This window comes from Leptospira perolatii (assembly GCF_002811875.1).
Lineage (GTDB): Bacteria > Spirochaetota > Leptospiria > Leptospirales > Leptospiraceae > Leptospira_B > Leptospira_B perolatii.
Map to the genome: position 1 here is coordinate 115,344 of NZ_NPDZ01000002.1, position 57,315 is coordinate 172,658.

At 43.0% G+C, this 57,315-nt stretch carries 55 protein-coding genes (1 of these 55 cut by a window edge); 32 read left to right on the plus strand and 23 right to left on the minus strand.

What is annotated here, in order from left to right; translation table 11 throughout:
* Positions 1-54 precede the first annotated feature (54 nt).
* The 5 genes from CH373_RS04415 to CH373_RS04435 form a co-directional block, all read right to left on the minus strand.
* Positions 55-2,595 carry an FtsX-like permease family protein gene (locus CH373_RS04415; RefSeq protein WP_100715330.1) on the minus strand — a complete coding sequence of 847 codons (2,541 nt, stop codon included), beginning with the start codon at positions 2,593-2,595 and terminating at the stop codon, positions 55-57.
* Entirely contained in the window at positions 2,592-3,308 is a 717-nt protein-coding gene (locus tag CH373_RS04420) for an ABC transporter ATP-binding protein (protein ID WP_423789808.1), read from the minus strand. The genes CH373_RS04415 and CH373_RS04420 overlap by 4 nt, the downstream gene beginning before the upstream one ends.
* A 143-nt stretch (positions 3,309-3,451) precedes the next feature.
* Positions 3,452-4,573, minus strand: coding sequence for a SpoIID/LytB domain-containing protein (locus CH373_RS04425; RefSeq protein ID WP_100715332.1), 1,122 nt, complete (start codon positions 4,571-4,573; stop codon positions 3,452-3,454).
* 60 nt (positions 4,574-4,633) lie between these two features.
* On the minus strand, positions 4,634-5,980 hold the full coding sequence (gene rlmD / locus CH373_RS04430) for a 23S rRNA (uracil(1939)-C(5))-methyltransferase RlmD (RefSeq protein WP_100715333.1): 1,347 nt from the start codon (positions 5,978-5,980) through the stop codon (positions 4,634-4,636).
* A 7-nt stretch (positions 5,981-5,987) separates the two neighbouring features.
* A complete protein-coding gene (locus tag CH373_RS04435) occupies positions 5,988-6,428 on the minus strand; it encodes a hypothetical protein (RefSeq protein ID WP_100715334.1) in 441 nt (146 codons plus the stop codon).
* Between the two features lie 331 nt (positions 6,429-6,759).
* On the opposite strand from CH373_RS04435, the gene CH373_RS04440 reads away from it, so the two are divergent.
* Both CH373_RS04440 and CH373_RS04445 read left to right on the plus strand, forming a co-directional pair.
* Positions 6,760-7,176, plus strand: a complete 417-nt coding sequence (locus tag CH373_RS04440) for a hypothetical protein (RefSeq protein WP_100715335.1) — start codon at positions 6,760-6,762, stop codon at positions 7,174-7,176.
* A gap of 13 nt (positions 7,177-7,189) precedes the next feature.
* Positions 7,190-7,933, plus strand: coding sequence for a hypothetical protein (locus CH373_RS04445; protein ID WP_100715336.1), 744 nt, complete (start codon positions 7,190-7,192; stop codon positions 7,931-7,933).
* Between the two features lie 114 nt (positions 7,934-8,047).
* On the opposite strand, the gene CH373_RS04450 is transcribed toward CH373_RS04445, so the two are convergent.
* Positions 8,048-8,854 (minus strand): hypothetical protein, encoded by an 807-nt coding sequence (locus tag CH373_RS04450; protein ID WP_100715337.1) that lies wholly within the window; start codon positions 8,852-8,854, stop codon positions 8,048-8,050.
* A gap of 56 nt (positions 8,855-8,910) precedes the next feature.
* Positions 8,911-10,074, minus strand: a complete 1,164-nt coding sequence (locus tag CH373_RS04455; protein WP_100715338.1) for a tetratricopeptide repeat protein — start codon at positions 10,072-10,074, stop codon at positions 8,911-8,913.
* A 133-nt stretch (positions 10,075-10,207) separates the two neighbouring features.
* On the opposite strand from CH373_RS04455, the gene CH373_RS04460 reads away from it, so the two are divergent.
* Positions 10,208-12,322: a sodium-translocating pyrophosphatase gene (locus CH373_RS04460; RefSeq protein WP_100715339.1), complete on the plus strand. Its 2,115-nt coding sequence runs from the start codon at positions 10,208-10,210 to the stop codon at positions 12,320-12,322.
* A 153-nt stretch (positions 12,323-12,475) separates the two neighbouring features.
* Here the strand turns inward: CH373_RS04460 and CH373_RS04465 are convergent, their stop codons facing one another.
* Positions 12,476-12,961: a GNAT family N-acetyltransferase gene (locus CH373_RS04465; RefSeq protein WP_100715350.1), complete on the minus strand. Its 486-nt coding sequence runs from the start codon at positions 12,959-12,961 to the stop codon at positions 12,476-12,478.
* 152 nt (positions 12,962-13,113) lie between these two features.
* On the opposite strand from CH373_RS04465, the gene CH373_RS04470 reads away from it, so the two are divergent.
* A complete protein-coding gene (locus CH373_RS04470) occupies positions 13,114-13,926 on the plus strand; it encodes a zinc metalloprotease (protein ID WP_100715340.1) in 813 nt (270 codons plus the stop codon).
* Positions 13,927-13,975: 49 nt separating this feature from the next.
* On the opposite strand, the gene CH373_RS04475 is transcribed toward CH373_RS04470, so the two are convergent.
* Together CH373_RS04475 and CH373_RS04480 are read right to left on the minus strand one after the other, a co-directional pair.
* Entirely contained in the window at positions 13,976-14,482 is a 507-nt protein-coding gene (locus CH373_RS04475) for an SRPBCC family protein (protein ID WP_100715341.1), read from the minus strand.
* Complete coding sequence (locus CH373_RS04480; protein ID WP_100715342.1) at positions 14,479-14,823, minus strand: ArsR/SmtB family transcription factor; 345 nt, start codon at positions 14,821-14,823, stop codon at positions 14,479-14,481. The genes CH373_RS04475 and CH373_RS04480 overlap by 4 nt, the downstream gene beginning before the upstream one ends.
* Before the next feature lie 178 nt (positions 14,824-15,001).
* Here CH373_RS04480 and CH373_RS04485 point away from each other — a divergent pair, with 178 nt between their 5' ends.
* Entirely contained in the window at positions 15,002-15,292 is a 291-nt protein-coding gene (locus tag CH373_RS04485; protein WP_100715343.1) for an antibiotic biosynthesis monooxygenase family protein, read from the plus strand.
* A gap of 227 nt (positions 15,293-15,519) precedes the next feature.
* Positions 15,520-15,906 carry a VOC family protein gene (locus CH373_RS04490; protein ID WP_100715344.1) on the plus strand — a complete coding sequence of 129 codons (387 nt, stop codon included), beginning with the start codon at positions 15,520-15,522 and terminating at the stop codon, positions 15,904-15,906.
* 6 nt (positions 15,907-15,912) lie between these two features.
* Here the strand turns inward: CH373_RS04490 and CH373_RS04495 are convergent, their stop codons facing one another.
* Positions 15,913-17,310, minus strand: coding sequence for a glycine--tRNA ligase (locus tag CH373_RS04495; RefSeq protein WP_100715345.1), 1,398 nt, complete (start codon positions 17,308-17,310; stop codon positions 15,913-15,915).
* A gap of 119 nt (positions 17,311-17,429) precedes the next feature.
* Between CH373_RS04495 and CH373_RS04500 the strand changes: the two genes are divergently transcribed.
* The 4 genes from CH373_RS04500 (at position 17,430) to CH373_RS04515 (ending at position 21,995) form a co-directional block, all read left to right on the plus strand.
* Complete coding sequence (locus CH373_RS04500; protein WP_100715351.1) at positions 17,430-19,160, plus strand: TonB C-terminal domain-containing protein; 1,731 nt, start codon at positions 17,430-17,432, stop codon at positions 19,158-19,160.
* On the plus strand, positions 19,157-19,945 hold the full coding sequence (locus CH373_RS04505) for a PrsW family glutamic-type intramembrane protease (protein ID WP_100715346.1): 789 nt from the start codon (positions 19,157-19,159) through the stop codon (positions 19,943-19,945). The genes CH373_RS04500 and CH373_RS04505 overlap by 4 nt, the downstream gene beginning before the upstream one ends.
* The gene (locus tag CH373_RS04510; RefSeq protein WP_100715347.1) at positions 19,935-20,846 is read left to right on the plus strand and encodes a 50S ribosomal protein L11 methyltransferase; all 912 of its coding nucleotides are present in this window, start codon (positions 19,935-19,937) and stop codon (positions 20,844-20,846) included. Before CH373_RS04505 ends, CH373_RS04510 begins: the two co-directional genes overlap by 11 nt.
* Positions 20,847-20,999: 153 nt before the next feature.
* On the plus strand, positions 21,000-21,995 hold the full coding sequence (locus tag CH373_RS04515) for an adenosine kinase (protein ID WP_100715348.1): 996 nt from the start codon (positions 21,000-21,002) through the stop codon (positions 21,993-21,995).
* On the opposite strand, the gene CH373_RS04520 is transcribed toward CH373_RS04515, so the two are convergent.
* Genes CH373_RS04520 through CH373_RS04535 form a run of 4 tightly spaced genes read right to left on the minus strand, consistent with a single transcriptional unit; the run spans position 21,981 to position 25,835 of the window.
* Positions 21,981-23,243, minus strand: a complete 1,263-nt coding sequence (locus CH373_RS04520) for an LIC11270 family surface protein (RefSeq protein WP_100715352.1) — start codon at positions 23,241-23,243, stop codon at positions 21,981-21,983. The genes CH373_RS04515 and CH373_RS04520 overlap by 15 nt on opposite strands.
* Positions 23,244-23,260: 17 nt before the next feature.
* A complete protein-coding gene (locus CH373_RS04525) occupies positions 23,261-24,076 on the minus strand; it encodes a hypothetical protein (RefSeq protein WP_100715349.1) in 816 nt (271 codons plus the stop codon).
* Positions 24,073-24,915 carry a tRNA pseudouridine(38-40) synthase TruA gene (gene truA / locus CH373_RS04530; RefSeq protein ID WP_100734067.1) on the minus strand — a complete coding sequence of 281 codons (843 nt, stop codon included), beginning with the start codon at positions 24,913-24,915 and terminating at the stop codon, positions 24,073-24,075. Before truA ends, CH373_RS04525 begins: the two co-directional genes overlap by 4 nt.
* A gap of 38 nt (positions 24,916-24,953) precedes the next feature.
* Positions 24,954-25,835: a DUF2225 domain-containing protein gene (locus tag CH373_RS04535; RefSeq protein WP_100715502.1), complete on the minus strand. Its 882-nt coding sequence runs from the start codon at positions 25,833-25,835 to the stop codon at positions 24,954-24,956.
* Positions 25,836-25,982: 147 nt separating this feature from the next.
* Here CH373_RS04535 and CH373_RS04540 point away from each other — a divergent pair, with 147 nt between their 5' ends.
* The 7 genes from CH373_RS04540 to omp85 (CH373_RS04570) all read left to right on the plus strand — a co-directional run bounded on the left by CH373_RS04540 (position 25,983) and on the right by omp85 (CH373_RS04570) (position 34,230).
* The gene (locus tag CH373_RS04540) at positions 25,983-27,101 is read left to right on the plus strand and encodes an LIC11274 family protein (protein WP_100715503.1); all 1,119 of its coding nucleotides are present in this window, start codon (positions 25,983-25,985) and stop codon (positions 27,099-27,101) included.
* A 156-nt stretch (positions 27,102-27,257) separates the two neighbouring features.
* Positions 27,258-28,055 (plus strand): lysophospholipid acyltransferase family protein, encoded by a 798-nt coding sequence (locus tag CH373_RS04545; protein WP_100715504.1) that lies wholly within the window; start codon positions 27,258-27,260, stop codon positions 28,053-28,055.
* Positions 28,052-29,527 carry an acetyl-CoA carboxylase biotin carboxylase subunit gene (locus CH373_RS04550; protein WP_100715509.1) on the plus strand — a complete coding sequence of 492 codons (1,476 nt, stop codon included), beginning with the start codon at positions 28,052-28,054 and terminating at the stop codon, positions 29,525-29,527. Before CH373_RS04545 ends, CH373_RS04550 begins: the two co-directional genes overlap by 4 nt.
* Positions 29,524-30,018, plus strand: a complete 495-nt coding sequence (locus CH373_RS04555; protein ID WP_100715505.1) for an acyl-CoA carboxylase biotin carboxyl carrier protein subunit — start codon at positions 29,524-29,526, stop codon at positions 30,016-30,018. Before CH373_RS04550 ends, CH373_RS04555 begins: the two co-directional genes overlap by 4 nt.
* Before the next feature lie 226 nt (positions 30,019-30,244).
* On the plus strand, positions 30,245-31,735 hold the full coding sequence (omp85, locus tag CH373_RS04560; RefSeq protein ID WP_100715506.1) for an Omp85 family outer membrane protein: 1,491 nt from the start codon (positions 30,245-30,247) through the stop codon (positions 31,733-31,735).
* A gap of 67 nt (positions 31,736-31,802) precedes the next feature.
* On the plus strand, positions 31,803-32,471 hold the full coding sequence (gene lsa25, locus CH373_RS04565) for a surface adhesin Lsa25 (RefSeq protein WP_100715510.1): 669 nt from the start codon (positions 31,803-31,805) through the stop codon (positions 32,469-32,471).
* Between the two features lie 238 nt (positions 32,472-32,709).
* Entirely contained in the window at positions 32,710-34,230 is a 1,521-nt protein-coding gene (gene omp85, locus CH373_RS04570) for an Omp85 family outer membrane protein (protein WP_100715507.1), read from the plus strand.
* A 20-nt stretch (positions 34,231-34,250) separates the two neighbouring features.
* On the opposite strand, the gene nadB is transcribed toward omp85 (CH373_RS04570), so the two are convergent.
* Together nadB and CH373_RS04580 are read right to left on the minus strand one after the other, a co-directional pair.
* The gene (gene nadB / locus CH373_RS04575; RefSeq protein ID WP_100715508.1) at positions 34,251-35,852 is read right to left on the minus strand and encodes an L-aspartate oxidase; all 1,602 of its coding nucleotides are present in this window, start codon (positions 35,850-35,852) and stop codon (positions 34,251-34,253) included.
* A gap of 23 nt (positions 35,853-35,875) precedes the next feature.
* Complete coding sequence (locus CH373_RS04580) at positions 35,876-37,702, minus strand: S41 family peptidase (RefSeq protein ID WP_100734068.1); 1,827 nt, start codon at positions 37,700-37,702, stop codon at positions 35,876-35,878.
* A 111-nt stretch (positions 37,703-37,813) separates the two neighbouring features.
* On the opposite strand from CH373_RS04580, the gene CH373_RS04585 reads away from it, so the two are divergent.
* Positions 37,814-38,767 (plus strand): hypothetical protein, encoded by a 954-nt coding sequence (locus tag CH373_RS04585; protein WP_243393258.1) that lies wholly within the window; start codon positions 37,814-37,816, stop codon positions 38,765-38,767.
* Here the strand turns inward: CH373_RS04585 and CH373_RS04590 are convergent.
* Positions 38,718-39,473, minus strand: a complete 756-nt coding sequence (locus tag CH373_RS04590; protein ID WP_100715524.1) for a pyridoxine 5'-phosphate synthase — start codon at positions 39,471-39,473, stop codon at positions 38,718-38,720. The two genes, CH373_RS04585 and CH373_RS04590, sit on opposite strands and share 50 nt — an antisense overlap.
* A 116-nt stretch (positions 39,474-39,589) precedes the next feature.
* Here CH373_RS04590 and CH373_RS04595 point away from each other — a divergent pair, with 116 nt between their 5' ends.
* The 8 genes from CH373_RS04595 to CH373_RS04630 all read left to right on the plus strand — a co-directional run bounded on the left by CH373_RS04595 (position 39,590) and on the right by CH373_RS04630 (position 46,545).
* Positions 39,590-40,024, plus strand: a complete 435-nt coding sequence (locus CH373_RS04595; protein WP_100715525.1) for a TIGR02300 family protein — start codon at positions 39,590-39,592, stop codon at positions 40,022-40,024.
* Positions 40,020-40,910, plus strand: a complete 891-nt coding sequence (gene miaA, locus CH373_RS04600) for a tRNA (adenosine(37)-N6)-dimethylallyltransferase MiaA (protein ID WP_100715526.1) — start codon at positions 40,020-40,022, stop codon at positions 40,908-40,910. Before CH373_RS04595 ends, miaA begins: the two co-directional genes overlap by 5 nt.
* Before the next feature lie 15 nt (positions 40,911-40,925).
* Positions 40,926-41,177, plus strand: coding sequence for an RNA chaperone Hfq (gene hfq / locus CH373_RS04605; RefSeq protein ID WP_100715527.1), 252 nt, complete (start codon positions 40,926-40,928; stop codon positions 41,175-41,177).
* Positions 41,178-42,050 (plus strand): hypothetical protein, encoded by an 873-nt coding sequence (locus CH373_RS04610; RefSeq protein ID WP_100715528.1) that lies wholly within the window; start codon positions 41,178-41,180, stop codon positions 42,048-42,050.
* The gene (locus CH373_RS04615) at positions 42,051-43,112 is read left to right on the plus strand and encodes a mannose-1-phosphate guanylyltransferase (protein ID WP_100715529.1); all 1,062 of its coding nucleotides are present in this window, start codon (positions 42,051-42,053) and stop codon (positions 43,110-43,112) included. It begins immediately after the preceding gene.
* 292 nt (positions 43,113-43,404) lie between these two features.
* Positions 43,405-44,136 carry a hypothetical protein gene (locus tag CH373_RS04620; protein WP_100715530.1) on the plus strand — a complete coding sequence of 244 codons (732 nt, stop codon included), beginning with the start codon at positions 43,405-43,407 and terminating at the stop codon, positions 44,134-44,136.
* A 10-nt stretch (positions 44,137-44,146) separates the two neighbouring features.
* A complete protein-coding gene (locus CH373_RS04625) occupies positions 44,147-44,611 on the plus strand; it encodes a chemotaxis protein CheW (protein WP_100715531.1) in 465 nt (154 codons plus the stop codon).
* On the plus strand, positions 44,608-46,545 hold the full coding sequence (locus CH373_RS04630; protein ID WP_100715532.1) for a hypothetical protein: 1,938 nt from the start codon (positions 44,608-44,610) through the stop codon (positions 46,543-46,545). Before CH373_RS04625 ends, CH373_RS04630 begins: the two co-directional genes overlap by 4 nt.
* Before the next feature lie 11 nt (positions 46,546-46,556).
* On the opposite strand, the gene CH373_RS04635 is transcribed toward CH373_RS04630, so the two are convergent.
* Positions 46,557-47,045, minus strand: a complete 489-nt coding sequence (locus tag CH373_RS04635; protein WP_100715534.1) for an LIC_12238 family plasminogen-binding lipoprotein — start codon at positions 47,043-47,045, stop codon at positions 46,557-46,559.
* Positions 47,046-47,506: 461 nt separating this feature from the next.
* The gene (locus CH373_RS04645; RefSeq protein WP_100734070.1) at positions 47,507-47,947 is read right to left on the minus strand and encodes a CBS domain-containing protein; all 441 of its coding nucleotides are present in this window, start codon (positions 47,945-47,947) and stop codon (positions 47,507-47,509) included.
* A gap of 308 nt (positions 47,948-48,255) precedes the next feature.
* Here CH373_RS04645 and CH373_RS04655 point away from each other — a divergent pair, with 308 nt between their 5' ends.
* The 4 genes from CH373_RS04655 to CH373_RS04670 all read left to right on the plus strand — a co-directional run bounded on the left by CH373_RS04655 (position 48,256) and on the right by CH373_RS04670 (position 52,415).
* Positions 48,256-49,764, plus strand: a complete 1,509-nt coding sequence (locus CH373_RS04655) for an ATP-binding response regulator (protein ID WP_100734071.1) — start codon at positions 48,256-48,258, stop codon at positions 49,762-49,764.
* A 183-nt stretch (positions 49,765-49,947) separates the two neighbouring features.
* Entirely contained in the window at positions 49,948-51,003 is a 1,056-nt protein-coding gene (locus tag CH373_RS04660; protein WP_100715285.1) for a class I fructose-bisphosphate aldolase, read from the plus strand.
* Positions 51,004-51,105: 102 nt separating this feature from the next.
* Positions 51,106-52,086, plus strand: coding sequence for a cysteine synthase A (locus CH373_RS04665; RefSeq protein WP_100715284.1), 981 nt, complete (start codon positions 51,106-51,108; stop codon positions 52,084-52,086).
* 47 nt (positions 52,087-52,133) lie between these two features.
* Positions 52,134-52,415, plus strand: a complete 282-nt coding sequence (locus CH373_RS04670) for an LIC_11321 family protein (protein ID WP_243393259.1) — start codon at positions 52,134-52,136, stop codon at positions 52,413-52,415.
* A 54-nt stretch (positions 52,416-52,469) separates the two neighbouring features.
* On the opposite strand, the gene CH373_RS04675 is transcribed toward CH373_RS04670, so the two are convergent.
* Positions 52,470-52,781 carry a hypothetical protein gene (locus tag CH373_RS04675; protein WP_100715283.1) on the minus strand — a complete coding sequence of 104 codons (312 nt, stop codon included), beginning with the start codon at positions 52,779-52,781 and terminating at the stop codon, positions 52,470-52,472.
* A gap of 122 nt (positions 52,782-52,903) precedes the next feature.
* Between CH373_RS04675 and CH373_RS04680 the strand changes: the two genes are divergently transcribed.
* Positions 52,904-55,048 carry a hypothetical protein gene (locus CH373_RS04680; RefSeq protein ID WP_100715282.1) on the plus strand — a complete coding sequence of 715 codons (2,145 nt, stop codon included), beginning with the start codon at positions 52,904-52,906 and terminating at the stop codon, positions 55,046-55,048.
* A 43-nt stretch (positions 55,049-55,091) separates the two neighbouring features.
* Here the strand turns inward: CH373_RS04680 and CH373_RS04685 are convergent, their stop codons facing one another.
* Positions 55,092-55,352 carry a hypothetical protein gene (locus CH373_RS04685; RefSeq protein WP_100715281.1) on the minus strand — a complete coding sequence of 87 codons (261 nt, stop codon included), beginning with the start codon at positions 55,350-55,352 and terminating at the stop codon, positions 55,092-55,094.
* A gap of 628 nt (positions 55,353-55,980) precedes the next feature.
* Between CH373_RS04685 and CH373_RS04690 the strand changes: the two genes are divergently transcribed.
* Positions 55,981-56,337, plus strand: coding sequence for a hypothetical protein (locus tag CH373_RS04690; protein WP_100715280.1), 357 nt, complete (start codon positions 55,981-55,983; stop codon positions 56,335-56,337).
* Here CH373_RS04690 and CH373_RS04695 read toward each other — a convergent pair.
* A protein-coding gene (locus CH373_RS04695; RefSeq protein ID WP_100715279.1) for a M20 metallopeptidase family protein crosses the window boundary here: on the minus strand, positions 56,334-57,315 show its 3' portion. Its footprint extends 197 nt past the window's final position; only the last 982 of its 1,179 coding nucleotides appear in the window; the start codon falls outside the window, past its right edge; the stop codon is at positions 56,334-56,336. The two genes, CH373_RS04690 and CH373_RS04695, sit on opposite strands and share 4 nt — an antisense overlap.

Consider the following 57,315-nt stretch of genomic DNA (forward strand, 5'->3'; position numbering starts at 1 on the left):
ATGGAATAGGATAATAATTAACCTTTCAAAATCAACCGAGTTTTAAAGGAAAAATCATTCAGAACTCAATTTGAATTTTAAGTTGCGCAAAATTCGAAGCGGGTAAAAGGAACTCAGCCAGCCTAAAATCGGAGCAAATGTGAGAATGAATCCCGGCATCCAAGGAAAAAAGGTAAAATGCAGAGTCCAACCGAACGCATTTTTGTTCACTACATACAGAATAATCGGCGAGACGACGAGTGATGTGAAAATTCCGAACCATGCGCCGAAGCTGGTCAAGAATATACTTTCTGATTTTACGATAGTTCCCAGTTGCTCTTGCGATGCACCGAAATATTTGAGCACTCCTAAAACTCTTTGCTTATCGTAAAGATTATGCATTAAGGACGATAGTAGGGAAATAAAGGTGATAAAAAGCGCGGTCACTTTCACAGAATCCAGAATTCGAAATACTTTATTGAGCTCCGTCACGTAAAGATTTTTCAGTTGGTCATGATCCAAGATGGAAATATCTTTCAGCTCCGGATCGCTATCCAAGAGATCTTTGAGTCTTCGGATGGCGATTGTCTTTCCTTCCAGTGATCGAAACTCAGGCTTTAAAAACAGCTTCACTGAATTTAAGTCTCTGACCGGAAAAATTCTGGGATAAAAATTAATATCCATCATAACAGTTCCCTGTTCCGAGAAGAAATGCTCTTTGATTCCCCGAATCGTAAATACTTGAAAGCCGGTCTTGGTTCTTGAAGTAAGTGTATCACCGACTTTCAGTTTGAACATAAATGCCATATTCGAAGAAATTAATATGTCTTTTTCTGAATGGACCAATCTTTCTAAGGAATCAGGTTTGCTTTTATAGGCGGAGAAATCGTAAGCCGCGATCAAAAAGACTCCGCGGTCAGTTTCAAACTTCTTATTCACCAAAAAGCCATCCAAACGATCTGAAAGTTCCAGTCGTGAAATTCTTTCCTTGAGAGTTGTAGGCACCCCTCCATGGATTCCGGATTGATAGTATCGATCATTGATTACTGTAAGATCTGCTTGAAATTCGTTTTCGACCCAATGGATTAAGCTGTATTTATAACTGTCCGTCAGAATAGTAAGACACACTACCAAGGAAACCGAGAGCATGATGGTTGCTGCAGTCAATGTGTTTCCGGTAGGATTATTTTTAAGTTCTTCTAGGCCCACTTTAACGAATAGGAAGGAGCGATCGCTCTTTTGAAATAACCTCAGGACGAAGTCTGAAAATTTTTCGATCGAGTAGGGGAATGTGAGAGTAATGCCGATTACGATCCCGGCCAAGCCTATCAATCCTGCAAAAGGAATTTTTGAAGGAATCGGAATATTCGATATTCCTAATGAAACGAAAAATAAAATCAAACCTATGACTAAGGTTCTTTTTGTGGAAAAGTTTCGTTTCCCAGTTGTGGCGTCCCTGAGGATTGATAGTGGCGGAATTTTACCTGCACGAATCGACGGTATGAGAGAGGAGAACGCGGAACCGAGCATTCCTAAGCTCCACGCGAGCAAATACTGAGAAGTAGAAATCGATGCGTAGGTGGACAAAAAGGATTTATCGACTAAAGGGGATTCCGGTCGAAAAAGATCCAACCCTGAAAAAAAAGTTCCGATAACTAATCCAAATAAACTCCCGACAGCTCCTAACAACAGAGACTGTCCTAAGAAAAGAAAAGTGGCCTCGTTGCTCCCTAAACCTAAAGTCCTTAGAATCCCTAACTCTTTTTCTCTGGAAAGATAAAGTCCGGACATGGTATTCGAAACCATAAAGAAAGCGATTAAGAGCGAAATAAATGAGATGATCAGTAGATTGAGCTGAAAGGAACGGAGAGCATTCGCAGATTTTTCTTTGATTTCCTCCGAGGTTTCGATTGCAAAATTCTCTCCGGTAGCTCCCAAAATTTCCAGAAGCTTCCGTTTTGTGAATTGGACTTTTTCCTCTGGACAATCTAAGAGCAGATAATCTACACCCTGCTCAATATTCAATCTTTCTGATGTTTTGGAAAGATCCTCGATAATGATATACCCGCCTTCCAGATCCAGAGGAGTAGTGTTTTTGAACTCAGTGGACTTTCCGCCCAATAGAATCGTAAAAGGCGCGCCTAAAAACTTTTGTTCCAATGCTTTGGATACAAAGGTGTGACTGTCAATAGGCTTGGGCTCGGTGTTGGAAATCTTCGAATCCGTTAATTCAGAATCCGATTTTAGTTTATTAAATTCTTTGGATAGATCTAAACCTATATAGACAACTCTTAAGTTATCCGAAGTGATTCCATCTCTTTGTATCCTAGGAAGAATTCCGGTGATATGTCGGAGCTCCTTCGCATAGAAAATCTTTTCCATAACTTTCCACGGAATTGGTTGCCCTGGCTGGGAAGGGCCGACCTTGATTTTAGAATTTCCCTTAAAATAACCCATGGAAAAATCGATCAGAGATTTTTCTGCTCTAGATGCATTTGTAGAAGTGGACAGAAAGAGTCCTACTCCGAGAGATATACCGACCAATGCGAATACGATTCTAGGAATATGAGTCCTGAAATACTCAAATAGAAAAAGAAAGTTTAATTGAAAGTTCATTTGGAAAGGGAGCCTTGCGCATTCGATGCAAAGATCGTCCCGTCTTTCATTCCGAGCTGAACCTGTCCCTTAGATCCTATATCTCTGTCGTGAGTGACCACAAACAGAGCAAACTTTTCCCTGTCTTGGAGCTCCAATAAAAGATCCAAAACTTTTTCTGCGTGAAAAGTGTCCAGGTTTCCGGTGGGCTCGTCTGCGAGAATAATGCTCGGCTTTTTGCTCAATGCTCTCGCGATCGCTACTCGTTGCTGCTCTCCGCCTGACATTTCATCCGGCTTGTGAGTCCTTCTGTGCGAAAGACCTACCTTTTCTAAAGCGTCCTCAGCGATGGAGACTGCTTCCTTTTTTCCGATTCCGGAAATATAAAGCGGAATCGCTACATTTTCGATCGCATTCAAGTAAGGTAGTAGATGAAAGAATTGGAATATGATTCCGGTCTTTTCTCTTCTATACATCGTTAGCTGGTTCTGATCGAATTTCGTGATGTCCTTTCCATTCACCCATACTTCTCCGGAATCCGCAGAGTCAATGCCAGAAAGTATATTCAGAAAAGTAGATTTGCCTGAGCCGGAGGGGCCCATCAAAGTCACGAAAGTTGCCGGGATATCCAGTTCGATTCCTTTCAGCACTGGTGTATTGAACTTTCCGGATTGGTATGATTTTCTTAAGTTGCGAACGATGAGTCTATTCAAGAGTGCACCTTTCACCTTGATACTGAGCAGCCAGGTGTTCCGCAAGGAAAAGAAATCGAAACAGAAGTGCCAATTAGTTTGGCCTAAAACAGAATAGGAAATAGAGGAAAAAAGTGTCGAGCGGGTTCCTTTTAGAAGAATCGGCTTAGTGCTCGAGTTCGATTTTATTTTGTAATGCGCGCGAAATCGATTCCTTGGTAATAGTGCCTCAGAATTTCTGCGTACGTATAGTTTTGTTTTGCCATTCCGTAGCTTCCCCATTGGCTTAAGCCCACTCCGTGTCCGGACCCCATTCCTTTCACCAAAAATCCATCCGAGTCTCTCTTGATCCCGAATCGTAGAGACTTGATGGAAGCACCCATTAGATTTCTAAATTCCTTTCCTTTCATCTTTGTGGAGCTTTCGGAACCAATGATTTCTACGAGGTCCACTCTACCGGAAGGAGTTCTAGAAAGAACCTGAACAGATTGGACAGAACCTACTCCAAGAGAACTCAAAGACTGGTCGATTTGATCTTGGCTCAGATTGGATTTCCATAAGAACTGTTCTCCCGAGTTATCGAACTCTGAAGAAACCGAATTCAAATAGGGCAGTCTTTTTCCTCCCCAGAGATTTTCCGGAGTTTCGGTTTTTCCTCCGCTGTTGGAGTGAAAGAAGGTGTGAATAGGATCTCCTTCATATACTGCGAGTACGCCTTGGGTATCTTTGACTGCAGAAGTGGTCCTTGGATTTTCCTTTTGCATACCACCGTAAGCTTGAGAATTTACAGTGGCTTCTACATCAAAGCTGGATTCTTTTTTAGCGATCATCTCCCGCACCGCATAGGTTCTGGAACAAATCGCCTGTGCTTTGAGTGCTTCTTCTGGCCAGCCTGCAGGAACTTCCGAGGGAACCACTGAGTACAAATACTCTTCAATCGGAACTCTATTCAATACCAGAACTGATCCAGAATTTTCCGGAACCAGTACGATTTCTCCTCTGTATTTTTTCCCCTTGTATTCCAATCCGGGATTTTCAGAAGAGAAGCGAATCGGGGCTCGTAATTTTCTGGCGTCGAGTGATACGATATCATAAGCTCTTTTAATTAAGAGATTGTTAATGTCATACACGGAGATGGTGCCGTCCGCTTTCAGAATTAGATCTGATTCTGCCCTGCCTAAATAGACTCGGATCGTTTCTACGGAATCTAGCTTGTGTGGCGTGTTCCATGGTCTGATGATGATCGTCCGGCAGCTGGATAAAAACAGAGGCAAGAATAGAATACAAAGAATAACTCTAGAGATCATGTACAAGTACCTGGAAACTTCTATATTTGGTACATGTATCGTGCGAAAATCGAATCTGCTTCAGCGATTTTTCGGTACTAAATAAGCCAGAGACTCCAAATGAGGAGTTTGCGGGAATGGGTCGCAAACTAGGAGTTCCTTCATTTCATAGGAATTTTTGAGAATTTCCAAATCGGCTAGCTGTTTGGCCGGATTGCAAGAAACGTAAAAGATCTGCTTCGCCGGACGAGAATTTAGAAACTCTAATAGATCGATATTCAATCCGCTTCGGGGAGGATCAGCGACAACCACGGATTCTTCCCAAGGCAAATTCGCAGATTCCATTTGTTCTACTCCCTTTTTGTGGAATAAGTCGAATCTCAAAATATTCAGATTCTTGTTAGGAAACTCAGAACTTAAACAAGATTTCGCGCTATCCACAGAAGAAGGAACGATATCGATCCCCAAAATATTTTGGAATTTTTCTCCAAATATTAGAGAAAAGAATCCACTTCCACAAAACAAATCCGCAAAGTTCTCCGCTTCGGAGATTTTGTTTCCGATGTATTTTAAGATTTTCTCAAATTCGATGGGATTCGGCTGATAGAACCCGTCAAACGGGATTAGAATCTTTTTTCCGAGAATCGTGTCCTCCAAAGTGTCCTTTCCGCGGATTACTTTTGAAACTCCGTTTGCGGAAACTTCTCCCTTTTTACGATTGAAACAGAAGACTAGATTTTTCGCCCTAGATTGTACTTTTACAAATTCTGCGACCTTCTCCAGATTTTCATGGTTCAGAAAGTCTTCGGTAAAAGTCAGAATCGTCATTGAATCATCTGTCTGAACACCGGTTCTAAGTGTGATGTATTTCAAAAATCCTGATTCTGTCTTGCGATCATATTCGATTCCTGGAAATTCCTGAAAAAGGATTCGGAGAGAATTCATCTCATGGTTTGCCCAGTCAGATTGAATTTCGCATTTTGAAATCGGGATAACTTTCCTGAAGTTTCCAGACATTCTGAGTCCGATCGTACCATTCGGGAAAACCGCAAAGTCCATTCGGTTTCGATACGAGTAGGGCTTTTCTGCGGGCAGTGCTTGGATCTTTTCGAAGCCTAGAGAATGAGCTCCTTCCAGAATCGGTCTGGACTTAAGTTCGAATTGTTCCTGATACGGGATATGTTGCCCGGAACAACCTCCGCATTCGCCGAAATGAGAACAGTGAGGATTTTCTACTCTAGGTTGGATTTCCTTTGGATTCCACCTAAAAAAGAATTTTCGTTTCCCGAAGCGAAGTACTTCATACTTGTCGCCCGGAAGAGAATAAGGAATTTCAATTGTTTTAGTATCTGCTTTGCCTATTCCTTTGAGATTCGGAAGTATAGATTGGATATTTACGATTCCGTAATTTACAGGAACTTGATTCATCGACAAATCAGCGAATCTCTATATTCTCCAATCCTTGGTTGGAAAAGATTTCTTCATACTTGGTGATATAAGGAGCTTCTTTTTCGATTCTTTCCTCTATTGCCATCTGCGAGATTGCTTCTTCTCCATACTCTCTTAGGAAATCTCTCCGGCCCATTCTATGAATCAGTTCGTCCCAAAATAATTCATTATCATACTCGCTGATGATTTCGAAAATATCGGTTTGGTCTTCAAATTTGCGAGTAGGGTAATATACATTTTCTTCGGTATCATATTCAACGAAATCTTGCTTTCCGAAGTCCTTTGCAAAGGATAGTATATATTGTTCTAGTTCCGCGTAGACTCCGGTTTCCTCGCTTCCTTCTTCAAAAGCGTTGATCATCCAACTCGAGATGGCGATGGACTTTATTAGAGTTTCGTACTGGCCTTGCGTGAACTCGATTTTCATAGGATATCCTCGGTTTGGACAGTATTACAGCAAGTATCGCTAGTTCCAGAAGATTTTATTTTCCACCCAGGCTCGAAATCGACTCAAGGCCTAAAAAATCCCAGTTTTTCGAGTACTACTCAATCAGTGGATTTGCTTTGTGATCTAACTTCTTAGGTGTAATTGAATTTGCGGCTCGATAGCAGATTTTAGCAGAAGTAAATATATACTAATTTCAAATATTCCAGACAAGGATGATTGAGAAATATATTGTTCCTTTTCAGAGTAAACTTATTGACCATGATTACTGCTTCATTCCAATTGTGAGAAATTTTTAAAATGAGGATCTAGGATGAAAAAATATATTCTTCTCCTACTTGCAGTTGCAGCTTTAGCGGCAACGAACTGTACATACAAATACAAAGATGTTCCACAAGTAGGAACTTCGGTACTTCGACTCGCGGAAGCAGATTATACTGTTGGCGCAGAAACTTCCGGAAAAGCATGTGGCTTTTATCTGTTCCACCTGGTGAATCTTCCTAGCCTTTTTGGAAGCAACGAAGGTGACGTGGGAGGAAGCGCTTTTACTAGAACGATCGAAGCACAAGCAAATTATGATGCACTTTCAAAACTAGAAGGCGCTACTTACATCGTTCATCCAAAATATGAGAGCGAAAGCACTGCGTATTTCATTTTCGGAAACAGCACTTGCGTAACGGTAAAAGCTCGAGCCATTACATTAAAGAACGGTCCAGTCTCCTCCAAGTAATCGGGAGGCCGACATGAGATTTTTTGTTTTAGTGTTGTTGGGAATCGGTGCAGTTAGTTGCACTTTCTCGACTAAACATGTACCGACCGTTTTTACTCCTGAGCTTAGATTCGCAAAGGCAGATTATACGATAGGTGTAGAAACATCTGCCAAGGCATGTCTTTGGGAAGGGCAGGTTCATACTCCTTTTATAAATAGAACCTACCATAGAGCATTCTCCGAACAGTTTCCTTTTTATTACGAAGGGGTTGTTCTGCAGAATCCTGAATATGAAGGTGTTCCTATAAAAGAGGCTACCCTTGCGGAGACAAACCAGTTGAGCACGGAAGAGGGTGTTGCAGGAGTTGGGATTTTAGGACCGATCGGTACTTTTTTCAGAGCGCTTGCGGACCTAAATATTCGAATCTTGACTTTGAACCAAGTGAACATCTCGAACGAGACCGAAAAACTGGAAAGCCAAGTAGGGTATGAGGTCGACAAGAACACAAACCGCGGGATGCACTACCATGCTCCGTATACCTATGCTAAATCTGCTATGAATATAGTTCAGGCTTTGGCTGTTCATAGAGCTTTGGAAAAAGTCGAGGCTGACTATCTAGTCGATATGACCATCGACTATCAGGACACTTCGTTTCTATTCTTTTTCGGGGATGTCTGTGCTACCATAAAGGCGAGAGGAGTGAGGATGACCGGACCTATGATGGCGTCCAAGGAATCTTCTGGCTCTCAACCAAAAGGCGGTAAAAAAGGAAGATAATAGATTTATAATATTCCTATTCTCGAATAGGTTTTGAAGGATTCTATTAGGCAAGTAAAAGCCGGGTTTTATCGCCCGGCTTTTCTTTTTATGAACAGATTGCGAGGAAGAGTATTAAAAGAAGTCAGAAAAGTCCTGCTCCACAGAATTCTGTAGTTTGCCGATTTCCTGGTAGTATTCTGAGGAGTTTACGCTGGGTTTTAGGGGAGACTTCCATTTTTTATCAAAAAAAGCATCCGCTACTACTCTTTTGGACTCTATGTCGTAGACTAGGATCTGCACTCCGATTCTTGCACCGGCCATGCAGCCCCAGTCCTGTCCGATAAACCAACCAGCGTTATTTCCATAGTAGTATTGAACAAGAGGAATGATCGCGTATTTAGCTCCGGATTTGGACAACGCTTCCGAGGATTCCTTGGAAAGCTCTTCAAAAATATATTCGATTTTCGGAACATTGATATTATCCTGGCCGTTGTCTTCGGAAAGACTATAATCTTTTCTTAATTTCGGTTTTTGGAATGTAATTTTTGAAGAATACGGGCTTAAATTGTAAGCCTTTTTTCTCAGAAGCGAAGAAATGGAGGAATCAATCCAATCGGAAGAAAGCTTTCGAAACTCGCTCTGACTTTTCAATTCTATATTTTTTGTAGTAGTTTGTACTCCGAGATCCTTTTGGATTCTGACAAGGCCTCCGCTGAAATATACAAAGCCGACAAATGTATTTGCTTCATAAATCTCCATCGGTTTAGAAAGTCCCGCTAATTCGTTCACATAGGAAGCGGGTAGTAATAGTAATTTCTCTTTTTGCCAATTTCTATCTTTAGGATTTTGCCGAACTTGAAACTTAGGAGAGGAACAGGAAATAAATACAAAAAGGATTTCCAGGAAGAAAAGGTAAAAAGGGATTAACTTTGATTTCATGATCTGATGGAAAGCTTTGTGATTGCCGTTAAAGTCGCAAGCGAATTCGCTTTCTATCAGCGGTTTTCCAAGTAATAAGAAAAGGTTTTATCTAAATAGTACGGACCTGCGAATCTGGAAAAATCTCTTTCTAATTCCTCACCTCTGAGTTCGAGGTACATTTCCTTCCACTCTTTGGCAAGTGTGTTTGCTTCTCCTTCTGTTTCGGAGTCCTGCAATACATGGATTGCAAACACTAGAATTTCCCAGTTGAATCCGGTCTGTCTTAAGACTGAGTCCCATTCCTCGGAGCTCAGAGATTTTTTAGAGAGCAAAATCTCTTCCAGAAGTTCTATTGCGTGGACGTCTTTAGAAGCGCCATTTTGCACATAGATCCTTCGAATCGGCATTAGATAATCTTTATCCAAGAACATGGACTGTTCTAAAGCTAATAAGTAGGACCTCCTGGCCATTGCACCTGCTTGCACAAATTTCCTCTTATCTAAGTATTCCATGGTCAGTTCGTGGTGATAGATAGGATCTTCTCTAAAGATCGCAGCTCGGTCTAAAAGTCCATTCTCGTAAGAGGTCTGATCTTTTGCTTTTTTGGAAGATAGGCAAATTCTATGTAGCTGACGGTTCCTAGGAAAATACGGAAGAAATCTGGAACAACGATCCAGCACTTCCTTGTGCTGGCTCTTCTCTTGAAAGCCTCGTATCTCATCTAGTAGTGCAGAAATTTCAGCCTTGTACGGATTGTTGAATTCTAGGTCCGAGAGATTCTGTTTATAGTACTCTAAGTTGCCTATTTTCGAGGCCCATATTACAGCTCTGTAACGTAGATTGATGTCGTCTGGATTTCGGGCCAAAAGAACTCTGGATGTATTGAGTGCCTTATCCGCTATCCGGAGAGAATCGTAGAGATCAGTCATTTCTCTTAGCAATGCGTTCTGTTCTGGCTGTAACCGAATGCTCGCTTCGAAACTCTTTAATGCTTCTAAGTCTTCCCCTTTTCCCAACAAGGCCTTTCCTTGGATCCAGTAATAACGGGCGTCCCTCGGATACTCGGATTCATCTGCGATCCTGAGTTTGTCCAGGGCTTGCTCATACCTTGTCCTTTCCAACTCCTCGGTTGCCTGCTGGATCAGCTCTTCCCAAGAAAAGGTTGAACTCAAGGGCTGTACAGATTTTATAGTGCAAAAACCTAAAAAGAACCAAATGGAAAGAGTTCGTTTTGTCACTGGAAGACTCTCCTAGAAGATAACTTTCTGAGTATCGGCTTTCGGACTATGTTAGGGGCAAAGCCCATCGGCAGTTCCTTTTCCATCTTTTTAAACCATCGGACATTTAAAAAAAAACAAGAGGTTTCCCTGAATGAATTCGGTAACGATAATTCTTTCGATGGCTGTCCTGGCCATTTTGACCGCTGTCGTGTACGCGCTTAAGGTCACCAGGATCAAAGTCGGAGCAGAAGGAGGAAAAGCAGAAGAAACGAAAAAACTGCTAGAAATTTCCACCGCGATCTCCGAAGGAGCCATGGCATTTTTGATCCGGGAGTACAAGACGATCTCTCTATTCATCGGCTTTATGGCTGTACTCATCTTCCTTTTATTAGACAATCCTGAATCTGAGAATTTTCATGATGGGATATTCACAGCGATCGCATTCATTTCGGGCGCATTTATCTCCTGTCTTTCTGGATTTATCGGTATGAAGATCGCTACTGCCGGAAACGTTCGGACCGCGGAAGCAGCAAAGAATTCGATGCAAAATGCCTTTAGAGTTGCATTTGACTCTGGAGCGGTCATGGGATTCGGCTTAGTGGGCCTCGCTGTTCTCGGAATGATCACACTATTCCTGATTTATACCGGCACATTTCCAGAAGTGAATAAGCTTTTCTTAATGGAGTCCCTCGCGGGATTCGGGTTAGGCGGATCTGCAGTTGCTCTCTTCGGAAGAGTGGGCGGAGGCATTTATACCAAGGCCGCGGATGTGGGTGCAGACTTGGTCGGAAAGGTAGAAAAAGGAATCCCGGAAGATGACCCTCGTAACCCTGCTACCATTGCCGATAATGTTGGCGATAACGTAGGCGACGTTGCTGGAATGGGAGCGGACTTATTCGGTTCTTGCGCAGAGGCAACTTCTGCTGCGCTGGTGATCGGAGCTACTGCGAGTGCTCTTTCCGGAAATACTGACGCTCTTTTATATCCATTGCTCATTTCTGCATTCGGGATCCCTGCTTCACTTCTCACTTCCTTGATCGCTCGGGTCAAAGAAGGCGGAAATGTAGAGAAGGTTCTGAAGATTCAACTTTGGGTCTCCACAGTTATCGTCGCAGTCGCGATGTATTTTGTGACCGATGTATTTATGACCGATTCGTTTGAGATCGCCGGAAAAATCATTACCAAGTGGAATGTGTATATTTCCCTTCTCGTCGGTTTGTTTGCGGGTATGTTTATCGGTCTGGTTACAGAGTATTATACTTCGCATTCTTATAAGCCGGTTCGTGAGGTTGCTGACGCTTCCAATACTGGAGCTGCCACAAACATTATCTACGGTCTGGCATTGGGATACCAAAGTTCCGTGATTCCAGTGGTTCTTCTTGTGATCACAATTGTGACTGCGAATCTCTTAGGCGGAATGTACGGGATCGCGATCGCCGCGCTTGGAATGATTTCTACAATTGCGATTGGGCTTACGATCGACGCATACGGACCTGTTTCGGATAACGCAGGTGGGATCGCGGAAATGGCTGAGCTCGGAAAAGAAGTAAGAAATAGAACCGATACCTTGGACGCTGCGGGAAATACTACTGCTGCGATCGGAAAAGGATTTGCGATCGGTTCCGCAGCATTAACTTCTCTCGCTCTATTTGCGGCATTTATTACCAGAACCAAAACAACTGGTTTAGACATTTTGAATGCAGAAGTATTTGGAGGATTGCTCTTCGGTGCTATGCTTCCGTTCATCTTTACCGCTCTGACTATGAAATCCGTCGGAAAAGCAGCTAAAGATATGGTCGAAGAAGTGAGAAGACAGTTTAAAGAAATTCCAGGCATCATGGAAAGAAAGGCGAAGCCTGACTATAAGCGTTGCGTGGATATTTCTACCACTGCCGCGCTCAGAGAAATGATACTACCTGGCTTGCTTGTTCTCTTGACTCCGATCATCGTCGGATATCTGTTCGGAATCAAATCGCTTGCCGGTGTCCTTGCTGGAGCTCTGGTTTCTGGAGTGGTTCTCGCGATTTCTTCTGCGAATTCAGGCGGTGGCTGGGACAACGCTAAGAAGTACATCGAGAAGATTGCAGGTGGAAAAGGCTCCGACCAGCACAAAGCTGCTGTGGTAGGTGATACCGTTGGAGATCCTCTCAAGGATACTTCTGGGCCATCCATTAACATTTTGATCAAATTGATGGCGATTACAAGCTTAGTGTTTGCTGAATTTTTCGTGCAGCACGGAGGATTGATTCTAAGACTATTTCACTAAAATCTTAGAATCAACGGAATTAGATCTCTGCTCTAGAAACTCTTTGGAGCGGAGAATCGATCCTTTGTTACAATTTTCTAAAGTAAGAGCTCCGAAGGAATCCGGGGCTCTTTTTGTTTGGTCTGTATGACTCTTGGGAGAATCAAATCAGTGCTAAATTACCGATTTTCGAAAGTGAACATAAAAAGGTGAGAACCCTTGTGCTTTCCAGAACTCTACGGCATTTTCGTTTTCTGAGACTGCCCTAAGCTCCACAGATTGGATTCCATTCTCTTTTGCCCATTCAAAGGTATAATCTACCAGAGGTTTCATAAAACCGGATTTTTGTTTTCCGTTTTTAGTCACGGCAAGATCTATATAAAGATTTCTCTCTTCTTCCAAGTAAGGCTTATCTTCCACTCTTGCGATTAGCACGGATACAAGTTCCTCGCCAAAAAAACCGCCGACAAACACTACCTTTTCGGTGCCTCGTAATTTCAAATAGATGTCGACCATTTTAGCGGCTGCCCTGGGACGAATCTTAAAGATACCGTCGAGAGGAAGTTTATTGAGCATCCTAAAAAATTGATTCACTAACTCTATGACGGCTTCCCTTTCTGTAGGAGTAATCGCCCGAATCGTAAATTTATCCATTTGCATTAGCATTTGGTCACGGATTCTGATGAGTAGCATTTTTCCTTAAAAATCTAGTGTAAAATTGGGCCTTTCAATTGTTAATGTTTCTTAGTAGTTTCGAAAAAGATATAGGACTCACTTTGACATGGTCAAGGTGTAGAAATGAGAGCAGGATTGTGCGTCAGCTGATTTTAATTATTATATCTCTAACTCTGATCTTCACTTTCTTAACCAATTGCCAAGCGGAAGATGAGCACTTTCCACTCAGTACAGACCAGTTAGTCGTTCTTGATTATGCGATTAACTCTGATCCGGATCGCTCTGCGGTTTATTTTTCCACGGTCAGGAAGGTTCAACTCGAAGTAGTCTATGAAGAAGGAGCAGCTCCCGAAACCGGAATGCTTTTGAGCGTTCAGGATATTTGGGATATCACTCAGGTGAATTTGGAGAAAGTATTCGCTACTAGAGATTACGCCGTACATGTAGAAGTACCAAAAGAGCCATCCTCTGATATGAGAGAAATACCTTCGCAAGGAAAAAGAGAATGGACCTCTGTAGATCTTGTTAGTTTTGCTAACACCTTTCGAACTAAAAATTCTAACTTTGAAGAGACCGTATTTTTTGTCGCATTTGTTCGCGGTAAATTACAGGGATCAAACGGAGGAGTGATCGGATCCACGTACTCCGGATTTTTGGGTTTGGGCGCTCCAGTCGTTTTTATTTTTAAAGATGTGATCGAAACTTTTCCGAGGGCTTCTAGAAAGAATGCAGAGCAAAGAACCGTAGTGCACGAGTTAGGACACGCTTTGGGTCTCGTAAATTCTGGAATTCCTATGACTTCCGAACACCAAGATGTAGCAAGAGGTGCTCACTGCACCAATGAAAAATGTGCGATGTATTATTCAGTCAATCTAAGAAAGATAGACACCGAAAGTCCATATCTCTATGGACCAGAGTGCTATCAGGATATCAAAGAATTTCGTCCTTAACCGATTTCCTGAATCGATTCGATTCTTAGATTTCACCCAACCGATCTAGTTAGATTTTCCAGCCTTTTGAAAATTCTACGAGCTGGTCCGTAGCCTTTCCCCATCCGTCGTAAAATCCCATTTCTTCGTGAGTTTTGCGAGCTTGCTCTGTTCCATGAATCGCAATCGCCGTATATTTTGTTCCCTTTCCGTGAGCTTCTATAGTAATGATTGCAGTGATAAAATCCATAGAGTTCATAGGCCTTCGAGGAGAAGGTCTAAATCCGGGAAGAAGTGCATCTGTCCAGATCAGTCTTTGGTTCGGAATGACTTCCAAATAACACCCGATATTCGGAAAGTCTTCACCTTCAGGAGATTGCATCGTAGTGCGAAAAATTCCTCCGGGTCTCAGATCGACTTCGCAATCTATGGTTTTCCAAGGAGCTGGAGTAAACCATTCCACAAGATGTTTCGGGTTGGTCCAGGCAGACCAAACTAATTCGGGAGATACATCGACGATTCTTTCCAAGACCAGGTCGAGCTTAGGGTCTAGTTTGTGATGATTTAGCTGATTCATTTTTCTTTCTCCTTCTCTTTCAATCGATAAAGATACTGATCCAATTGATCTAAGCGTTGTTCCCAAATGGATCTCCGCTTTGTCATCCATTCCTCTGCCTGTTTCAATCGCTTCGGTACGAGTTGGTAGGTCCTTACTCTTCCGCTCTTAAAAGAGCGGACCAGCATGGACTCTTCCAGCACAGAAAGATGCTGCATAAAAGAGGGTAATGCCATATCGAAGGATCGTGCCAGTTCGCCTACAGCCGCGGGGCCCTCGCAAAGTCTCTCCACTACGGCCCTACGAGTAGGATCCGCCAAGGTATGAAAGATTGCATTTAGAGTTTCCTGTTTGTTAGGCATTTGCCTAAGTATAGTTCAAAAAAGAATCCAAGCAATCTTTTTTCCAAAATATTAGATTCATATTAAAAAAAGTTAGGCAATTGACTAAGTATTATGCTTGATAACAAACTCGGAAATCTTTTCAGTTGCTTTGAGTTCATTCTATGAATTCGTTCTAAAAAGAAAATGGGAGTGAGAAATGATACTGGAAGTAGCAATTCTGCAAGTCAAACCAGGATTAACGAAAGAATTTGAATCCAATTTTAAACAGGCCTCCAAAATTATTTCTCAAAGAAAAGGTTATATTCTGCACGAATTGCAAAGATGTATCGAGGATAAAAATAAGTACGTGCTACTTGTCCGTTGGGAAACCTTGGAAGATCATACGGTGGGTTTCAGGCAATCCGAAGAATATCAGGAATGGAAAAAGTTGCTCCATCATTTTTATGATCCTTTCCCGACCGTTGAACATTTTGAAGAGATAGATTAAGAATTCAGTCTTTCTAAATAAGTTCTGGATCCAATCTTTCAAAAACCTGCCTTTCAGACCTTGTAATCTGATTGACGCTCCAAAAGATATCCTTATCACATTTTGATCATGGATAAGGAAGTAACTCTGGTCAAGCTATGCTATGGACAGATTGGAAGAATACTCGGAGCACATATCTTCGTTAAATTTCTTGCATATAGCTGGATCACCAAGACAAGAGGAATCGCGTGAAACGAATCTGGACAATCATTGGAGTTGAGAGAGTAGACTACAGCTTTCAATGGTATCAGTCTTTGCTCGGTTTGCCGCGCAGTGCTCCGGCTCATGATGATTTCGGGCAAATCCTAGATTCGGACGGAACAGTACTGCTTTGCCTTCACGCGTGGGGAGCGCACGAACATCCACCTCTGATGAGTCCGAAACGAGCACTGCCGGGGAACGGCCTTCTGCTTTTTTTTCGGGTCGATAATTTCGATTCTATCTTAAAGAATGCCCGAGCTTTGGCACCTCAACTAGAAGAGGAACCCCACCTTAACCCTAACACTGAAACTTTAGAGTTCTCTCTTTTAGATCCAGACGGTTACTTCGTGACGATTAATGCGCTTTCGTCCTAATATGTTTCATAGGATGTGATTTGCAAAGTGGCTCTTTAGAGCTTGGATCGGCATTCTCTCCTGGTTCATACTGTCCCTGTCTCGAACCGTGACGGTTTGATCGTTTAAAGAATCGTAATCTACTGTAACGCAGAAAGGAGTTCCGATTTCGTCCTGTCTTCTGTATCTTTTTCCGATGGCGCCACCGTCGTCGTATTCGATGCTTCCCAAAGAGGCGAGCTCAGAATAAATTTTCCGAGCCATTTCAGGTAAGCCATCTTTTTTCATCAAAGGAAAAACTCCTACTTTTACAGGCGCTACTTTGGGTGAAAACCGAAGCACAGTTCTAGTTTCTCCGTCTGCTAATTTTTCTTCTGCGTAAGCGTCTGTAACTGTGGCTAAGAAAAGTCGATTTAAACCTAACGCCGGTTCTACGACGTAAGGAATATATTTCTTATTATTTACTTGATCATGATATTTTAAATCTTCGCCGGAAAATTTTTCGTGCTGGCCTAGATCGTAATCGGTTCTTGATGCGATTCCCCATAACTCTCCCCAGCCGAATCCATATTTGTATTCGATATCCGAAGTTGCTTCGCTATAAAAGGAAAGTTCCTCTTTTTCATGTTCGCGGAGTCTTATATTCTCTTTTCTTAAACCGACTTGTTCCGTAAGCCAGTTCATACAGTATTCCACCCAGTGCGAAAACCATTCTTTCTGTGTCCCAGGTTCGCAGAAGTATTCCATTTCCATTTGCTCGAACTCCCTGGTACGAAATACGAACTGACGCGCCATGATTTCGTTTCGAAAGGATTTTCCGATTTGAGCGATCCCGAAAGGGATCTTTCTTCTAGTTGTGGAAACTACGTTCTTGAAATTGATGAAAATTCCTTGGGCAGTCTCCGGTCTTAAATAAATTTCTTGGGCGTCTTCTGCGTTGGCGCCGTGGGAAGTCTGGAACATTAAATTGAAATCTCTTGCTTCCGTAAATGTTCCCCTGTTTCCGCAGTTGGGACAAGGATAGTTTCCTACCTTGATTGCCTCGTTCATTTGTTCGAGGGTCAATCCGGTTGCTGCATTTTCACCTTTATGGTCTTCTAAAAATTTATCCGCGCGTATGCGCGCTTTGCAGTTTTTGCAATCGATCAGAGGATCGTTAAAGTTTGAAACGTGACCAGAGGCTTCCCAAACCTTCGGATTCAAAAGTATGGAAGAATCTAGTCCAACTACATCTTCCCTCAAATGCACAAATGATTTCCACCAAAGTCTTTTCAAGTTGTGCAGCAATTCCGCTCCATACGGACCGTAATCGAAGGTATTAGAGAGGCCCCCATAAATTTCTGAACCGGGGTATACAAAGCCTCTGCGTTTACAAACGGATACGATATCTTTGAGCGAGGAATCGAGGGTTTCTTTCTTTTCCATGAGTCCAGAATTCCTGAACCTAGCCTCCGATAAAGTATTAAATTCAAAGAGAAAGAGCAATTCTTGTTTGCTTCGAAAGGTGGAGGGGGTCCAATAGGCGGAGGATGCTCAAAGGTATCATGAAATCTTCACGAAAGCGAAGAGTCGTAGAGTGGGGAGTCAATTTTCTTTCCTGGATTTCGCCGTTTGTAGGATTCGGGATCTTTTTTCCACTCGGTGTTTTGTTTGCCTTTCCGAAGAATCGAAATGTTCGAAGAACTGCATTTTCTTCGCTAATATTGCAAGTCGGAATCCTTGCGATTCTTTATCCTTTAGAACTATGGTTATTGTTTTCGGAGAAAGGTGAGGAGGTCCTACGAGCCTTTCTTTTGCCGCTTACTGGATTCTTCAGTTATCTTTTTCTGCCCCCCGGATCCGAGACTCTATTTAACCAGGGAGAACATGCCGGCGGAGCAATTCTATTTTTATTCTTCTGGATCGGAATCCTACTAACCTTTTTGCAAAAAAGATTTGTACAGCATAGGGTCGAAGGAAGGGCATTTCACGGAAATAGATCGGATCCACTTATTTCTAGATTCGTATACAGACTCTTTGCTGTTTTGGGAGCATTAGTATTCACTCATTATATAGTGTTCGATGACACGAGTAAGGTACTCATGGCTCCTTACTCCGCTTTGCAAGATGCAGTCTGGGTGTTTTTTCCGAGCTTGCTCGCGATTTTGGGAATATTATCCGCAGGACATCCTCTAGTTTTCTTTCAAAACGTTTGGATGCAATTTTCCAAGCAAGACCGAGTCTCTCGAGCTTCTGAAACTGGAACAGGTCCTTCTTCTCTTAAGAAACAAAGGTATTCACTTGCTCGAGACTTGATCCTCCCTGGTTGGGGGCATATTTATTCTGGAAATCTATGGAGAGGGTTTCCGATTTTATTTATCTATTTATTGGTCTTACTTTTCTTCGCGGCTTTCTTCTTTTCTTGGCTAGAACCTGCATTCGGAATTCGTTATCTATTTTCTCTTGGGCTCAAGCCAGGGATCCCGGATAAGCAGTTTTTTTCGATCGCATCTTCTTTTGTTCCCTGGCTCTCAGGAATTTTCGCCTTACTAGTATTAAACAGTTTTTCTCGATGGCTGCTCAAACGCTCTTTCAGAATCAGGGAAGAACATGGCTTGAAACCCGGATTCGCGAACAATATTGCTTTCAGCGTACTTTTACACTTGGTGATTTTATCCTTAATCATGATCATTCCGGCGGTGATCAAACGCCAGAATCAGAAAAAAGAATCGGATCGTCCTCAGTCTCACTATTCTCCAGAAAATGTGGAGTACTACTTTATTGATCCAAATCTCCCGGACGAAGTACAGGGTTTAAATGGTGGAGTAATCACCGGTACGGAGACGCCTAACACCAATGTAGGCGAGAAGCTGCCTAACGAAAAACCTTCGGATGAAGGGCGAGTAAAAGGAGATGTAAAGAGGATTCGAGGTAAGAAACTTCCTCCTACTTATTCGAATTACATTTCTGCAAAGATGAGGGCTTTCGAGTCATTTATGGAATATTGGAAGACTGCGCCTCGGAATTATTCCTGCGTGGTCGCGTATACGATTACTCCCGAAGGAGAAGTCGTAGATGTGGAACTGATAGAAAATTCTCCTTACCCCGAACAAGATCGAAGGACTCTCGAACTGATAGAAAACCTGTCGCCGATGATGCCTCCTCCTGACGTCAAGGGATACGTAAGAGTCACAGAGCTATTTTGGAACGGCAGCATCAATCCAGAAAGCATGCCCACTAACCTTCAAAGCGATCTAGTCCAAATGTTTGACGGTCGTTATATGGAGGAACTATGAGCGTCCAGATACTTTCCGTTTTGAGCATACTTCCTTGGGGGTTCATATTGGTCTATCTGCATCCGAAGAACTCGGTACAGAGGGTAGTCCTTTTGATAATCGCCTCGCTCGCGTTAGGCTGGCTCTCTACAGAGCTTGTTCTTGCGATTCACGATTTTTTGTGGCCGGACGTTCCCGTAATGGGACAGGGTAAAAAACCTCAAGGGCATATTTTGACCCAAACCGCGCATATCGCATTCGTGCAGGCGGGAATGATGGAAGAAGCCTGCAAATCTATTTTAATATTAGGCTTTTCTTATTTAGTTTCGTACAATCGAAAGGCAAAATATTTTTATTCCGATGTAGTTTTGATCGGAGGATTTGTGGCGCTCGGTTTTGCGGGAGTCGAGAATTTCCAGTACATTAGTGGAGCGAATGAGCTGGAAAGGGTGCCTATGTTCGTAGGGAGGACCTTAAAATCCACAAACGCACATTTATTGATCAATCTATGCTTTGTGCTATTTTTATTAAAGAGCAATCTAAAGGCTCCTTCTGAAAAACTCTTCTATTTGTTCCGAGCGTTTTTGCTGGCCGTAGTCCAGCACGGGTTGTTCGATTTTTTTGTCCTGCCTAACGCTAGATTCGGATCTTGGGTTGCGACTTCTTTGTTCGTAGGAATTTGGGTTTGGGTCGTTAAGGATTATAGAAAGTATACGGAAAGATTCCAGTTTGTATCACCGGAAAACTTAGGTGACGGAGAGGGTGGCAAACCTAATTTGTCCTTAGAGAATCCGAGTGAAGTATAAAGAAGTAAAGGTATCTCTCCCAAAAGATTTTGCCGAAGAATTTTCTGCCCTGCTCGAGGAATGGCAGGTCGCCGGTTATTACGAGATATTATTCGACAGAGAGGAAGCGAGAAAGCCTGGAGAAGAGATCATTTCGGATATGACTCCAATCCGAATTTATCTAGCCGAAGACGATTCCCTAAACGAAGCAAAGATTTGGATTTATTTAAAGGCGAGGGCCCACGACCAAGCTTTTGCAGAATCTAGATGGATAGAGACCAAGGATTACGAAGAAGCTTATAAAGAATTTTATAAACCGTTTTCGATCGGAGTATTCTGGGTAGTTCCTACTTGGGAAAAGGAATCCTGGAAGAAAGGCGAAAGACCGGAAGAAGCAAATTCTAAGGTTCCGATTTATATCAATCCGGGATTAGCTTTTGGAACCGGACACCACGAAACTACCCGTCTCGTATTATCTCGATTAGGTGATTTGGATCTAAAAAATGCAAAGGTGGCCGACATCGGTACTGGTTCGGGCATACTCGCGGTAGGAATCGCGAAATTGGGAGCAACCAAAATAGATGCAGTCGATGTGGATCCGAACGCAGTAAAGTCTGCGATTTTTAACCGGGACGAAAATGAAATACCCGAGAACACTCTCTCTGTCAGCGAAGGCGGGTTTGACACGGAAAATATTCAGGAATCCGAATATGATCTTGCGATCGCGAATATTACTTTTGCAGTTCTGAAGGCGAATATAGAAAGAATCGCTTCTTTAAAAACGAATCATTTTTTGTTCAGCGGAGTGATTACTGAAAGAAAAGGCGAGTTTCTGGGTTTGCTCAAACAATACTTGGGCGGAACGCTGTTATTCGAAAAATCCTGGAATGGTTGGGAGCTGATCGAATGGAAAAGGTCTTAGCTCCCAGATGTGATTCAGCGGAAAGAATCGAAATGATTCTGTCAGGCGAATTAGTGGAATATAAGACAGCTGAAATTCTAAGTTCACGGAACTTTTAAATTCATAAAATCTAAACTTCTCAAGGAAGCTAAAAGCTAGGAAAAAGAGGAAATAATGAAACATTACGATGTGTTCGGTGTCGGTAACGCTCTGGTAGATATACTTGTGATGACCGATGATATGTTTATTAAAAATCTGGGTTGGAACAAGGGAATTATGACCCTCGTAGATTCGGAAACGCAAGGGAATGTATTAACAGCGCTTGCGGACAAAAAGAAAGAGCTCCGTTCCGGAGGCAGCGCTGCTAATACGATGATCGCATTGGCAAATTCGGGCGGTACAGGAACCTACACCGGAAAAGTTTCCGAAGATACTTACGGCGAATTTTATAAAAAGGATATGGAAGCCGCTGGCATCTTGTTCGAGGTGCAACCAGTGAAAGAAGGTCATACAGGAACTTGTGTGATCTTGACTACTCCGGATGCGGAAAGAACCATGCTGACTCACTTGGGGATTTCTTCTACATTACAAAAATCGGATATAGATTTAGAGAGGCTGAAAGCTTCCAAATTTAGCTATGTCGAAGGTTATCTCTGGGATGGGCCTAGTACCAAAGATGCTTGCCTTCTGACAATGGAAGAGTCGAAAAAGTCAGGAGTCAAAGTGGCTTTTACATATAGTGATCCGTTTTGCGTGAATCGGTCTAGAGAAGATTTTATCCGCCTGACAAAAGATTATTGCGACGTAGTGTTTTGCAACGCTGACGAAGCTAAGGCGCTTGCCAATACGAACTCGAAAGAAGATGCGATCAAATTCATCTCTTCTCTCTGTCCGAATGTATTTATGACCGACAGCGAAAATGGAGCGTTTGTAGGAGAGACTGGAAGTATCCGACATGTTTCTGGTTTTCCTGCCGAAAAACTTTTAGATACAACTGGAGCCGGGGATTGCTTTTCAGCAGGAGTATTGTACGGATTAACTCATGGTTACTCTTTAGAAAGATCCGCGAAGTGGGGAAATTACGTTGCGTCTAGGATCGTTCAGGAAATCGGCCCGAGACTGGTTGTTCGGCTACTCGGAAGACAGGACGAAATTTTAGGGGCAGCTTAAGGAAACACTGACCGTTGATCCCGGATTTTCCGGAACCGAAAACGTAGTTTCGTTTACGATCGTGTCCGGAAATCCATCCCTGCGTGCTGTGTCCGAGAGGCAGATAAGTCGGTAGGTTCCGGGCATGATGTATTTGATCGGTGTAGTTCCCGAAAGCGCCGGAGACGCGATCAGCGGAAGTTTTTGCAGGATGTTTTGCTCTAATGGCCGAAAGATCGCGTAATAGTGCAGCTTGGAGCCGGTCCCACCTGTGATCGCAAGTTTTGATGCCTTGTCCGGATAAATGACTCTAGCTCTAGATAAAATATCTCCTCCGATATCAGTTTCTCCCTGGTGATCCACCTTCCAATCGCTCACAGAGATTAGAGTAGCATTGGTTCCGTTGTTGAGACTGAAGGAATGAACCATTAGATTTTCTTTAAGGTTCATTCTTACTTCAAAAATATAAGGATCAAAGCCAGGCTTGAATCCCATATCGTCTTCTCCTATTTGCACTTGGTACAATAATGGAAAAACCAAAGGCGGATACAGATTTTTGTCCGAAGAACTTGTTCTCGGAGCGTATGCCATTCTTGGGACGATATTGAATCCGTACACAGGATAGTTGTCAAAGAATGTGACCTTGGTTAAGTCAATGCCAGGCAAAATTCCCCAGCCTGTAATCAAAGAACGGATGAATATTCCAGTATAATAATATTGCGTTGGAAGGTCGAGGAAACCTGAGCCGGAAGTAGGATCATTGGAAGGGTAGGCGGCTCCTTCTCCATTGAAAAGCTGAATGAACTTAAATTCGCCGTTCTGTTCACGGCATGTATTCGAGTTTAGTGTATAAGGAACATTGCAATATACTTCCCGATTCGGCGCGATATTATCCCAAAACGATTGAGATCCCTTTGCATCCCGAATCTGTGAAAGATCCCCTAATCCTTTTTGGTATTTAGAGGAAAGTCGGATCTCCCCAATATCTATATAAATCGGAAGATCCTTCGCCGCAGGAAGTCCGGAAAAATTGTGGGCAGGATCTCCACCTGTGCCGGTAGAATCCACATAGAACTGACCGGAACCGTTATCGTAATCGGTCATCGCAAGAGGATTGTCTGTTGCGTAAGTCGCTTTGACCAAGAGCAGCATCCTATTATTAAAAAGAGTGCTTACCACAGGATTATCTGTAGCATTCCCTTGCCAATCACCGATTTTACACTGCATAGTTAGGAATAAAATCAGTACGACTACCATAGACGTTCTCATTTTTGCAAAGAAGCGGCTCATATAAAAACGCTCACCATCAGGCCGAAATGAAAGAACTCAGTATCCACCTTCCTGTAGTAGTTAGGATTACTCAGGCGGGGATCTTCTCCCGGGCCTCTGTACGGATATTTGGTTTCAGGTGGCAGGCTTAAATTGGACTCGTAGATTTTATTGTAGTCTACCCGAATTCCGATCCTGATTTTCTTTCCTGCGATAAAACTGGCTTCGAATCCTCCGTACAAAGTATGGTCCCAGCGCGCAGTATTCGCCGGTCTTGCGACCACGTAAGTTTCTCCCCCTCCCAATTTCACGATAAACGAAATCGGAAGGTCAAAAGGAAGTTTGTAGCACAGAGCTGTATAGACCGGAACCGTAGTTAAGGCTCTTTCGGATCTGGAAAGGAAGTTCGCATAATAAGTACCGAACTCCAGATAAAATATCCAAGGCCAAGGAATTCTAAAAAATATTCCCGCGCCCAAAGTGGTATCCAAGATTTTTTGGGATTCCGTGCCTGGAAGTGGATTCGAAGCCCCGACCCAGAATCCGATTTCTGGCTTACGATTGTCAAAGAAGGCCGGGATTTCCTCTTCCTCTTCGGTTTCTCCTTCGGCTTTTTCAGAACGGGTCAGTCCGGAGGAGGGTAGGTTTCCGGCCTGAGACAGAAATCTATAACCTGAATTGGAATTTGTTTTGGGGCTACCGAAAAGAGTAGAATCTCCGGGTAGTCTAAATCCGCCCAAATATTCCAAGGCAGATTTTCCGAGCTGGCCCGGAAACGCAAATCCAGCAGAAAATGGAAACGCGAACAAAATCAGTGCAAGGAATCGAGTCATTCGTTCGGGCTCCTTGGCTCGACGATTTTTGCGGATTCGTACAATTCCTGGATTTGAGGAAACGATGCATAGGACGCTTTCAAAAAATATAATGCGTATGGTGGAAGAGTAATCCCAGCTACTGTTCTGTCTTTCGAGGATATGATTTCCAATATATTCGTCTCTGTTCGCTTACCGGTTGCAATTTCCAGAAGTGTTCCGGTCAGAATTCGAATCATATTATGGAGAAATCCATTTGCCCTGATCCGAATCCGAAGCAATCCGAATTCGTGTTCGGATACTTCTACACTTGCATCATAAATGACCCGAATTGTAGTCCTTCCGTTCCTGAGCGAGCTCGCTTTTGCAAGGCTCTTAAAATCGTGTTTTCCTTTTAATAGTTCCAGTTCTTCTCGTAAGCGGGAAACGTCAATCCGATGTTGGTACCAAAATGCTCGGTTTTTCCAAGTAGGTCTCGGGTAACGAGTATTCAAAAGCAGATATTCGTATTCTCTCGAAGTGCAAGAAAACTGAGCATTGAAGGTGGTCGGAACTTCGCACATAGAAAGCACAGAAACTCCCGGATCCGTAAGCGCATTCATGCTCAGTAAAAAGCGAGCCTCGTCCAAGATCGGAAACGGAGAACGAAAATTGATCACCATTCCTTTTGCATGAACCCCGGTGTCGGTTCTGCCTGCTCCGTAAATTCTGGAAGGAATTTTGAGTAAGGTAAGAAGTGCCCTCTCTATACTTTCCTGGACTGTAGGAGACTGCCTCTGGGATTGATAACCGTAGAAAGCGAGTCCGTCGTATTCGAGAAGAAGTGCGTAATTTCGGGAGGCTTCGGAGAGTTCGGTCATTCGAATTCAAAGAGAACCCTAGAATCGGGATCCAAACTCTATTTTTCCCCTCCCATCGCCTCGATCAACTTGTTGTACTCATCGTAGAGTTCTTTTGCCATATCGATGATGACGGAAGGTTTGGATTTGGAGGCTTTACCGGAACCATATAACCTGGATAAGGTTCTCTTTGCTCTCACCAATAAGTTCAGCTTGGACTGAGCATCACTTGCGAGCTCATCCTTGAATTTCATAGTTAAATAAGCGGATAAGTAGATTACTCCATCAAATCCCCAGTTTTTATCCGTATCCGGTCCTAAGATATAGGAAGCAGATTCTACCGGCTCGGATCCGGATTGCATGATTTCCATGGTTTCTGTATACCAGCCGGCAGATTTTTGGTACAAAAGGTCTCGGATCTTGTCATATCCCATATTCGGGAATTCTGCATTTAGGTCATCGTAGTACCAAGCTCCCCTTACCGCACAAACTGCTTTTTTTGGGGTAGGCGCCACGTTGACCTTGCGCGCTTGGTAACATTCAATGGAAAGTAAGTAGGAAGCCGCACCTAATACTAGATTTCTGTCCTGATAGAAATCCAGGGGTCCCATAATTAATTCGATATTTTTCCGCCTAGCATCTGCACTTTCCTTAAACTTGGTATTTTCTTCCGCGTCCAGGAGAGACCAATCTTTGGGGAAACAGGTGTACAAGCAGCGAGGGCAAACATTCAAAACATAATCATTCGGATTTACTCTTCCGAACTTCTTGTTCTTTTCGTACAATCTTCTTAGTTCTTGGGTGAGTTTTCCGGCGATTAGCCTTCCTCCCCCCTGAAACATATTCTCTTTTTGGTGAACTTCACTGCAAACCGGGCAAACTGTGTCTTCTTTAGCACGAAAGGAGATTTTTTTACCTTGGGCGAGTGCGATGGCTGTCATTTGTAAGTTTGCTCTATAAATTCCGGAAAAAACCTTCCAGAACCCGTCAATTCTCGCCCTATTCTAACCGATAGACTAGGAAGAAAAGCACGATTTTCGTGTTGAACCAGGTCTCCTCGGAGGAGATAGTAAGGAAAAGGTCCGCAAATGAAGAAACTTCTCGTTTTACCTATAGTGATCCTGCTCTTACCTGCATTTCTATATGGAGAAGCCGTATCCAGTAAGGCGTATAAAAAGCGGGTCGAATTGTTAACCTATTTACGAGAACTGGAACCTATCGTAAAAAATTATCCAGGAGAGCCGAAGTCTTCCCAAAACCAGGGAAACCAAGGGCAGAATAACCAAACCTCCGAAGACGGAGATAGGCTCGTTAAATATAAAGAGCTGAAAAGACTCTACCAAGAAGGGCTATTATATTTCTTTGAAGGAAACCATGTAAACTCCTACAGACGTTTTCTGGAAGCTCAGCTAGGAATGGAGCAACTCTTGGAAGAGCTTTCGCAAGCTTATGTAGAACGCTCCGAAGAGCTAATGAAGCTAGCGATAGAGAGAAAAAATCCAAATAATCCCGAAGATCGTGCGTTAGTCGACATCTCGGTAGAATACAGCAAGAGCAGTTATCTCAGAGCAGACATCAAAGAGAATCGCGAGGCCCCTTTTACTCGTAGGATGTACAATCCAAGAGAGTACCACTACGTAACAAACAAAGATACAATCGAAAAAAATATGGAGCTCGGTTATAGATTCTTGGGCGAAGCAAAGAATGCTCGCAACAATGCTCTGAAGATTGAAAAGCATTTGGAGAAACACCAAAAGCTCCAACCAAGTCATCGTAAACACAGAATCGAGATGTATTTCGGAGCAATCAATCTTTGCCGGGATGCAAAGTCAAACGCGATCAATATTTTCAAACTGAAATATCCATACGATAATTATTATATTCTAAGGTCTGATGCCAAAACAGAAGAGCTGAAGAACGAGTATGGAGAGGTTACTGCAGCGGAAGTGGTTTCTTTGGAAGGAGTTACTTACGACTTCAGCCAAAATCCGACACTTCGTTTGGACAATCGTATGAGTCCGATCTTTGACAGAAGAATCCCAGACGAGTACAGAAAGGATGCTGTCGACGTCTTAGGAAGGGTGTACGCGGATGAAGTGAACAACAGACTTTATCTGAGATGGGATCCAGAAAAACGTAAGCAATTGCTCGGAGATAAGAAGCCTCCAGGCTTAAAAGGATCTCAACCAAAACCTGCCGGGCAGTAAGTAAATTCTCCTGAGAGCTTCCGCCCTTTCGGGCGGAGCTCAAATCCCGAATACTGTTCAATATTTGTTCTGCTTTTCCCCTCCGATTGCTGCGCCTAGTCATATATAGAAGAAATTGCTTTTCAGTCTTAGGCGCATTTGCAAGGATTGCCCATCATGAATCCATTCAAGTTTTTGGAAGCCCGCTTAGGCAGATTTTCCAAAGAATACCGAAAGCTCGTCGTCAGAGTTTATGTAGTAGCACTCAGGCTAGTTTTGACCACGGCACTTCCTGATTTAATCGCAGGTCTTTTTTATGCAGCCATTGGAAATCGGCCCAGACAATATTCTGCTTTCTTGAGAGGCGCGAAGAAATGGGGAAATACCATTCGAAAAATGACGAAAACAAATCTGGTTCTCGCAAACGAAATGCAGATTCCGCAAAGCGGTCATATGATCTTCGTAAATCATGTCAACGAACTGGACTTTCCGTACGATTGTTTAACGATCAATAAACCTTTTCTCGCCAACCAAGTGATTAAGAAGACTTTTATCGCGTACTGGTGGATGAAGGCTATGGGTTCTCAAGTGTTTGAGACCACGAAGGCCACTACGATCGCGGTCTCTGTGCGAAAGCTTTTGAAGGGACTTGCAACTACTTCCTATATTATTTATCCGGAAGGTCATAATTCTTATACAGAAGTGATCCACCCATATCTAAAAGGAATGGTCAAAATCGCATACGAAAACCAAATTCCGGTAGTTCTGGTGATTAAATCGGGGATCACAACATATCAACTCAGATCTAAAGACGCTACTGTAGGCTATAAATATCTGGGAAGTTTTCAACCGACCCAATATTCCACTTGGGAACAATTCCGGGATGCTATGCACGATCTGATGTCCAAAGAAAAGGAAATTCTAGACAACCAGCTCGGTATTCCCAAGACGGAATGGAAAGCGGCGGCGAAGTGATCCGCAGGCTTCTCATCGCAAATCGGGGAGAAATTTCTCTCCGAATCCAGAAGACTTGTAAGCGCCTTGGCATACAAACCGTGGCAGTCTTTTCGGAAGCGGATGCAGGAGCTCCTTTCGTAAAATCAGCTGATATTTCCTATTGCATCGGTCAGGCAGAGCCTTCTAAGTCATACCTTTCTATTCCCGCGATCCTTCGTGCGATCCAAGAAACCGGAGCAGATGCCGTCCATCCTGGTTACGGGTTTTTATCGGAAAAAACAGAGTTTGCAAACGCATTAGAAAAAGCTGGTATACGATTCTTGGGTCCTAGGTCGGAGAATGTAGATCTGATGGGGGATAAGATTCGTTCCAGGGAAGCGATGATCAAGGCGGGTGTTCCGGTAGTACCGGGTACTGACGGAACCTCACAGGACGAAAAAGTCCTCCTGCAAGAAGCAAAAAAGATCGGTTTCCCGGTCATGATTAAGGCGAGTGCGGGTGGAGGCGGAAAAGGGATGAAGAGAGTATTTTCCGAAGGGGAATTTTCTCATTCCCTGGAGTCCGCGAAGAGAGAAGCTCAGAACGCGTTCGGTGATAATAGGGTATTTTTAGAAAAATACATCACTCACCCTCGCCATATCGAAGTACAAGTGTTTGGCGATACCAAAGGGAAAGTCGTTCATCTTTTTGAAAGAGAATGTTCCATCCAAAGAAGACACCAGAAGGTGATCGAAGAATCTCCCGCTCCGAATCTAAAAAAAGAAGTCCGTGACAAGATATGTCAGGTCGCTGTGCAAGCAGCCTCTTCTATCGGTTACCTCGGAGCAGGTACGGTCGAATTCATTCTAGGGGCAGATGACAATTTCTACTTTTTGGAAATGAATACAAGATTGCAAGTCGAGCACCCCGTGACTGAATTAGTGACCGGCCTGGATCTGGTGGAATGGCAAATTAGAATCGCTGAAGGAAAGTCCATCGAAGAATTGTTAGGCGGAAGAACTCTTTCTCAAAATGGAAACGCGATCGAGGCAAGAGTATATGCCGAAGATCCTGAAAATGAATTTTTGCCCTCGATCGGAAAGATCGAATTCGCCTCTTTTCCGGAAATGCAGAATGTTAGAGTGGACTATGGAGTGTCCAGCGGATCCGAAGTTTCACTCTATTATGATCCCATGCTTGCAAAGGTGATCGGCTTCGGAAAAGATAGAGAGGACGCCAGAAAGAATCTAGTATCCGCCTTGGAAAGTACGATCGTTTTTGGACCGACTACGAACCTGCCTTATCTAAAAGGAATCTTGACTCATCCAGTATTTATCTCAGGAAAAACGGACACTCATTTTCTAGAACAAAATGTAATCTCCTTAGGAGATCGAGCGGAAGAGACTGAAGCTTTTGCCAAACTCGCTTCCCTGCTGGCTGCTAGAAAAAAGAAAGCGAACAATATTTGGGATGCGATCGGTCCGATGGATCTTTGGAGCGCAAAAAAATGAGCGAACTATTTCGAGTCCGTTGGAAACACGAGGAGTTCCTACTCGATCTAGGACAGATTGCGGCTTCGTCTTCCTCTCGATTGTTTCATCCTGCGAAAGGCTGGGAGAAATTGCTCTCTCATTATACATGGACTAGAGAGTCTGACGGAAGCTTTTCTCTGCCCGATGGTTCTAAGGCATTATTCTTGGGCGGAAAAATATTTCTGCATTCTAGAGGCAGAACTTTTCAGTTCCACTTGAGCGGGAAAGAATCCGGAGAAGGCGAATCTCACCAAAACGAAATCAAGAGTCCTATGCCGGGAAAACTGATCAAGTTGGAAATTCATCCAGGAGCTTTGGTCAAAAAAGGAGATGTGCTCGCCGTCGTGGAAGCTATGAAGATGGAACACGCGTTAAAAGCAGTTTCAGATGCGAAGGTTGAGGAGGTGTTCGTCAAAGCAGGAGACCTGGTATCTCAAGATCAAGTTTTGATCGTTCTATCTCTCTCTTAAATTGTAATAGTATGCTTCTGATATTTGAATTATCCCGCGGGTAATGGGTAATCATTCACAATTTTTCGCCTTCGCTCCTGGTCACAAGAGTTTTCCCCTGAAAACTCCGTGCAAAAAGAATTTCGAACAATCGATTTGTAAAGAGGAGGTCCTACTAGGAAATAAATTTGACATTCCGTTTCGAATCCTTATAACTTGCGAATCCGTAGCTCCGGATGGGTAACTAATGAGTATAAAAAAATTCCTAGTCTGTACTTCTTTCGTGTTCGCGGCCGAAGTACCGATTTTTGCGGATGAATTGGAAAGACCTGAACCTAGAAAAGACTTACCGTTTCCGATCAGTGAATCGAAACATGTTTTAAAAAAGGATCTCGCAAAAAAGAAAGAGGGTTGGTTTCCTACTGGCTTGCCTTTAATTAATTCCGATCCGAATACAGGGATTGGTTATGGTCTTCGCGTGTATATGTTTAATAACGGAAAAAAAGATAATCCGTTATTTGAATATACTCCCTATAGAGTTAGATTCTTCGCGCAATATTTTAATACCACAAAAAATGCTCAGTATCATTGGGTGAGTTTGGATGTTCCGTATATCGCGGATACTCAGTGGAGAATCAGAGCTGACTTCATAATGGATTTTAACCCAAACACTCTCTATTTTGGAGTAGGAGAATCTTCACTCAAGAATTTGAGCTACCTAGAAAAAAACCAACCAGGAGGTCCTTACAGAAGTAATTCCACTTTTGCGGACCAGGAAAGAAATTTCACATACTGGAGACCAGGAGGTCCCGGAGATCCAGTAGAATTGGCGGGCAGGGATTACTCGGGATTTCCGCAACAACCCGGATTCGTAGTCACGGATCGCATGTACAATCGATACAATATCGAAATACCTCAGTTGAACCTGAGTACTGAGAGATCCTTTCTCGGTGGAACGGTGAGACTTGTGGCTGGAGCCAGATTATCCAAAGCAAGAGTGCAGACCTTTGATGGTAAATGGGTACACGCTGTAGATCCTACATATGGAGATTTTGATTTAAAGGCTCCGAACGCAAAAACTAGACTGACCGAGGACGCGGAAGCAGGTAAGATACTAGGGTTCAACGGAGGCTTTGTGAATAACCTTCGGATCGGAATGGTCTATGATACTCGAGATTTCGAGCCGGATCCTAACCAAGGTATTTTTGCCGAGGCTACTTACGAAAGGTCCACAAAGGGAATAGGATCCGACTTCAACTATCAAAAGTATTTTACGCAAGCCAGATTTTTCTACAGTCCTTTTCCGAAGGTTTTCGAAAAACTCGTGTTAGCTGGTCGATTTGCTTTCGGAGTCACCGACGGAGATGCTCCTTTCTTCGAATACAGAAACTTGTGGGGAACGGAAGGTCTGATTACCGGCTTGGGTGGATTAAGAACTCTACGAGGATATAAACAAGATCGATTCGTAGGTCGCGCGATGGGCTGGGGCAACATAGAAGTTCGCTGGAAATTTGCCGAAACTACAGCCGGAAGCCAACACTTCGCATTCAACTTAGTACCGTTCATGGACTTCGGACGTGTTTGGGACGACGAACATAAGGCCGGATTAAAGGATTACAAATACTCCAAGGGACTTGGTCTCAGAGTAGCTTGGAATCAGTCCACGATCATCATGATGGATTACGCAGCATCCAAAGAAGATAAGCAATTATTCATCAACTTTAGCCATGCATTTTGAGGGAAATAAGAATATGAAAACTATAATGAACCGAACCCTCCTTTCGATTTCGAAACGAATACTCCTTATGGCTCTGTTTGTTTTATTGATAGGTGTTACCGTTTCCTGTGAGGAAAAACCGACCAAGGATATGTACGGATTTACTGAGGAAGATCCGAATGTTGCATTTGCCGGCTTGTTAACTTTTCAAACCTACACTCCGAATCTTACGAACAAGACTATTTCGGATCCGACTAGCGGCCTAATGTGGAAGATTTGTACCCAAGGACAACAGTTCGTACAAACCGGTGCGAGTACTTATACTTGTACAGGCCAATTTTCGGGACCGACTGGGACTTCGTACGGCGCGAGCCAGATACAATACTGCGATAAGGCTTTGCCTTCTTGCAATACATTATCGCTTCCGCAAGTGCTGACCAATCTGCAGACCTTTCCGATAACTGGTTCTTCGGAGGCTTTCGTTTCTTGTAATACTGATACTACAGGTGGATTTTCCGACTGGAGAGTTGCCGCATTTCCTGAGCTGAAAGCATTGAGTGCTTCCAGTCGAAATGCAATGTTTCTGAAATTTCCTAACACTGTAGAAGATTTCTACTGGAGCTCCTGGGCCAATGAGCAGGATGCCGCAGGAGAAACGGCTAGGGCAGTGTCTTTTTCGAGGGATCGATTTGGGGAAGATCAGTCTTTCAAAAAGACTTCTAGGCACTATGTTCGTTGTGTACGCAATCTTCCTTAATTCATTTAACAGATGTGATTAAACGAACTATAACGGCGATCCTCCGGCTCTATTAAAAACGATCGAATGAGCTAGCAAAACGAGCAAGCCCCTGTGCGTGGGCCGGAGTGAAATTTGTCTGTTTTCAAGTTGGGAGATTTTGACTGTAATTACTAAATGCGAGCAAAAGCACACATTTTGAATTGACCTGCATGGTTGTGGAAATATCCAATGATCTTTGGTCGGCTGAGAGGAATAGATGAATCGTTTTCAGACATATGCAATATTTTTAATACTTCTTACTGTAGGAGCTCCTGCAATTTTGGCTCAGGATGCGATTGACCCCACCTGCGATAAGCCTCCCGAAAGAAAGGATCTTCCGTTTCCTATTGATAAGTCAAAGCACATGTGTGCAAAGGACCTGGTGGTAAAGAAAGATGGCTGGTATCCGACTGGACTTCCTTTACTGAACTCGGATCCGAACGAAGGCTTTGGATACGGGGTGCGAGTTTATGCTTATAATAATGGCAGAAAAATCGAGCCACTATTTGAATACACCCCTTATCGTGTTAGATTCTTTGCGCAATATTTTAATACTACCAAGAATGCGCAATACCATCAGCTAAGCTTGGATATGCCGTACATTGCGAATACGCAGTGGAGGCTTAGAGCCGACGCCTACATGACGATTACCCCGACCACCCTTTATTTTGGGATCGGAGAATCGTCCATGAAAACATTAGATTATCATAATAGAAACCAACCCGGCGGAAACTTGATTACGAATTCTACCTATTCAGACCAGGAAGCGAATTTAACTTATATGAGACCCGGCGGTTCAGGCGATCCTGTTCAACTGGGCGGTAGAGTTTATAGCGGATTTACTCCGACTCCAGGTTTTAACGTAACCGATAGGCTTTATAACAGATATCAGATAGAAATGCCTCAGTTAGCGTTGAGCACTGAGAGATCCTTTGTGCACGGAACTGTTCGATTGGTTGCAGGTACTCGTGTAGGAAACAATATCGTGCATGCGTTTGACGGTAAGTGGATCGACGCCAAAGACCCTCTTTTGGATGGATTTCCAGGCAGCACTTCCGGAAAAGCTCCAAACGGAAAAACTCGATTAACTGAAGACCAAGAGGCGGGTAAGATTCTTGGTTATCACGGCGGTTACGTGAACTCGATTCGCTTGGGCGTGGTTATGGATACTAGAGACTTTGAGCCAGATCCAAATAGCGGAATTTTTCTCGAAGCTACTTACGAAAAAGCGACCAAGGCAATCGGATCCGATTTCGATTTCCAAAAGTACTTCGGTCATGGAAAATTTTTCTGGAGTCCGTTCCCAAGAGTATTCGAAAAGCTAGTTGTTGCTTCTCGTTTCGGTTTCGGAGTTTCAGACGGGAACGTTCCGTTTTTTGAATATAGAAATCTATGGGGAACGGAAGGAATCGTAGCCGGTCTAGGTGGTCTTAGAATCCTGAGAGGTTATAAACAAGACCGCTTTGTGGGTCGTGCGATGGGATTTGGTAATATCGAGCTAAGATGGAAGTTCTATCAGTTTAGAGTGGGGGACGAAACTTTTGCTTTGAACTTGGTTCCTTTCTTGGATTTCGGTCGAGTATGGGATGACGAGCATAAAGCAGGCCTAAAGGATTACAAGTATTCTCAAGGGTTGGGCTTTCGGATCGCTTGGAACCAGGCTACGATTATTATGATCGATTACGCGGAATCTAAAGAAGATAAACAGCTCTTTGTGAATTTTAGTCACGCGTTCTAACAGGGCTCTCTAGCGGGACTTTAATTCACTAGCACCTTATCGTTCTTCAGAATCGTATCGTGTCTGGAAGGCTGGCGGTTCTCCGGATAATCAGTCGTGTAGTGCAATCCCCTGCTTTCCTTTCTGGTAAGCGCCGAGCGGATGATCAGTTCTGCAACTAAAACAAGGTTACGAAGTTCAATTAAAGGATTCGTAATAATGGTTCGGTTATAATAATCCCGGACTTCGTCGAAAATCAAATCCATTCTTCGTTTTGCTCTCTCTAATCTAAGATCAGATCTGACGATTCCGACGTAATTGGACATGGTGTTTTTGATTTCTGTCAAATCGTGGGAGATCAAAACCCACTCTTCAGTATTTACCAACCCTTCTTTGTCCCAGGCAGGAATCAGATCGTGATCCTGCGTAAAGCTGGGTTCATTTTTAGCGACGTCTTGTGCAATTCTATTAGAAAAAACTAAACATTCGAGCAAACTATTGGAAGCTAATCTGTTTCCACCGTGTACTCCGGTGCACGCTACTTCTCCTGCTGCATAGAGATGCTCTATGTTAGTTCTGCCCTGCAAGTCCGTCCCGACTCCTCCGCACATGAAGTGAGCCGCTGGAACCACAGGAATAGGCTGAGTAGTGATATCAATTCCTAGTTCCATGCATCTTTCATAAATAGAAGGGAACGATTCTCGAATTTCGGAGGCTGGTCTGTGAGAAATGTCCAGCCATACATGTGGCTGTCCAGTTTTCTTCATCTCAGCGTCGATGGCTCTTGCGACGATGTCTCTGGTCGCTAGATCTGCCATCGGATGGTATTTCTTCATGAACGGCTCTCCGTCCATGGTCAGAAGGATTCCTCCCTTTCCACGAACCGCTTCCGAGATTAGAAAAGAATCTCCTCCATCGTGATACAGAGAAGTAGGATGGAATTGGTAAAATTCCATATTCTTAATATAAGCACCTGCGCGATAAGCCGATGCAACTCCGTCTCCAGTGGCTATTTTGGGATTCGTTGTATGCGAATACACTTGTCCAGCGCCACCGCTCGCAAGGATTGTCTTTTTGGCAAGGATAGGAAAAACTTCATCGCTATGATTGCTCAGTACATACGCACCGAAACAGGTCAATCCCTTTCGTTTTAAGTGGTGCGGGGTGATAATATCGACTACTGTATGAAATTCTAATATTCGAATATTCTGATTGCTTTTGACGATTTCTAGCAAGGTCTTTTCGATTTCCCTGCCAGTACGATCGTGTGCGTGAACGATCCGGCTGGTTCCGTGACCGCCTTCTCGGTGTAAGTCGAATTCGCCCTTTGGATCTAGATTGAAAGGAACTCCTAATTCCAGAAGTTCTTTTACAAGAGGAGGGCCTTCCTGAACGAGTACTCTGACAGCTTCCGGATCGCATAGCCCGGCCCCGGATTCGAGAGTATCATTCACATGGTCCTCAAACTTATCTCCCTGCGCGAATACGGATGCGATTCCGCCTTGGGCATAATTGGTGTTAGACTCATAGTCCGATTTTTTCGTCACTATGATCACTTCCCCATAAGGAGAAAGCTTAAGAGCTTGGAAAAGTCCAGTGATACCACTTCCTATCACTAGGAAGTCAGTTCTCATTTTAGGCATCGAGTTCTACTGTGATTAGTTACTTACTTCCGTTTGGCGCCGGTTTGAATCAACGCTTCCACATAATCGATGGACCGAATCAATTGAAAATCCGGTTTGATCGGATCGTTCTTATGATCTTGGATGAACTTCTCGGCTTGTCCGTTTGATTTTACCCAGGTAGAAAGACGTTTTACATCAAAATGACTTTTTTCTTCTGCAGCAGTCGGAACTTCCGGAAGGTGATTCCACATGTTTTCCTCACGATAGTGGAACGGAAAACTTCCATCCTCTTCTCCAGAGATGTCCACATCTGGTTGCACTCCAACAACTTGGATCGTGTTTCCGGAAGGAGCGTAGTATCTAGATTGAGTCAGTTTTATAAAGTAAGCATCGTTTCCAGGAAGTGGCATCAACTTTTGTACGGTTGCCTTTCCAAAGGAACGCTCTCCGAGTATCAATCCTCTTCCGTGGTGTTTTAAAGCAGATGCTACGATTTCGGAAGCCGAAGCAGATTTTGCATTGATTAGGATTGCGACAGGCAAGTCGGTCAGATCCTTGTCTCTCGCATTAGAATCTTCTGGGCTTCGATTCGGGCTCTTGACCGAGACGATCAAACCGTTCGTAATGAACATATCCGCCAAGTCGATTGCCAAGTCCAAATAACCGCCCGGGTTGTTTCTAAGATCTAGAACCAAAGCTTTTAGTTTGGTTCCTTTTGCTTGAGACTGTTTTTCGAGTTCTCTGAATTGTTGTACGAATTCTCTTTCTACCGGCGGATCGTTTTCGGATTTTACGAATCCAGTAAGCTTGATATAGCCGATATGCTCATGACCATCGATCAGTTTGCTAGAAATATTTTTGATCTCGATTGTATCCCGGACCACGTCTATATTCAATGTTCCTGATACACCTTTTCTGCGAATGGTCAGGGAAACTTTTGAGCCTTTCTTGCCTTTGATTTTCTCCACGACTTTGTCGAGAATCATTCCTTTGACCGATTTTCCGTCTACAGCAAGGATCACGTCTCCGGCCCGGACTCCCGCATTTACCGCTGGACGCCCTTCTAAAGGATTTTCTACGATTACTTCCTTATTTCCTCCACCGCTTAAAATCGCGCCAATTCCTTCAAAGCTACCGTCCTGGATTTTGGACATGGATTCTTCCCAGGCAGCTTTCAGGAAAACTTGGCTGTGTGGATCTAAAGAAGAAAGATACCCGTTGGCTGCGGCCAAATATACATCTTTGATCGAAAAAGGTTCTCTATCTTTGGGATCTTCTTCTGCAAAAGGATCTTTAAGTGGAGGAGTGCTGTAATTTTGGAGGTTTTTTTCGATATAAACTAGGATTCGGTCAAAGTCCTTTTTGGAAAATCCGGTCTGTTCCCATTTGGCGGAGAGCACGGTTTTACGAACTTTTTCCCTTTCTACTAGCTTGAGGACTTCCTGACCCGTGAGTTTGGGCCGGTTTGCTTCCTCTTTCAGTTTCTTATCTCTGATTTTTTCTACTTCTTTATAATCAGGATCGAAGAGGACAAATTTATCATCCGTGGAAAGTTTGAAATTTTTTCCTGGGAAAATATCGTCCGCTTCTTCGTATTTTTCTCTATCTTTGAAATAACTTTCAGGATATATGTAGAGCGCGTGTGGGAGTGAGATCAGTGCAAAAATTGCGGCATCTTTATAGGCACGGTTTCTATCTATGTTTTTGTCGATGTAGTTCCTATCAACGGTCTTGACTACACTGTCAAAATCCTTGAGAGTGAAATCTGCAGTCGTCTTGGAATTTCCAGAGGAAGGCTCGCAAAAAAAGATACTCGCGCATAGTAGAACGGAGATGAATGGAATAGAAAATGGTCTCAGGCTTTTCAAATCGGTTCCTCTTACCGGACGGTGGATTTTCGATCATTTTCCACTCGGAACAAGCTCTGTCAATCCATTCCCCCTAAGCAATTTCACGAAAGCTCGCCGAAAGGATGTCAGATGTTAAATTCGGATCGGATCTCCCACTTATTCACTTGTTTGTGCTTCTCCTTTCTTTCCTTTGTTCCGGCTGTCTATCTGTTGGGTTGTTCCAGTGGTTCTGTTCCAGGGGGAGGAAGATTCGGGATAGAATTGATCCAAGAGCAGGCAATCCTAGATTTTTATGGATCCGAAGAGGAAAGGAGCTCGGCTCTGGCTCTTCTCAAATCTTCCTGTCGATCTCTTAGACCCAACAGAGGTTTGTCCTGCTATAACCTGGCGATCTTGTATCTTGCCCTAGACGATATTCCTTCTGCACAAGAATACGCTCTGAGAGCCCGGACTGGCGATCCTAGGGACCCGCTTTATTCGGAGCTTTATTTCCAGATTTCTTTAAGAAATAAAGAGGCAAATTCGGCTCAACTCCAGGAAGAGGAGAGTGAAAGACTGTACAGAATCGCGATCGAAGCGTGTAAGTCCAAGGATCTAGAAAAGGCAAATGCATCCTTGAAAATCTTAGTAGAATCCGGAGAAATTACCAAAGAAACTTTGTCGAAAGGGGTCTTTGCGGATTGTGAGATCGATAAATCGCTGCTAAAAATCGCAAAAGTGAATTCCGTAAAGTATTCGAAAGAATATTATAAATCTCTGGAAAAGAAACATCCGTATCAATCCGTCTGGGATCTGAGCGGAGAATTCGGTCGCAAAGTGGAAAAACCGTCTAACAATAAACTTACGCATGCCTGGGAGGAAGTACGAAAGGCCTCGAAAGCAAAAGATCTGAATTCCGCAAAAATTCATATTCTGAGTTTTAAGTCCGGATTAGAGGCGATCTCTAGGGAAAGCAACTCCTCTAAACATCTGGCCACCAATTTAAGAAAAGCTGCATATTTATTGCTATCCGAAGACAGCCATTTTGCATCGATCAAGGTGCTTGCGAAAGAGCTTTCAGATACTCCGACACCGCAGAACTGATTCCGATTTCTAAAGCGTAGGACATGAGTCTGTGTCCGATCGAAACTTCCTGCAATCCAGGTAGTTGGCTAAATAATGGCAAGTTGAAATGGTCTAGATCATGACCTGCGTTGATTCCGACTCCGGTAGACAAAAGTGCCTCTGCGGCTTTCTTGAAAGAGAGGAAACTGATTTTTCCTTGGTCAGTGGATTGATCGAATGCGTGAGCATACGGACCGGTATAAAACTCCACTCTATCTGCCCCGGTGTTTTGAACTAACTCAAGATTCTTGAGCTCGGTCTCCATGAAGATGGATGTACGGATTCCTGCAGATTTCAAAGTTTGTAATATTGGGATAAGTCCTGCGGAATCTTTAGAAAGGTTGAAACCGTGGTCGGAGGTGATTTCTCCAGGAGTCACTGGAACCAGGGTGGCTTGGTCGGGTTTGGCCTCTAAGACTAGATCCAAAAATCTTTGGGAAGGTTCTCCTTCCATATTGTACTCAATTTTTCTCCCGGTTTTTGCGTTATACTCCTGGATGAATTTTTTCAGGGCAAATACGTCGCTTCTCTTAATATGCCTTTCGTCTTCTCTCGGATGCACGGTGATTCCGTGAGCTCCGGCATCCAATACTAATCTGGAAATATGCACCAAATCCGGATGATTTCCCCCCCTGGAATTTCTCAGGGTGGCTACTTTGTTCACATTTACGCTAAGGTGGACCATGTAAGTTTCTCTTTTCGGAATACATTTTTTGTACCAGAACGCTTAAAGGAAACTAGAAATACTTGCGGTTTTTCTGCTTGAATACGATAGTACCTGTTCCACGATGGTCAATTCCAATGGCAACCCCGAAGAAAACGGCCAAGAAAAAAAGCGTTCCTAAGAAAAAGGCCCCTGCCAAGAAACCGGCTCCCAAAAAGAAAGTGTCGGCACCGAAGAAGGCTTCTGTAAAATCTCCTTCTAAGAAAAGCTCGGCATCTGGTAAATCAGGCGCAAGTCCTTTAGGTAAAAAGTTTACCTGTCACACTTGCGGAACTAAGTTTTATGATTTGAACAAAGAGGAGAAGGTCTGTCCAAAATGCGGTGCAGACCAAAATAAGAGACCAGTCACTCGCTCTAGAGCCGCGGCTCGACAAAGGGTCGAAGAGGAGGAAGAGTTTCTGGAAGATACAATCGCCGATGAAGATACTGAAGTAGGCTTCGAGGAAGAAGAAGGCATTGTAGAAGAACCTCTGGAGGACGAAGAAGAAGAGGAAGAGGAGGAGGATAATTAGCCGACCGATACTCCTCGTCACAGCACCCACAGGAGCGGGAAAGACTAAACTTTTCCAGGAACTAGATCCTTCCCGCTTCGAAATCCTATCTTTCGATTCCAGGCAAATCTATCAGGAATTACCGATCGGTACGGCGGCACCTACCGAAGAAGAGCAAAAAAGAATCACTCATCATTTAGTCGGGTTGATTTCTCCCTCCGAAGAGATACACGCAGGTAAATATTTAGAAATGGCAGAGATCTCTCTGCAAAAGGTTCTTTCGATCGGAAAGATCCCGGTTTTGAGTGCGGGAACCGGATTTTATTTGAACGCTTTTTTATTCGGAATGTTTCCGGTTCCCAAAATTGATCCTGAGGTCAAGAAGACTGTAGAGAATCTATCTATGGAGGAAAGAATCCTTCGTTTGCAAGAATTAGATCCTAAAGCACTCGTCCGAATTTTCAAGAATGATAACTATAGATATGGCAGAGCTTTAGAAGTGAATCTAATGGGTGTTCGCTGGTCGGAACTCAAAGCAGATCCCAAGGATGGAATTTTGCAAAAGTATGATCTTACAATTGCACTCGGGTTCTATCTGAATTTGGAAAGGACCGAATTGTATCGTAGAATTAACGAAAGAGCTAAGCAAATGATAGAAATGGGAATGGCAGAAGAAGCTAAAAAAGTCGCGGAAAAGTATGGAGAAGACTGCCCCGGACTACATTCTCTTGGCTACAATTTCGCGCTTGAAAATATTAAAGGAATGTCAAATCTTGAGTCATTCTTGGGGAATTTGAGCCAATCCCATAGGAATTACGCCAAACGACAGATTGCCTGGTTTAGGAACCAACCATTCCTTGCTCCGGTCGACCCGAAGGCTGCGTACGAACAGATACAGAAAATATAGAAACGGATAAAATCTATGTCAGCTAAAAACAATATACAGGACCAGCTACTCAACACCGCTAGAAAGGAAAAGATGGAGCTTACGATTTACCTTTTGAACGGAGTACCTCTCAAAGGGAAAGTCATCAGTTTTGACAATTTTACGATTATCCTAGAACAGGAAAATAGACAGAGCTTAGTGTACAAACATGCTATTTCTACGATCATTCCTTCAAAAGTAATCAAGCTCTATAACGAGGAAGCAGCAAAGGAAGCACCGCAAGCCTAAATGTTCCGTAAATTCGGAAAGGCATTGTTTGCACTTGCCTTAGTTGTTCTGGTATTTGCCGCCATTTTTCCTGCATACATCCTAGGGGATGGACAAGTCTTAGTATCTTGGGACCAAGACTCTAGATTGGTCACCTTTATTCGAGGGCCGGGGATCGCATACGAGCCCGGGGTTTTTTTATTCTGGGAAAGGTCCGTTCGAAAAGAGGAGCTCAGTTCTCTCTCCGAAGAAATTGAAGTAAAGTATGATCTTGCTTCTGGCCTATTTCCGGAAGGCTCGGAAGAGGGTCTTTTACTCGGAAAAATGGAAGTAGTATTCTCTTTGGAAGGGGAAGGCGCAAAGAGATGGTACTCTGCCACTGGGGGGAAATCCAGGAGCAAGTATCTAGCCGGAATTTTTCTGTCGGCACTGAGATCTAGAATTGAAGATGTAAAAGACTTAAACATTACCCAGGATCGAATTTCGAATTACTTCCGAAACGAAGCAGGTCCTCAGATTCTGACGGAGAATCCTTGGCTAAAAATCGAGTCTGTGAGAATCATCAAGCTGCAGACACCGGATCCGATCGTGATCTCAAATATCCTCCGGAATCCGAACTTTATTCTGACCAAAAAATTGGAGAGAATCGAAGCACTCAAAAAGGCCGAGTTCTTTCAACTCGAAGAAGAAGGAAAACTAAGGGTCGCACAAAAGCGTTGGGAAGCTTACAAAGACTATTTAAAAAAGAATCCTGACATGAAAGAGTTTGTCTTGTACGAGAGCTTGAGTGATAAGGTCGAAGTAATCCTTTTGCCAATGGAGTCCATTTTAGGGAACCCTATGGCATTTAGGAAGAAAAATCAATCGACCAAGAAATCGAAAGAAGTCGAGTAAATGAACCAAGAGAAACCAGTCGTACTCATCATGGCCGGAGGAAAAGGGGAGCGCTTCTGGCCTAGATCCAGAATTTCCACTCCGAAACAATTACAGAAAGTTTATTCAAAGAATACCTTATTAAAAGAAACCTTAAATCGGGCATTAACGATCACTACCCTCGATCGGATCTTCATAGGAACAAATGCGACTCTTAAGAAAGCGATCTTAGAGCAAGAGAAGCATTTTCCGGAAAAGAATTTTATCATCGAACCGGAAGGAAAGAATACCGCTCCGATCATTGCTTTGGCTTCTCTTTATTTTAAAGAAAAGTTCGGTGACCCGGTTCAAGTAGTTCTTTCTGCGGATGCTTGGATCAATCCTGAAAAGGAATTCACAAAGACGATTCAAAAAGCATTGGCCGAGACAAAGGAGCATTTGGTTCTTTTGGGAATCAAGCCTTCTCGACCAGAAGTTGGATATGGATACATTGCTGCGGGAAAGGCGACGAAGAGTGGATTCGAAGTAAAATCATTCTTTGAAAAGCCGGATAGCAAGACCGCTCGTAAGTATATTAAGAAATCAAACTTTTATTGGAATCCCGGAATCTTTCTCTGGAGAACTTCCCTGATTCTGGAAGAGTTTCAATCTCATTCGCCTAAAATCTTAAAGCCTTTGGCGGATCGTTTTCCATTTAAGAAAGCAGGTGAGTTAAACGAGGCTTTCAAACTTTTATCCTCCGAACCGATTGATATTGCGATCATGGAAAAAAGTTCCAGGATCAGAATGGTAGAAGCTAGCTTCGGATGGGATGATGTGGGCTCTTGGCTTTCTCTCGAGAGAGTAATGCCAGGCGATTCAAAAGGGAATCGTCATATGGGAAAAGAGATTTTGTACTTTCATTCATCTGACAATATTACGCAAACTAGAAAAGAATTCACTGCACTACTTGGAGTAAAGGATTTGATCGTAGTAGAAGAGGACGACGTGCTCTTTATCGCCTCTAAGGAAGGCGTATCAGATATCAAGAATCTAGTAGCGGAGATCCGCAAAAATAAGAGTTTACAAAAGTACACCGAATAATTTCCTGACAGGGAAGGAAATTATAGGAGAACCGAATGCCTTCCGGTAAAAAAAGAAAGCGCAGAAAAATTGCGACTCACAAAAGGAAGAAAAAGAGAAGACTCAATCGGCACAAGAAGAAAGGCAAATAGGTCGGTAGACAACCGACCTTCCCGAGTCGGGTTTGCCGCATCCGATCCAAAGATCAGGGCCCGACTCTAAAGACTGCACTTAAAGCCAATCAAGTATTCCTCCCAAAACGGCCAATAACCGACCTCAAGCAAAGTGAAAAATCCTCCGATAGGGAGGATGTATGGCCTCGTATCAAGATTATTCCGTACTTCGCCGTTGGTGGAAACCAGAAGTTCCTGCGGCAAAAGGATATACCAAATCCTACCAAGCAAAAACCCCGGATGGGGATATCCTACAAGCTGACTTTCATTATCATGATAGAAAGATTAGGCTCACCCTAGAAGTCGCCGGCGAAAATGGAAGGATCTATGTGGCGACTGTAAGAGACGGATCCATTCTCAAAGAAACCGATCTGACGAATGGAAGATCCTATCCTTTATATTCCAGAATCGCACCCTTTAGAGATTTATTATCTTCTCTCCCAGACAAGGATGCGCTCCAGATACTCGGTGGCGCGTACGGAGTATCTCCAGAACCTTTAGGAGGTCCTTCCAGAAAAGAAAGAGAGCCCTGGGAATTTTCCACAAGATATGATCATGTATTCGGTTCGAGAGGCGGATTTAGAATTTGGGATCGTCTCTTTACCAGAAAAGAAAAGGAGCCTCTCTGGCCTAGAATTCGAAAAAGGATTTGGGGAGATTTTCAAGATCTTTGCATCGGAACAATTTCCGCGTTCGGAATTTGGTACGCCTATTTTGATTTTTATTTACTCGGATTTGCGTTGGCCGTTTTCGGATTGCTTTTTGGAGGTTTGGACTGGATACTCAGGGGTCGCGATCCATTGCTTTCTAAAACATTGGTTTTTCTTGGTCTAGGGTCTTACTTTTACTATTACGGATTCACCAAGTTCTGAAGGAGGGAAAATGGCAGAAGAAATAGAACACCAGTACATCCTTTTCGCTTTGGGAGACGAAGAATACGCTCTTCCGATCACACTTGTAGATGAAATCATCAAGATCCAGAACCTAGTTAAGGTTCCTAAATCAAAAGAGTACTTTGCCGGAATCATGGATATTCGGGGAAAAGTAGTCAAGATGGTAGATCTTGCGGTAAAGCTACGAATTCCAAGAGAAGCAAAACTGGTTCACGATCGCGCCATTGTAGTCAAAATCGGAGAAGAATCGGTTGGGATCGTGGTGGATAAGGTCGCAAACGTAGCATTGTTTCCTCCCGAAACGATCAATCCGCCTCCGCCTACCTTAAAAGGAATTTCTTCCAGATACATCACTGGAGTTGGTAAAAAGGAAGATAGATTCATCATATTAATTGATATAGAAAAAATTCTAAATTCGGAAGAACTCGCGGAGTTAGGTACTGCTTCCAGATGAAAAAACCCCGCCTCTTATTGGGCGCTTTCCTAATATTCTGTTTTTTGAATGTTTCAATTTATTCCGAAGAACAGGATGCAAGACTGGATCCTGCAGGAATCTACAAGCTTCCTCATGAAGCGATTCCTCCTTCGGAAGTTGCTAAAATAAAGCAGAGCATTCTGGAGAGCGAAAAATCCGGAACAGAACTAGATGGTATCACTGCGATCCGCGCTTATCTGGATCCCTATTACGCGCAGTTTGTGGATCCAAAAAGGACGGAAGAAGAAAAAAGACTCGGAAGGATTTTCACCGAAAAAACCGATCGAAATACACTGCGATTATTGATTCTGAAAATGCTGGGTCGTATTACCGAATCTGGAATCTTAAGAGATTCTCCGATTCTGTTTGAGCTTCATTCCTTGCTCGGAAAAGAATACTTAAAGAAAAAGCAAAATACTCGAGCTTTAGAAGAGGCGATCACCGCACTCCGATACAGGGATTTTTCTCATACGGAGGATTCTTTTTCTAAAGAGGAAAGGTTAAGGGAGCTTTCAGATTCTGGAGAAATTTCTGGAGCTAAACAGCACGGAGAACTTAGGAAGCAATTAAGAAAAGCGGAGGAAGTCTTGTCTTCTGCGAAAGATAGAGTCCATTTGCTCGAAGCGGAAGCTGCAAGGGGCAAAGAGCTGATTTTTGAAGAAAACCAAACAGCCAACCGAAGAAAGATCGAACGTAAGGATATTTTGGCGGCAAAGGACGGCGTAAAGCAGGAAGAGGCTCGATTAAGAGAATTAGAGAATTCTTATAAAGACTCCTTTGAGAAAAACTATTTTCCATATTTTCGAAAAAAATCCAGAGAGGACGCAGAGGCTGTTTACCATTTGGCCAAACTGGTGAAAAATGCTGAAAATGATAATAAAGAGAGATTGAAAGTCGTAAATAAAGCCTCGGTTAGTGGCCAAGGAATCTTTGTTCTTTTTGATTACAAGCGAAACACCGACTATTTTGCGTATGCTGCTTTATTAGAAATTGCTTACAGATTGGATTCGGAATATTCTTCGGTGGTGCTGGATCTTGCGAACGAATTTAGATCTTCGGGCAAAAAGGCCAAGGCATTGGACTTCTTTTTAAAATACCTAGTATTGGCTCAAAAGGAGAATAGACCTCCGGCTGAGCTGGCTCCGATTTATAGGAATATCGCGTCATTGCACACAGAACTCAAGCAATACGTTTTAGGGGCTGAATTTTACGAAAAATATTATTCTTCCGAGTCGGACGCTAAAAAGAAAGCGATGTATGCATACGAACTGGGAAACTTCTTCGAAACCAAAATAGGTAATTTAGAAAAGAGTAATTTATACTATTCCGATTGGCTACAGGAGAGAGCAAGAGAAGCCGCGGAAGTAAGCGACCTCTCCTTTGCCGAAGCCCAAGAAAGACAGAGAATGGAAGTTCTCGCTTATGTAGGGATTTCGAAGCTACACAGGTATGAGAAGAAGTTTTCGAAGGAAAGGGAAGCTTTGCTAAAAGCGATAGATTCTTATTTCAAGCTTCAAGGAAATCTAAAGAATGAAGAATCCAAGCATTCCGAACTGACAAAACAACTTCTGATAATTAAGCGAGGCTTGCTCGAGAGAACGAATGATCAGGACATGGCACAGTATCGACTTAAAAATCTGGAAATAGACGAATCAAAGGAAAAGATAGATATTATCAGGACCAAGTTGGATGCAGCTCCGGGGGCAAGAGCAATGCAAAGAGTTTCGGTGCTCTTTGAATATGGAAAAGATTACCCCGCTTCCAAAAAATGGAATGAAGAAATTCTAAAGATCGGGACTCAAGCAGAGCGAAATGTCGCGCTAAGAAACTTAGAAAGAATCAATAAGATACAGGAAGATGGAATTCCTCGAGATCCGTATCCGAGGGACCCCTTAGCGAGCGAGCTTCCTTAAAGTTACATTTCTCACTTAGACTTAGGCGTTGATTCCTCTAACTCTGATTCTCCAGAGTCTTCCTCTGTTTCGCTATGAGAAATCACTCTGAATTCCACGCTGTCTATTACTACATCATCATAAGAAACTTTCAGCAAATATTTTCCCACAGGAAGATTTCGAAAACTACCTCGGATACTCGAACTGTAAGGATCGGGGCGTTTTCGAGTGACTTCTACTTCGTTGTACCCTACTTGAAATCTGCTCAAGCTTACATAGGTTTCCGCATTAGTACTCGGTGTTTTGGAAAATTTATATAGGTAAACAATGGTCTGATCATTAGGAAAAACTAATTTTTCTCTTGTTAGCGTAAACTCCTGGACATCAGTCATTTTTCTTTCCAAGGAGTCCAATTGGGATTCATCGATGATTGCCCAACCAAATTCGCCTTTCATTCCCAAGCAACTGAAGAATAGAAATGCACAAATAATGTAAACGGAGAAAAGTGTTGGTCGGAACATGAATTTCATCCTTCGTCGGTTCTTTTGGTTTCGAGGACCCTTACGCGATCGGAAATATCCTTTTCTCCTGGGCCTCTCTCCGAGTTCGGGTAAACCACTCTAAACCTGGATTTTGGCGCAGGTGAGAAAAAGGCCCGTTGGACGAACCGAAAAAGCAGATATGTTAGAATGAGAAGGAATAGGAATTTCATCCAGATTTCATTCTCAGTGGCAGATGGATTCCGGCAACCTGATTTCGGGTAGTTGTTTGAGCTTTTAGGATCGGGGGTGGTTGGAATTCTCCCCACCCTTCTTTGGGTGGGGGGCTGGTGGTGGGAAAAGCACCTAAGCGTCCATAGCACAAGAACTCCATAAATGCAAGCTTTTTATAGAGGTGAGTTTGTAGGAGCTCCTACATGCAAATTTCCGGTTAGAAATTTTCCGTTTTTGAAGAGCCCCCTCATTCTCCAGGTTTGAACTTTTTATATAAATCCTGATTCGCTATAGATGTACTGTTTGAGATTCTTGTTCTCTTCTTCAGTTTTTTGAATTTTTGCTTTTACTGCGTCTCCGATAGAGACGATTCCGACCAAATGACCTCCGTCTAAAATCGGCATGTGGCGGATTCTTTTTTTCAGCATGATATTTAGGACTTCGTCTACCTCAGTGTTTGGCGACATGGTAGTCAACGAAGTAGACATTACCTCTGAAACCGGTTTATCAAAAAGGCCGTCCCTATCCTTGGCGGTAATATGAAGTACATCTCGTTCAGTAAAAATCCCCACCAGTTTTTCTCCAGAAAGAACCATAACCGATCCGATATCATACTTATTCATAAACCGAATGGCATCCCAAACGCTAGTGTTTGGATCTACAGAAAGGATTTGCCTGTCCTTTTTTTCCAAAATTTCGCTTACTTGCATATCTTCCTCACCTGAGATAGTTTATGTGTTGGAAATCCAGGGTTCAAGGATTTTTCCACGTAGGATAGGATTCTAAGCATCCAAAAGCATTTGAGAGAAATCCAGGGATTTCTCGGCAAAAGTCTGAAATTTTTAAGACTTTCTCAAGCGATTCAGCCTTTGGTTGATAAGATTTTTAGAAAATTGAAGAATACAGAAGAATCAGGTAGAAAAAAGGATTTCCGGATTCGTTTTAGCGTGGAAGTCTATCAACGGAAGATGAAATTTAATTCAAACAGGAATTGCCGTAGTTGTATTCCTGGATGCCTATGAGCGAGCTACCTCAAGAGCAACCTAGCATTTTGATCGTAGAGGACGAATGGCTTCTATCCTTTAATTTGCAGAAGACCTTGCAGAATCTGGGCTATAAAGTAGCCGGCGTTGCCTCGAACGCCAAAGATGCCCATGAGATTTTTAGGGAGGCCAATCCTGACTTGGTCCTCATGGATATCTCAATCGAAGGAGATATGGACGGTATCCAAACCGCCCAATCTCTGCAGAGAATTAAAGAAGTGCCGATCGTTTTCATGACTGCCTATACGGACGATTCGACATTTTCTCGTGCGATGGATTCTGTATCAACTTATGCTTATATAACAAAACCTTTTCAGAATCATCAGCTAAAGTCATCGATTGAAATTGCTCTTCGACAGCAAAAAAGATTAGGGCTTGTAAACGAAAAGGGAAAAGAATTCAAAAACGTAATACAAAGCATATCAGAAGGCGCAGTATCCCTTGATGGCGAGGGCCTAATTATTTTTTTGAATCATGCCGCTGAGGAGCTGACCGGGTGGACCTTGTCAGAATCGATTGGGCAGGTTGGTGACAAGGTTCTCTCTTTTATCCAAGTTCAGCCAGGACTGGAATTTGAAGAAGATAATAGTAGCCTGGGGCATAACCTAAGATATATCCCAGCCATGCTCGTCCGAAAAGACGGCAGAAAAATTCGAGTCGGATTCAGGGTATCTCCGATTCGCGACGAAGTGGGAAAGATCGTGGGTAGTATTATTACTTTCTCAGAGTTGTCTTTGCTTACTGTATCCGAAAAGAGCATTTCTCAAATGGAGAAAGTGATCCAGTCTGAAATGCGAATCGAATCGATTCAGAAATTGGCGGCTGGAATCGCTCATGAAATCAACAATCCGTTGATGGGAATTATCAATTACGGAAATATAATTCATGGTAGTAAGGGTGCTGACCAGGAAATCAAAAATTACGCGAGAGTGATCATAGAACAAGGAGAAAGAATTTCCGGTATAGTGCGAAACTTGATATCTTTTTCTCGTACGGATAGTGAAGAAGCCACTTGGATTGCTTTCGATGAAATTGTTTCCGGAGTAGAGGGGATGATTTCCGAATTACTCAAGTCCAAGAATCTTTATTTATTAAAAGAGATTCCAATTGCTTTGCCGAAATTCTTACTCAGGCAAAATCAGTTAAAAGAAGTATTATATTATCTGCTTTACTACTACGCCGAAGGAATGGGAAAAGATTCAAAAGGAAACGGAATCCGACTTTCTGCAAAATATGTGACTAGTGCCACCTCTTCTGGCATTGATCAAAATCTGGAAATACAGGTTTCGGGTTCTCTCTCTAAGGAAATCGATCCTGATAAAGTTTTTCAACCCTTCGAAAGGATACAATCGGACGATACTCGAGTGGGTATGGGGCTCTCTGTTTGTTATGGGATTATACAATCCAATCAAGGGAAACTTTTCGTAAGAAAGCTCCCCTCTGGTACCGATTTTTTTATAAGGCTTCCGGTAAAGACTAAGTAGAGTTTCGGAACTTGTAAGAAAAACGCAAGGACTTGACCGAATGCACAGATTTGAACCGATTCTGTGTTTCGAGCCATTCTACTGGGTTCTTGGTCAAAAGTGCTGTTTGAAAATCGATGGTAATTCTGAGGTTTTCAAAAAAACTGGGCCTCAAGTATTCAAATCTTTAAGGTAGCTAAAGGAATGTCAGATAAAATCAAGAGTGCGTTGGGTGCTGAAGCCGATTTCCTCCTGAACCACACCTCTAAAACGATTCCAAGGGAATCTCTTACTATCCCTGGTCCTTCTTATGTGGACGAAATTTTTGCAAAATCGGATCGTAACAATGCAGTATTAAGAAACTTGCAAGCGATTTATAATTCCGGACGACTCTCTGGCACAGGGTATCTTTCCATACTCCCTGTAGACCAGGGAATTGAGCATAGCGCAGGTGCTTCCTTCGCAAAAAATCCAGCTTATTTTGACCCGGAAAATATCGTCAAGTTGGCGATCGAAGGCGGATGTAACGCAGTCGCGTCTACCCTCGGAGTATTGGGATTAGTTTCCAGAAAATATGCGCACAAAATTCCATTTATCGTAAAATTGAATCATAACGAACTATTAAGTTATCCTAATAAATTCGATCAGATTCTTTTTGCAAACGTTGAGCAATCTTTCGAAATGGGAGCTGCTGCGGTCGGAGCAACAATCTATTTTGGTTCTGATGAAAGTTCTCGCCAGATTCAGGAAATTTCCGAAGCATTCCATCGTGCTCACGAGCTCGGGATGGTCACGATCCTATGGGCATACTTACGGAACGATGCCTTCAAGAATGACAAGACTGACTATCACGTAGCTACGGATTTGACAGGTCAGGCTAACCACCTCGCCGCAACGATCGAAGCTGATATCGTAAAACAAAAACTTCCGGAGACAAATGCTCCTGGCTTTAAAGATCTAAAGTTCGGTAAGAAAGACGATAGAATGTACACTGAGTTGACTTCTGAACATCCGATCGACATGGCGAGATATCAAGTTGCGAATTGTTATATGGGCAAAATCGGTCTCATCAATTCCGGAGGTCCTTCCGGAGCAAATGACTTAGGAGATGCGGTGAAAGCTGCAGTGATCAATAAAAGAGCAGGGGGAATGGGACTCATTTCCGGTAGAAAAGCTTTCCAAAAACCTATGAAAGATGGGGTTGCTCTTCTAAATGCGATACAAGATGTTTATTTAAGCAAGGATGTAACCATCGCCTAAATAAACTTTCGAATTAAGAACCGCTTTCGGATCAAGTAACGATGCGGTGGAAAGGACGTTTCTGCCTTCGGTAGGAACGTCTTTTTTTTGTCAGGAGGCTCTATGGATATTAAGAATGGATTTCCGGGTTCGGTTGGAAATACTCCGCTGATCCGACTGAACTATTTTTCTGAACTTACTGGTTGTGAAATATTAGGAAAAGCTGAATTTATGAATCCAGGAGGTTCCGTAAAGGACCGAGCGGCGCTATATATAATTCAAAATGCGGAGCGAAGTGGGGAATTGAAGCCCGGCGGGACAGTTGTAGAAGGAACCGCTGGAAATACTGGAATCGGTCTTGTTCATATTTGCAACGCGAAAGGTTACAAATGTCTAATAGTGATTCCGAATACTCAGTCAGAAGAAAAGATCCAACTATTGCGGACTTTGGGTGCGGAAGTTAAGACGGTTCCGGCGGTTCCTTATAAAGATCCGAATAACTATGTGAAGGTTTCTGAAAGACTCGCGAGAGAAATGGACAATGCGGTTTGGGCTAATCAATTCGACAATCTTGCCAACCGACACGCTCACTATGATTCAACTGGCCCTGAGATTTGGAGTCAGACCTCCGGATCTGTGGATATCTGGGTCACATCGCTTGGGACAGGTGGAACTTTTGCGGGAGTTGGTTTGTACTTAAAAGAAAAAAAGCCGAATGTAATCTCAGTTGCCGCTGATCCTACTGGATCTGGAATTTATAGTTTCGTGAAAACTGGAGAACCAAAAGCAGAAGGTTCTTCTTTTACCGAAGGAATTGGAAATAGCCGGATCACAGAGAATATGAAAGGAGCACCTTTCGACGATGCTGTGCAAATACAGGATTCCGAATGTCTTGAAGTGATTTATACCTTGTTGCATAGGGAAGGTTTGTTTCTGGGTGGTTCTTCTGGAATCAACGTAGGTGCCGCAGTTCATCTCGCTAAAAAATATGGTCCAGGAAAAACTATTGTTACCGTGCTTTGCGACAGCGGGGCAAGATACCAATCTCGGCTTTTTAATTCAGAGTGGTTGAGCACTAAAGGATTTTCGGTTCCGAAGTTTTGAGGATTTTTGCCTTGCGAAACCCTAGAAGCTGCTGGTAGAAAGAAAGTATGAACCTTTTTCCCTTGGAGCGATTTGTTTGGACCCTTTCCCTCGCGGTTCTTTTGGTAGGAGGTCCTCTCGTCCCTCAAGGTGGCCAGGAGAAAAAGCCGAATCCAAATTCGAGGGAAACCGAGAAAAAGCAAGAAGCTAAAAAAGGGTGCTGCCGGATCAAATACGAGGGAGGAGGCTTTGATTATTTTCCTTCTACGGAAGAGGAATGCGTAAAGCACTCGGGATATCACTCCTTCTTAAAGGATTCTCCGCTTTGCTTTCAATCACTTTGGGACTAATGGTACTTAGGGAATTATGAGTTTCTGGAAAGAGATCTGGTAGGTAAAATTCTTCTACTGAAGGGTAATCTTTAGGCGGTTCAGTACGGACTTGAGTCCTTCGCTGGTCTTAATATCTACTGGAATTCCCTTTGCTTTTAGCTCTGCGAGTAATTTCAGGATTCGGTTTAGAATCAGAGAAGGGATAGCGACTACATGGCTTAAATCGAGTTCGACCAGTTTTGGTTGAATATCCAGAATTTTTTGCAGAATCATCGTGATCTCTTCAGTTTCCACCGAGCACACGCTTCTAACAAACACCACTCTAAACTTCGTCTCCGAAGGATAGATATGGCTTTCTGCAAATTGAATTACCGAACCAGTCATAGTTTAACCAAAATTTGGCGTATGACCGAAATCGGGAAACCAAAAAATGCAGCCATTAGCTTGTTGACCCTTTCGTATTTTCCGGTTCTTATGTCTTTGCACGCTATTCTTACCTAGGCAAAGTGATAAATAGAAAAGCTCTGAAAGAACTTCCTTGGAAAGACTCCCTATTTCTGTTGGGTGGGGCTTATTTTCTATTTCTAATTTATCGATTCGTTTACCCACTCAACAAGAACTTCCTTTTGCCTGGGTTCTTAATTCAATTTTTTTTAGCGTTTGTTCCCCAGATTATGGGCAGGAGATGGGGAAGAATTTTCACCGCGTTTGGCACACTCACTCTGGTGAGAATTTCCTGGCTTGGCTTCCCTGGCTTACAGGTACATTACACCGGTTTGGCGGGTTTATTTTTGGGTGCAATCCTCGGGATTTGGGTAAGAGAATGGCTTCTCGCAATCCTAAATGTTAGCCTTCCCTTGAAGGATTCGAAAGTTGCATTATCTGTTCCTCGCAAGTTGATTGCAATTTGGTCCCAGAGGAATCCGAAGGGAGAGACTCCTGTTCCGATTTGGGGAGAAGCTCCATTTTGGATCTTAATCTTCATCTTATTTTTGTTAGTGGAAAGATTCTTTCGAGCCTTTGGCTTCTCCATCTTTTATGGATTGGGAATCCAAGAGTTTCTCTTTTTTCCGGGAGTTTCTTCGAGAGAATACTTATCAGGGCCAGTCGTTCTCGCAGTCAATTTGGGTTTTCCCATTCTCTATCTTTTTTCTGAGGAGAGATGCTCTTCTGACTCGAAGAAAATTTCCTTGGATTTGTTATACGGAACTCTGATCGGATTTCTTATCAATGTGGTCGTGATGGTGGTCCAGTTTTTTTATCGTATTGATTTTCTGGCTTTCGGTTCTAATCTTTCAGTTTCGGCTGGCAGGGTATCCGGTTTGCTTTTAGATTCAGGCTCGGCTTCCTGGATTTTGCCCTTAGTGACCGTTTTTATCTTGGGGAACTTTTGGGAAAATAAAAAGAATCTTCGGATACAGAAGGTATCTTTCTTCTTCGTGTTATTGCCTCTTTCTTTGGTTTCCGTTTCATTCTTGGGAATGAAATTGGGGAAAACATTTTGGGTAATTTGGATTCTATTTTTTGTCTACTTCGGAACTTACTTTTTGTATAAAATGGGTCGCTGGAAGTCTGAAGGAGTTCCTAAGTTTCAGATAGGCATACCAATTTATCTTCTAGGCGGAACAGTATTTTTCCTTTTGATTGCGTGTGTTCTTATATTCTTTTTGTCGCAATCTTTTCTTTCGTTCTTAGTCAACAGGTTCACCTGGTGGATCTCCCTATTGGGATCAGGGGAAATAGAAAAAGTTTTTTTATCAATCGATGAAGTTCGGACCTTGTTGAGCAAAGTCACAATTGAGAATTTTGCGAGTTCTCCTTGGATCGGACAAGGCTGGGGTTCCTTCCTGTTTACCTTAAAAGATCCAAGCAGGCTTGGTACTAAAATTCCGAATGGATTCGTAGATTCTCCTCCAGTATTCTATTTAGGGATACTACAAGATTTAGGGATACTCGGAACTTTTCTATTTCTTGTCTTGATTTGCTTTGTAGTTTGGAAACGCCAGAGTCTGTACTCAATTTGCTTGCTTGCGATTCCTTTCCTTTTTGGACAACAGGTGCAACACGCGGATGGTGCCTGGATAGCTGTGTTTTTGCTACTTTATCCTCCCTTGGTTTATTCAAAACAGAATACAAGATTCGTCGCAAGAGTCGAGACAAGAATTCGTTGGAAAGTTATCCTTGCAGTTTTTCTCCTTTTGGTTTCTTTCGCTTATCAATACATATCGATTCGTCAGTCTGCGACTCAGGGAATCGGAGCCGAGTTTAGGAAAAAAGAAATCGGTATGTTTCAGTTAGGTGCCGCTATGACTTCGAAGGTTAGGCCAGATAAGAACCATCTATTCGTCGGAAAAGTATGGGAATGGAGAATTTCACCGGAAAATTTTCTCAAACCAAATCTTATCCTGCGTTTTCAATCGAGCGATCTAAAAAACAAAGATACTTTCTCTGTTTTCCTTTTGGACAAGAACCGAGAGGTTCTTTTAGAACAACACGCCGTAGGTGTAAAGCCTGGCGAATATGCAGTAGAATTTGAAAATTTACCGAAAGAATCAGTGAATCTGCAATTAAGCTCCGAGCGAAAGGCTTCTTTTTTGCTTTCGGAGGATTTCTTTGATCCAGCCCATCAACTGCGTTTAGTTAGGCGGTAGTCGGACAAGGTTCAGAATTTTCAAGGAAGAGCTACCAATACAGCTATAGAACTTCTTTGAAGAGCAGCCTTTTATCGGTGTTCGCTTTTATGGAAGAAAGTATATGTGCATTTATGATTGACGCATTCATAAATGAACTCATGTCCAGGCCTCCGTTCCCACTGGCAGGCGAAGTTCGATCTGCTAATCCTAGAGAGGCACAGCCCGTACTAGGTGTCTCCGGGAGTGAGGTAAGCAAAAATACCGGGAGTGAGCCTCCTATCGTTTGAGCCTTTTCGATTCTATTTTTTGCGATAGCTCCCATAATCTTTCCTTACCCGCCCATGTAGTTGCAGCCGATCGAGATTGCGACTAACGTAATAATCAGTAATTTGAGTAAATTTGTTTTTTGAATCATTCTTTTTCCCACTGAGTTACCTTTTCAAATCATCCATTGATTTACTTTGGATATATTTCTCAAAAGGAATATAGGTAATTTAATTGGGAAAAAACTGTCACTCCGGGGAAAAATTCTTTGCAAATCCTATTCCAGTTTGGGATTCGAACTAATTTTTGATTTTCAGTGGCCCCGCCCTTCCTGGGCGGGGGCCGGTGCGGTGGTACCAATCGTCCTCCATTTCATGAAATATCTGCGAAGGCAATCATTTTATCGCTCCGAGATATTGTAGGAGCTCCTACAGAATTCTGTCGAGCTGCTTGGAACTTCCATTCCGGTGACAAATCAATGGGTTTTATTACGTGAATTATAATTCCGTCAAATTTGTGTGAAATTTGTAAAAAAATTTTTGAATTATTTCAAAGCAATTTTTATTTGTTATTTATGAAATACTAAATTACTATTCTGTAATGGAATATTGAGTTGGTTATGTCGTAAAAGTTTTACGGAGAGTTTCTTTGAGATAAAAGGGAAGCGATAGCAAAAGGAAAATAAAATGAAAAATAAAGAGAAATCAATCCTGATTCATGTCTCTATGCAAAAAGGAGAGTTGTTGAGATGGCAGGAGGGGATACAAATATCTGGCGACTCAAGACATTACATCAGGCGCTTAATCAGAATTTTTGAAAGCAAGGAGGCTTCCGGGAGCAAGCCGCACTTTAAGCTCTCTGTAGCGGGATACACTTCGATTTCATTTGTTAATAGGATCTGGAAAGAAGATCACGAAGCGCTAAAAAGATATGCGAAAAAATATGGATTCACTCCAGGACTGTTTTTAATCGCACTGACAACTGTGGAATGGGCCTCGGTCGGCGCCCATTTCTGTTTTGGAGTCCTGAAACAACTAATCTAATTCTCTTCCAGATAAAGACGTATTGCTTCTTTCATTACTGCCAGACCAATCGGCAATGAATCCTCATCAATATCGAATTTTGAACTGTGATGCGGGTGAATGAATCCTTTTTGAGGGTTCATGGAGCCTACAAAAAAGTAGCAGCCTGGAACTCGCATTAGGAACGCAGAAAAGTCTTCGCCTCCCATTGTTTTTGTATGTTCCTCAGTTAAGCAGTCTTTTCCTAAAATATTCTGTGCAGCTTTCCTAACTAGGGAAGCCATGTAGGGATCGTTGATAGTAGGCTGGTTTGTCCTTTGATACTCAATATTCACACTTGCTCCGAAAGATTCGGCGGTGTTCGTAACAATTCTTTGGAACAAGGAAGGAACTCTTTCATACATTTCTTTCGTAAAAGTTCGAATCGTGCCCTTTAGCTCTGCTACTTCGGAGATCACGTTAAAAGCATGCCCAGAGTGGAATGCTCCTACAGTAACAACACAGGAGTCCAAGGGATCGGTATTTCTCGAAACTATGCTTTGTAGTGCGGTTACGATATGAGAGCCCACTAATATCGGGTCCACGGTGTGTTGTGGCATCGCTCCGTGTCCGCTAACTCCTTTCACCGTAATTGAGAATTCATCGACTGCGGCCATCATTGGGCCATCAACCACTCCGATTTTTCCCACAGGGATATGATTCCACACATGCAATGCGACTGCGGCGGATACATTGTACTTCTCTAATATTCCCGCTTCAATCATCCGATCGGCTCCTTGGCCTCCTTCCTCTGCAGGTTGAAATACTAAAAGAATTTTTCCCTTAGGTAAAATGTCCTTTAGATTTTCTCTGAGTTCGCTCGCGAGTCCCATTAATACGGAAGTATGCGCATCATGTCCACACGCGTGCATGATTCCGGAATGTACGGAGACGTAATCTACCGAATTTTCTTCGACGATAGGAAGTGCATCCATGTCGGCTCTGACTAAAAGTGTTTTG

Excerpts from the sequence above, each read along its gene's own strand:
- CH373_RS04450 (WP_100715337.1), bottom strand. The coding sequence starts at position 8,854 with ATGAAATCAAAGTTAATCCCTTTTTACCTTTTCTTCCTGGAAATCCTT.
- CH373_RS04465 (WP_100715350.1), bottom strand. The coding sequence starts at position 12,961 with ATGCAAATGGATAAATTTACGATTCGGGCGATTACTCCTACAGAAAGG.
- CH373_RS04520 (WP_100715352.1), bottom strand. The coding sequence starts at position 23,243 with ATGAGAACGTCTATGGTAGTCGTACTGATTTTATTCCTAACTATGCAG.
- CH373_RS04620 (WP_100715530.1), top strand. The coding sequence starts at position 43,405 with ATGGCCTCGTATCAAGATTATTCCGTACTTCGCCGTTGGTGGAAACCA.
- hfq (WP_100715527.1), top strand. The coding sequence starts at position 40,926 with ATGTCAGCTAAAAACAATATACAGGACCAGCTACTCAACACCGCTAGA.
- CH373_RS04505 (WP_100715346.1), top strand. The coding sequence starts at position 19,157 with ATGAGCGTCCAGATACTTTCCGTTTTGAGCATACTTCCTTGGGGGTTC.
- CH373_RS04625 (WP_100715531.1), top strand. The coding sequence starts at position 44,147 with ATGGCAGAAGAAATAGAACACCAGTACATCCTTTTCGCTTTGGGAGAC.
- CH373_RS04435 (WP_100715334.1), bottom strand. The coding sequence starts at position 6,428 with ATGAAAATCGAGTTCACGCAAGGCCAGTACGAAACTCTAATAAAGTCC.
- CH373_RS04545 (WP_100715504.1), top strand. The coding sequence starts at position 27,258 with ATGAATCCATTCAAGTTTTTGGAAGCCCGCTTAGGCAGATTTTCCAAA.
- CH373_RS04535 (WP_100715502.1), bottom strand. The coding sequence starts at position 25,835 with ATGACAGCCATCGCACTCGCCCAAGGTAAAAAAATCTCCTTTCGTGCT.
- nadB (WP_100715508.1), bottom strand. The coding sequence starts at position 35,852 with ATGCCTAAAATGAGAACTGACTTCCTAGTGATAGGAAGTGGTATCACT.
- lsa25 (WP_100715510.1), top strand. The coding sequence starts at position 31,803 with ATGGCTCTGTTTGTTTTATTGATAGGTGTTACCGTTTCCTGTGAGGAA.
- CH373_RS04615 (WP_100715529.1), top strand. The coding sequence starts at position 42,051 with ATGAACCAAGAGAAACCAGTCGTACTCATCATGGCCGGAGGAAAAGGG.
- CH373_RS04595 (WP_100715525.1), top strand. The coding sequence starts at position 39,590 with ATGGCAACCCCGAAGAAAACGGCCAAGAAAAAAAGCGTTCCTAAGAAA.
- CH373_RS04525 (WP_100715349.1), bottom strand. The coding sequence starts at position 24,076 with ATGACTCGATTCCTTGCACTGATTTTGTTCGCGTTTCCATTTTCTGCT.
- CH373_RS04660 (WP_100715285.1), top strand. The coding sequence starts at position 49,948 with ATGTCAGATAAAATCAAGAGTGCGTTGGGTGCTGAAGCCGATTTCCTC.
- CH373_RS04415 (WP_100715330.1), bottom strand. The coding sequence starts at position 2,595 with ATGAACTTTCAATTAAACTTTCTTTTTCTATTTGAGTATTTCAGGACT.
- CH373_RS04675 (WP_100715283.1), bottom strand. The coding sequence starts at position 52,781 with ATGACTGGTTCGGTAATTCAATTTGCAGAAAGCCATATCTATCCTTCG.
- CH373_RS04440 (WP_100715335.1), top strand. The coding sequence starts at position 6,760 with ATGAAAAAATATATTCTTCTCCTACTTGCAGTTGCAGCTTTAGCGGCA.
- CH373_RS04665 (WP_100715284.1), top strand. The coding sequence starts at position 51,106 with ATGGATATTAAGAATGGATTTCCGGGTTCGGTTGGAAATACTCCGCTG.
- CH373_RS04585 (WP_243393258.1), top strand. The coding sequence starts at position 37,814 with ATGTTAAATTCGGATCGGATCTCCCACTTATTCACTTGTTTGTGCTTC.
- truA (WP_100734067.1), bottom strand. The coding sequence starts at position 24,915 with ATGACCGAACTCTCCGAAGCCTCCCGAAATTACGCACTTCTTCTCGAA.
- CH373_RS04590 (WP_100715524.1), bottom strand. The coding sequence starts at position 39,473 with ATGGTCCACCTTAGCGTAAATGTGAACAAAGTAGCCACCCTGAGAAAT.
- CH373_RS04460 (WP_100715339.1), top strand. The coding sequence starts at position 10,208 with ATGAATTCGGTAACGATAATTCTTTCGATGGCTGTCCTGGCCATTTTG.
- CH373_RS04555 (WP_100715505.1), top strand. The coding sequence starts at position 29,524 with ATGAGCGAACTATTTCGAGTCCGTTGGAAACACGAGGAGTTCCTACTC.
- CH373_RS04495 (WP_100715345.1), bottom strand. The coding sequence starts at position 17,310 with ATGGAAAAGAAAGAAACCCTCGATTCCTCGCTCAAAGATATCGTATCC.
- CH373_RS04540 (WP_100715503.1), top strand. The coding sequence starts at position 25,983 with ATGAAGAAACTTCTCGTTTTACCTATAGTGATCCTGCTCTTACCTGCA.
- CH373_RS04475 (WP_100715341.1), bottom strand. The coding sequence starts at position 14,482 with ATGAATCAGCTAAATCATCACAAACTAGACCCTAAGCTCGACCTGGTC.
- omp85 (WP_100715507.1), top strand. The coding sequence starts at position 32,710 with ATGAATCGTTTTCAGACATATGCAATATTTTTAATACTTCTTACTGTA.
- CH373_RS04500 (WP_100715351.1), top strand. The coding sequence starts at position 17,430 with ATGAAATCTTCACGAAAGCGAAGAGTCGTAGAGTGGGGAGTCAATTTT.
- rlmD (WP_100715333.1), bottom strand. The coding sequence starts at position 5,980 with ATGAATCAAGTTCCTGTAAATTACGGAATCGTAAATATCCAATCTATA.
- CH373_RS04610 (WP_100715528.1), top strand. The coding sequence starts at position 41,178 with ATGTTCCGTAAATTCGGAAAGGCATTGTTTGCACTTGCCTTAGTTGTT.
- CH373_RS04655 (WP_100734071.1), top strand. The coding sequence starts at position 48,256 with ATGAGCGAGCTACCTCAAGAGCAACCTAGCATTTTGATCGTAGAGGAC.
- CH373_RS04670 (WP_243393259.1), top strand. The coding sequence starts at position 52,134 with ATGAACCTTTTTCCCTTGGAGCGATTTGTTTGGACCCTTTCCCTCGCG.
- CH373_RS04635 (WP_100715534.1), bottom strand. The coding sequence starts at position 47,045 with ATGTTCCGACCAACACTTTTCTCCGTTTACATTATTTGTGCATTTCTA.
- CH373_RS04645 (WP_100734070.1), bottom strand. The coding sequence starts at position 47,947 with ATGCAAGTAAGCGAAATTTTGGAAAAAAAGGACAGGCAAATCCTTTCT.
- CH373_RS04630 (WP_100715532.1), top strand. The coding sequence starts at position 44,608 with ATGAAAAAACCCCGCCTCTTATTGGGCGCTTTCCTAATATTCTGTTTT.
- CH373_RS04425 (WP_100715332.1), bottom strand. The coding sequence starts at position 4,573 with ATGATCTCTAGAGTTATTCTTTGTATTCTATTCTTGCCTCTGTTTTTA.
- CH373_RS04480 (WP_100715342.1), bottom strand. The coding sequence starts at position 14,823 with ATGCCTAACAAACAGGAAACTCTAAATGCAATCTTTCATACCTTGGCG.
- CH373_RS04685 (WP_100715281.1), bottom strand. The coding sequence starts at position 55,352 with ATGGGAGCTATCGCAAAAAATAGAATCGAAAAGGCTCAAACGATAGGA.
- CH373_RS04690 (WP_100715280.1), top strand. The coding sequence starts at position 55,981 with ATGAAAAATAAAGAGAAATCAATCCTGATTCATGTCTCTATGCAAAAA.
- CH373_RS04515 (WP_100715348.1), top strand. The coding sequence starts at position 21,000 with ATGAAACATTACGATGTGTTCGGTGTCGGTAACGCTCTGGTAGATATA.
- CH373_RS04445 (WP_100715336.1), top strand. The coding sequence starts at position 7,190 with ATGAGATTTTTTGTTTTAGTGTTGTTGGGAATCGGTGCAGTTAGTTGC.
- CH373_RS04485 (WP_100715343.1), top strand. The coding sequence starts at position 15,002 with ATGATACTGGAAGTAGCAATTCTGCAAGTCAAACCAGGATTAACGAAA.
- omp85 (WP_100715506.1), top strand. The coding sequence starts at position 30,245 with ATGAGTATAAAAAAATTCCTAGTCTGTACTTCTTTCGTGTTCGCGGCC.